Consider the following 57,671-nt stretch of genomic DNA (forward strand, 5'->3'; position numbering starts at 1 on the left):
ATTATGTCTTTATATTTGATATATATAACATTAATAACAATAATAATAAGGACTGAATACTATGAATAAGTATAAATTAAATATTATAATCAATAAGTTATATTAAAATAAACAGTATGCACAATGTTATTGATTGATGTGTGTATTATGTGGATAAATATTAACTTAATTAGTTTATAAGACTTATCCACAAATTAAAATTAAGTTATTCAAACTCTATCTGTTTTAATATCGCTATAATACTTACTAGTTATAAATAGTTTTTTACACTTATATTAAGTGGTAGATAAACTATATATTCTTAAGCCTTTTGTATTTTTTTACTAATCAATCTTAATAACCTTTAAATTTAATTTATGAATGAATTTTGGCAGGATGCTTTATCTAAACTTGCGCATGAATTGCCTGTGCAGCAGTTTAGAACGTGGATCAAACCGCTAAAAATCAATGAATTAGATGGCGATTTAGAATTAGCAGCGCCAAATCGTTTTGTACTTGATTGGGTAAAGGATAAATATTTAAATCGAATTGAAGAATTAGCGCTTGATTATTATGGTGTGTCTAAAGTTATTAATTTTGCAGTAGAAGTTAAAACGGCTGCTAAAGAACGTCGAATTGAAAAACCTCATATTGTCCCCATTGATATAATCGCACCACCAATTAAAAAAGAAGCACCGAAACGATTAAATCCAAATTTTACCTTTGACACTTTAGTGACTGGTAAAGCTAATCAATTAGCTCGAGCTGCGGCTATCCAAGTAGCTGAAAATCCAGGCGTTGCTTATAACCCTTTGTTTATTTATGGTGGCGTTGGTTTAGGTAAAACACATTTAATACAGGCAATTGGCAATTATGTACATACACATAACCCTGATGCGAAAATTAGTTATATTCATGCAGAAAATTATGTGTCTGATGTAGTTAAAGCTTATCAACATAAAACATTTGATGAATTTAAAAAGCATTACCACTCACTCGACGTGCTTTTAATAGATGATATTCAATTCTTCAGTGGTAAGAATCGTACGCAAGAGGAATTTTTTTACGCGTTTAATGCGCTGATTGAAGCTAAGAAGCAGTTGATCATAACCTGTGATACCTACCCTAAAGAAATTGCAGGTATGGAAGACAGATTGAAATCTCGGTTTAGTTGGGGATTAACCGTTTCTATCGATCCACCGGAACTAGAAATGCGCGTTGCTATCTTATTAAAGAAAGCACAGGCTGAAAAAATGCACTTGGAGGAAAATATTGCATTTTTTATCGCGAAACAAGTTCGGTCAAATGTACGAGAACTTGAAGGTGCGTTGAAGCGAGTGTTTGCATTTTCTAGATTTTCGAATAAGGCGATAACGCTGGAGTCTGCTAAGGAAGCATTAAAAGATTTGCTTGCCGTACAAAGCCGTCAAGTATCAATAGAAAATATACAAAAAACTGTAGCAGATTTTTATAAGATAAAAATCATTGATTTACACTCAAAAAAGAGAACGCGAGTTTTAGTGAGGCCTAGACAAATTGCCATGTCTTTGGCAAAAGAATTAACTAACATGAGCTTGCCTGATATTGGCGCCTCATTTGGAGGCAGAGATCATACAACAGTGATACATGCTTGTCGTAAGGTTGTTGAATTAAAAGAGGAAGATTCAAATATTAACCGTGAATATGCTTTGTTATTGCAAGTGTTAACCAGTTAAAATATTGCGGGTACAAGTTTAGATTAACTTGTATATAACAGGCATATTTGAATAATATTAATACTTATCCACAATTCGTAAATACATTATCAATTGTTTATTAACGATGTTAGATTATATTTAATTAATTGATTATTAAAGATATATTATAGTTATAAGTTGAAAACAGGCACTCTTATTATTGTTATTAAGGTTATATATGTTATTACTAGAAACTAATCGAGATACATTACTAACACCCTTACAAACAGTAATGGGTGTTGTTGAAAAACGGCATACCTTACCTATTTTATCTAATGTTTTAATTGAAAAAGTGGGTAATCGTTTATCCATGTTAACTACAGATTTAGAAATTCAGATTAAAATAGATACAGAAATCTCTACACCGGCAACGGAAGGAGATTTTGCTATTACAGTCGCAGCAAAGAAAATGGTCGATATCTGTCGTGCATTTAACGCAAATGCTGTTCTACGTTTAGAAACTGCTGATAATCAGTTACAAATTAAATCAGGTAAAAGTCGATTTAATGTACAAACGTTGCCTGCTAAAGATTTCCCCACCGTTGATACCAGTATTGAAGCAAATAACCATATTAAAATTGAGCAAAAGAAACTCAAAAATTTAATTGCTATGGTTCAATATGCTATGGCTCAACAAGATATACGTTATTATCTGAATGGTATGTTGCTGGTATTAGAAGATAATGCAATTACAGTAGTTGCGACTGATGGTCATCGTTTGTGTCTTGCGGCAGATACTTTATCTGAATCTGTTAATAAACAAGAAGTTATAATTCCACGTAAAACCATATTGGAATTAACAAAATTACTTGCTGATACAGATGAATACGTCACTCTGACTTTGTTCAAAAACCAAATTAAATTTGAACTTGGTAACACACAGCTAATATCCAAGATTATTGATGGTAAATTTCCTGACTATAATCGTGTTATTCCAACAACCCATAAGAACATACTCACAGCTAACAGTGCTTTGTTACAACAATCATTGCAACGTGCGTCGATATTATCTAATGAGAAATTCAGGGGTGTTAGACTAGTGTTATCACAGAACGAGCTAAAAATAGTATGTAACAACAATGAGCAAGAAGATGCGCAGGAAGAAATTGAGGTTGAATATCAAGGTGAACCTTTAGATATAGGCTTTAACGTTTCATATTTGTTAGATGCGCTTAATCATATCAGCTCGGAAGAAATATTATGTCACTTTGGTGACGCAAATAGCAGTATGCTAATGACTATTCCAGAAAATGAAAATTATAAATACGTCATTATGCCTATGCGTATCTAGTATTTATCAAATACATCTTTACAGACATAAATTGTATTTTCAGGCGAGCGCTTGGCTTTATAACAGCACATCTTGTAAATTTGTTTCACGTGAAACACTAAGAACTGAGTATAAAACATGAATAAAGAATACGATTCAAATAGCATCCGTATATTAAAAGGTCTGGATGCTGTGCGTAAACGTCCAGGTATGTACATAGGCGACACTTCTGACGGTACTGGTCTACACCACATGGTGTTTGAGGTGCTAGACAATGCGATTGATGAAGCTTTGGGTGGGCATTGTGATGATATTAAGGTTATTATTCATGCAGATAACTCAGTTTCAGTAGCAGATAACGGTCGCGGTATTCCTGTTGATATTAAACAAGATGATGAGTTTAAACGCTCTGCCGCTGAAATTGTTATGACAGAATTACATGCTGGCGGAAAATTCGATCAAAATTCATATAAAGTTTCTGGTGGGTTGCACGGTGTAGGTGTGTCCGTAGTTAATGCATTGTCTGATTGGCTAAAATTAAAAATCTGGCGTAATGGGCATAGCCATCAAATGGAATTTAGACAGGGCGTCGCAGTTTCACCATTAGTTGAAACGGGAAAATCAGATCGTCATGGCACAGAAGTGCATTTTTACGCTTCAAAAGAGACATTTGGTTTGGTTGAGTATCACTATGATATTTTAGCCAAACGTATCCGTGAGCTTTCATTTCTTAATAATGGCGTAAAAATCGAGTTAATCGATCAGCGTGATGGCAAAAGCGAAAATTTTGCGCTTTCTGGCGGTGTTGCAGGTTTCGTACAATATATGAATCGTGCAAAAACCGTACTGCACCCACATGCTTTTTATGCTATTGGTGAAAAAGATGGTATGACAGTAGAGGTTGCCATGCAGTGGAATGACTCCTATGCCGAAACTGTACAATGTTTTACTAATAATATTCCTCAGCGTGATGGCGGTAGTCATTTGACAGGCCTGCGTACCGCGATGACACGTACGCTCAATCAATATATTGAGCAAAATGAATATGCAAAGAAAGCTAAAATAGACACCACTGGTGATGACATGCGTGAGGGACTTACCTGCGTGTTATCGGTCAAAGTGCCAGAGCCTAAATTTTCGTCACAAACTAAAGATAAGCTGGTTTCATCCGAAGTTCAGCCTGTCGTATCGGAAGTTGTCAGCCAAAAGTTGAGTGAGTTTTTGTTAGAGAACCCGAACGACGCCAAAATCATTGTTAATAAAATTATCGATGCCGCCAGAGCGCGTGATGCTGCGCGTAAAGCAAGAGAAATGACACGACGTAAAGGCGTTTTAGATGGCGTGGGCTTGCCAGGTAAGCTGGCGGATTGCCAAGAGAAAGATCCTGCCCTGTCTGAAATCTACCTCGTAGAAGGAGATTCTGCGGGTGGTTCAGCAAAACAAGGTCGGGATCGTAAATTCCAGGCGATTTTGCCGCTCAAAGGTAAAATCTTAAACGTAGAAAAGGCACGTTTTGACAAACTGGTTTCCAGCCAAGAAATCGTGACGTTAATTACGGCATTAGGGACGGGTATAGGTAAAGACGAATATAACGCTGATAAATTGCGTTATCACCGCATCATTATCATGACTGACGCGGACGTCGATGGATCGCATATCCGTACATTGCTACTGACCTTCTTTTATCGCCAAATGCCAGAGCTGGTAGAGCGCGGACATATCTACATCGCTCAACCACCATTGTACAAAGTGAAATATGGTAAGTCTGAACGCTATCTTAAAGATGAGCACGAATTTAAAGCGTATTTGCTTTCTGAAGCCACTAAAGATGCCAAGTTGATAACCGGCGCAGAAAATGGTAATGAAATCAGTGGGGTAGCGCTAGAAAATATCGCCCAATCCTATCTGCTTGCCGAAGCCATCATTCAGCGCATGAGCCGCGTTATTGACGGTGCGGTAATGCATACGTTGATGGATATTGAGCCAATATCTCTGGATACACAAGCACAAGCCGAACATGCTAAAGCAACTATTGATGCTGCTATACATGATAAAAATGTCAGCATAGAAGTTGAATATAATGAAGCGCAGGAAACCTATTCATTAAAAATATTGCGCCAGTATCATGGCAACACACAAGTTACCCGCCTGGATAGCAGCTTTGTTCAAAGTGTAGACTACATTCAAATTAGAGATACCAGTCAGGTACTACAAGGCCTGCTAAGTGCGGGTGCACGTGCTCAACGAGGTGAAAAATCACAACCAGTAAGCTCATTTAAAGACGCATTAGAATGGTTGCTCAACGACGTAAAACGTGGCTTGTCCATACAGCGTTATAAAGGACTGGGTGAAATGAACCCAAGTCAGTTGTGGGAAACAACCATGGATCCTAAAGTCCGCCGCCTGATGCGAGTACAAATTGAAGATGCGATTAACGCAGACGAAATCTTTGTTACCCTGATGGGGGATCAAGTGGAACCCCGTCGTGCCTTCATTGAAACCAATGCGATGGGCGTGCGTAACTTAGACGTGTAAAATTGTAGGATCCCATCAGAGTTTAGATTTTTCCCATTCGTTTAGATTTTGTGGGAATTGAAAGCCTGATGCCGACGGAGGTTAATTTGACCTTTGTTGGTGACATAACAACGTTGATTCAAGAATATTGCGTGACATTGGTAATTAGCTTTATGAACCAATCCATCGAAGGTTGGCGTTCGTTGTAATAGCAATGGGCTAGGAACAGAACAGCCAGAGCGAGCGCCATAAAGTGCTGTTATTCGGTATGAATCCAACTAGTAGCTAAAAACGGCTGAATCATGGCCGAAACAGTTGGCTATCTTTCATCTTTAAGACACTGGCTGTCGTTGTGTCACACTGATAAACTGTTAAGCCAATCAGAACACTCAAAATGAAGCACGGGTTTGTTAAAATCCGTGTAGCGGTGAAGCTGAATTGTCGATAGTGGGATACACCCACACCGTCTGATTCTCATCGATGGCTACGTTGAGGATAGTGTGGTCGGAAGACAATCGGGCGTTATTTTGCGTCATTTGTGATCCAAAACTAAAGATGCCGACCGAGCTGTCTGGGCGTCAGGTACCTAACCTCTCGCGTGCTCTTTGTGTGATGGAGAGTTTATGGTTGGTTGAAATCAAGAGTAATGTGCGCGAAATCGAGCCGATTGCACAGTCCACGAATTTTCTGGTGGTGCTGAATTTAGCGCAGGGGAAGCAAGAATGAAATTTGAGGTGTATTGCGATGAAGCTAACCCGGATGTCCTGACGTCTGCGAATCCCCGTGCGCGTTATCTCATGATCGGTAGCCTGTGGCTACCGGAGGAACTACGCGATGAGATCAAGGTGCGGATTGGTGCGCTGAGGCAGCGACACCAGGCTTGGGGGGAAATCAAGTGGAGCAAGGTATCCCCGAATCGCAAGGATTTCTACGTCGAGTTGATTGATCTATTTGTCAGCTACGGTGACAACCTTCGTTTTCGCTGCATTGCTGTAGACCGCACCCAGCTTAATCTAGCACTTCATGACAATGATGGCGAGCTTGGGTTCTACAAATTCTATTACCAGCTTTTGCATCACTGGGTGCTCGACTTCAACGCCTACCGTATCTTCTGCGATATCAAGAGTAACCGTGATCCCAAGCGCCTGCCTGTGCTCACTCGATGCCTGTCGCGCACCAACCTGACCTCGAACATCGATAGCATCCAGTCGCTTCCATCTCACGAAGTTGTCCTGATACAGCTTTGTGATTTGCTGCTTGGGGTCGCAAGCAGCCGGATCAATGAAACATTGCGCGACGGAACGGCCAAGTCAGCTGTTGTGAGCCGTCTCGAATCTGCTCTGGGTTGTTCGCTCGCACCTACACATAAACGCGAAGAGAAATTCAACATCTTCCAGATTCGACTGCAGGGAGGTTGGTAATGGCCTTGCCTCCACTGGTTCATTATGCTACCGCCGCTGAATACCGGACGCACTACGAGCAAGTTTACTGTCACGGTACAATCCTGACCTTTGAAGGTATTCGAGTCCATTTTTCGTCTAGCAAGTTTGGGCATATGTTTTATGAGAGCACGGCGCGGAATGGAATCAAGGATGCCTTCTCTCCCGTCCGCGCACAACGCATTGACTGGATCAAGGCGACGCTGGAACACCCTATTGCTGCGCTGTTCGAGGGGTGGGATAAGACTTCGCATCAATACGATGCCAGCCGACGGGTGGCGGTTGTGTATGAGGATTTTGTCGTTGTGGTGGCGATGAGTCTGAAGCTCGACGGTTCGCTGAAAGCCAACTTCGTGACTTGTTACCAGGCAGACAACAGCATCAGCAAGATCAGGAAATCGCCGGTATGGTCCCGGGAGGCTTGCCTTCATCGACTTGGAGGGACGCCTTGATAGCGCACCAGAAAAAACAAAGGCCGCTGATTCGCTACGCGGGTTCAGCGGCCGAGACCTCGATTGGTTCAAAGCCGATAGGCAGTGAACTCAACTTGGCATTTTACTCTGGGTTGCCGCCCTGTCAAGCAGTATCTAGTCTCGTGGTCAGTGGGGGTATTCGCGAGACATAGGTGATAAAAAACAACATAGAATCGAGAATCTGAATGCCAACGCTAAACTGGATCGGCAAGGAAGCTGTCGTCAAACACCATAAGGAAGTGCCATTCCGGCTACTGGAACCAGTACCGGATTTGTGCTGTGGTGCAGCCGACAGCGGCAACCTCATCGTGCAAGGGGACAACTTGCATGCGCTCAAGGCTCTACTGCCGCGTTACGCCGGCCAGGTGAAGTGCATCTACATTGACCCGCCGTACAACACTGGCAACGAGGGTTGGGTCTACAACGACAATGTCAGCAGCCCGGAAATCCGTCGCTGGCTGGGCGAGGTAGTCGGCAAGGAAGGCGAGACGCTGGATCGGCACGACCGCTGGCTATGCATGATGTATCCGCGCCTAGTCCTATTGCGTCAGTTTCTCACTGAAGATGGTGTCATTCTGATCTCGCTGGACGACGTTGAATCTGGGCATTTACGGTTGTTGTTGGACGAGATATTTGGATTCAAAAATCGGATTGCAACGATTGTTTGGAATACACGGAATACCGACAACCGCATCAAGTCGCACCTCTCACCAGACCATGAGTACATCTTTGTCTACGGCAAGTCCGACTCTGCGCGGATTGAAGGGCGCATAATTGATCGCTCGGACTTTAAGAACCCAGATAAAGATCCGAGAGGCCCCTATGTAACTGATCCGCTCAAAGGAAAAGCCACAGCCACCGAGCGTCCAAATCTTCATGAATACAACATGGCGCAACCGGAGACAACCAATATTTGGAAACCCGATCCAGCCAAGGGATGGATCACTGATCGGGCGGGCTACGAAAGACTGCTGGCTGAAGACCGTATTTGGTGGCCATCCAATCCTGCAACTGGTTGGCCTCGCAAGAAGCGATTTCTTTCCGAAACACAGGAGCGGATGCCTGCCTCAAGTTTTTGGTCGGAGTTCAAGAGTCAGTCGGGTGCACGAGAGCTTGATGAAATTCTCGACGAGCGCGTATTTGCATTTCCGAAGCCACTCTCCGTTATTCAGCGAGTCATTTCTTACTGTGCTCCACCTGGTAGCCTAGTGTTGGACTCGTTCGCGGGGACTGGAACTACAGCTCACGCAGTTCTGAGGCAAAATGCAGAAGACAGCGGCAATCGTCGATTCATATTGGTAGAGATGGACGATGGAATCGCCCGCAAAGTCACCGCCGAGCGTGTCAAGCGCGTTGCCTCCGGCAACGCCAAAGGTAACACTGGCGGAGGTTTGGGCGGTGGCTTCCAGTTCTGCCGCCTATCTGCCGAGCCGCTGTTTACTGCCGAGGGACAGATTCGATCCGATGTCACCTTCGCCCAACTGTCCGAGTTTGTCTGGTTTGCGGAGACCGGCACCGGCTATACAGGGCAAGGGGATACGCCACTGCTTGGCGTGTATGAGGGACGCGGCATATATCTGCTCTACAACGGCATCCTCAAGGACAAATCCATCGCCGGTGGCAATGTGTTGACCGGGCCGGTGTTCGACGTGCTGCCGAAATTCGCTGGCCCCAAAGTGATCTACGCCGCCGCCAACCGCATGGGCGGCCGCGCTGCGCGCGAGGGCATCACCTTCAAGCAAACCCCTTACGCACTGGAGGTGTAAGCCATGACCACATTCGCGCCAAAAACCTACCAGTCGCAAGTGCTCGATAGTGTGGAAGCCTACTTCAAGGCCTGCCACGAACTACCATCACCGTCGATTGCCTTCACCGCCACTACGGAGCGCTTGTGGGGACGTGGCAATACCTATAACCCGCTCTCGGGCTTCCCGTCCGATATGCCGTACTTCTGCCTGCGCGTGCCCACTGGCGGCGGCAAGACCTGGCTGGCGGCGAAGAGCGTGGCACTGGTCAACACCCACCTGCTGCGTTGCGAGCACAGCGTCATCCTATGGCTGGTGCCAAGCAAGCCGATCCGCGAGCAGACGTTGCGTGCCTTGCGCGACCGTCAGCACCCCTACCACACTGCATTGCGTGAAGCCGGCCCGATCACCGTGCTGGATCTGGAAGAAGCCAAGAGCGTGACTCGCGCCACGCTGGATACCTCGACCACGATCATTGTGGCCACGCGGCAGGCGTTTCAGGTCGAAGAGGAAGAATGCCGCAAGGTGTACCAATCCAGCGGCGCGCTGATGCACCATTTCGACAACGTGTCGCCAACGCAGCGCGACGAATTGTTGACCGAAGGCGAAGGCGCGGACCGGATTACGCCCTATTCGCTGGCTAACGTGCTGCGTCTGCGTCGACCCTTCGTAGTCGTCGACGAGGCGCACAATAACCGCACCGAACTGGCCTTCGACATGCTGGCGCGATTCCGCCCCAGCGGCGTGATGGAACTGACCGCCACGCCCGATCTTGAGCGCACGCCTAGCAACGTATTGCACAGCGTATCCGCCGCCGAATTGAAGGCGGAAGAAATGATCAAGCTGCCGGTGGTGCTCGAAACGGAGCCAAACTGGCAACAGTGTCTGGCCGATGCCATCGGCCGTCGTGATGCCTTGCACAAGCTGGCCGACGATGAACGTCGGGCGGGTGCCGCCTACTTGCGGCCACTAGTGCTGATTCAGTCGGAGCCGCGCCGGGCGGGTGTCGATACGCTGGACTTCGAGCGTGTGAAGAACGAGCTGATTACCAACCACGGCATTCCGGCCAGCGAGATAATCGTAGCCACCAGCGAAGAAAAAGGGCTGGAGCAGATCGATGCGGACTACAAGTTGGGCATTGCCGACCCGGCCTGCCCGGTGAAATTCGTCATCACTCAAAAGGCGCTGGCCGAAGGCTGGGACTGCCCCTTTGCTTACATCTTGGTCAGCATGGCCTCGCTGCATTCGGCCACGGCGGTAGAGCAGTTGCTTGGGCGCGTATTGCGTCAACCGGGCGCGAGTCATCGGCAGGCGCGCGCGCTGAATCAGTCCTATGCCTTCGTCGTCTCGCGCAATTTTGCTGAAACTGCCAGCGCCTTGCGTGATCGATTGGTGGCTGGGGCGGGTTTCGAACGCCGCGAAGTGAATGAGTTCGTGACTGCCGCCAAGGCTGAACAATCGCGATTGGATCTGGAGGGTCACGCCGGGCGCGTTGTCGTTCGGCCGGTGGCGATTACCTTGTCCGAAAAGCCCGATCTCAAGAGCGTACCCAAGCAGATCCGCGACAAGGTAAGTTGGGATGGTAAGCTGAATACGCTGACTATCAGTACCCCGCTGACCGAGGATGAGGCCGAAAGACTCAAGGCATCGGTCAAGTCAGAAACCGCAGCGGCGGCCATTGTTGAAGCTGCCGAAGTCAGCCGTACCACCGCTATCGAGTTTTTCCAGACGCCGGCCGAACTCGGCGAACGTTTCCGCATTCCGCAACTCGCGCTACGGATTCAGGGTGAACTGGCTTTGTTCGACGACCCGGAGGAATTGGAGTACCCGTGGGATCTCTCGCGTTACGATGCCGCGCCAACGGCCGACGACCTCTCCGCACTCGGTGCTGGTTTCAAGGTTTCGGAAGGTGGCGAGATCGATGTGGACGACGTCTCTGGTCGAGTCATTTCACGCTTCTTGCCCGATCTTCAACGCGACTTGGGGCTGGTGTACCAACCAGAAAACTGGGATGAGATTCGCCTTGCCACCTGGCTTTGTCGCAACCTGCCGGAGCAATCCCTTACCCACGCGAGCAAGCAAGCCTTCGTTGCCGCATGGCTGACCGATCTGCTGCGCCGAGATGATGTCACGTTGGCTCGTGCTAATCTGCAGAAGTTCCTGATTCGCAATCGTCTTGAGGTGCGCATCCGCGACTTACGCAAACAGGCGGTAAGCCAGGCATTCCAGCAAACGCTATTCGGTGAAGATGCCGCATCCCGTGTCGGGGTGACCGACGAGTACGCCTTCGAGTTTCATGCGCAGGCCTACGCACCCAGCCGCGATTACGATGGCCGCTTTGGTCACTTCGATTTCAGGAAGCACTTCTACGGGCGCATGGGCGAATTCGACAGCAAGGAGGAATTCGAGTGCGCTTGCTGGCTGGATATTCAGGCGCAGCAGGGCAGTATTCAATTCTGGGTGCGCAATCTGGTGCGGCGCGAAGGGAGTTCGTTCTTCCTGCAGAAGGCGGACGGGCGTTTCTACCCGGACTTTCTGTGCCAGCTTCCCGGAAAAGCGGACAAGCCCGGACCGATTCTCGCCGTCGAATACAAGGGTGCCGACCGCTGGTTATCGGCCGAGGATGACCGATTGATTGGTGGCCTGTGGGCCAACCTTTCCGAGGGTCGCTGCCGATTTGTGATGGTGAAAGACAGGAGGTGGGACTGGATTGAAGAATATTTGAAATGATTTCCTTGCCTACGGTCGCTGACCTATTCATTACGGCCGTTAGTGGTGCAGAAGCTCAATGACCGTTCAGGTTGATATCCGGAAGTTATCGGCATTGGTAAAAAGCTTCCGCTTTGTGCCAATATCAGCCCGTCAAGGTTGAAACTGGCTGCCAGAAAGTCGTCGTTCGGCTCTGAATCAACAGAGCTTAGGTGTATACGGCCAGGTAGCGCTAATCCAATCTATTCTTTGTGTTAGCATCATGCAAGATGAATAATTGGCGCAAATATGGTTAAGTTGTTACTGCTCCTCACAGATTGCGTTGGAAATATCCTTCATGCCTGGTGTACTCAACTACCCTCTACTGTAAGTGTTATGTTCTCTTGGAGCCCACCTGATTATGCAGTTCGTTAAACACGGCCCAGATATTCCTGAAGCGCTATTGCAAGCCCACGAGGAGGGGCGTGTAGTGTTCTTCTGTGGTGCGGGTATTTCGTATCCAGCAGGGCTCCCTGGATTTCAGGGTTTGGTGGATAAAATCTATAGCATCGTCGGCACTGTGCGTAACGACATTGAGAATGAAGCATATTCGCGAGGTCAATACGACGCCACGCTGGATTTGCTGGAACACCGTATTCCTGGTCAACGCGTGACTGTGCGCATGGCTCTGGCAACGGTACTAAAACCTAAGCTGCGGCTCAAAGGTGCTACCGAGACTCATGCCGCACTGCTGCAATTGGCGCGAAGTCGCGACGGTGCTGTGCGTCTGGTGACCACCAACTTCGATCGCATCTTCCAGCACCTAGTGGAGCGAACTAAGTCAGCTATTCCTGCTTACCCCGCGCCCTTGCTTCCTATCCCCAAAAACAGCCGTTGGGATGGTGTGGTGTATCTTCACGGTTTACTTCCTAAAACCCCTGACGCGAATAATTTACATCGCTTGGTGTTGACCAGCGGCGACTTTGGTCTAGCTTACCTCACCGAACGATGGGCTGCACGCTTCGTCAGCGAGCTATTTCGAAACTATGTTGTCTGTTTTGTCGGTTACAGCATCAACGACCCCGTGATGCGCTATATGATGGATGCACTCGCGGCAGACCGAATGTTGGGCGAAATCACACCGCAGGCCTATGCTTTGGGGGATTGTCAGGTGGGGTGCGAGGCAGAAAAGACTATCGAATGGGAGGCCAAGGGGGTTACTCCGATTCTTTATGAAGTGCCGACTGGCACCCATGATCACTCTGCTCTACATCAAACGCTAAAGGCTTGGGCAGAAACCTACCGTGATGGAGTGCAGGGCAAGGAGCGTATCGTGGTCGATTATGCGATGACGCGACCATTGGCCAGCACCAAGCAAGATGATTACGTTGGCAGAATGCTCTGGGCTTTATCACACGATTCTGGTTTGCCGGCCAAGCTTTTTGCTGAGTTTGACCCAGTGCCATCATTAGACTGGCTGGAGTCGCTAAGCGAGGATCGCTATCGACAAGTTGATTTGCCACGCTTTGGCGTGGCACCCTTGTCGAAGCAAGATGACAAACTGTCTTTCAGCCTGACCCGCCGCCCCGCGCCCTACTCTCTCGCACCATGGATGATGCTTACGTTCGGCGGAACTAATAGCAGTGGCTGTGACGATGTGATGTTTCAACTCGCTCGGTGGCTGACCCGTCACCTGAACGACCCAGCGCTGGTGCTTTGGCTGACCAAACGCGGGGGACAATTACATGATCGCTTAATGTGGTTGATCGAAGGCGAGTTAGACAAATTCACAAAACTGGAGCGTGAGGGAAATACCACCGAGCTTGATCGCATTCGCGCCAACGCACCGAATGCCATTCCACAGCCGTTGATGCGCACCGTTTGGCGCTTATTCCTTTCAGGTCGAGTTAAGTCGCCATGGCGTGACCTTGACCTATATCGCTGGAGGGATCACCTCTCCAACGAAGGGTTCACGACGACGGTACGTTTAGAATTGCGCGATTTGCTCACGCCCAAGGTATTATTAAAGCAACCTTTCCGCTGGGGCGATGAAAGCGCGGATGCATCCACTCCAAAACAGTTGAAAGAATTGGTTAATTGGGATCTGGTACTAGCTGCAGACCATGTCCACTCCGCATTAAATGACTTGGCAAGGTCCGAAACGTGGCGAGCTGCCTTACCTACGCTTTTGGACGATTTTCAACAGCTACTTCGCGACGCGCTAGATCTGATGCGCGAGCTGGGTGAGGCAGACGATCAGCATGATCGTGCTCATTGGGATTTGCCCTCAATTAGCACGCATTGGCAAAATCGAGGCTTTCATGATTGGGTTGCGCTGATTGAGATGCTGCGCGATGCTTGGGATGTCACATACCAAGTAAACCCGGCGCGGGCTGCACGTATCGCACATGACTGGTTTGCACAGCCATATCCTACCTATAAGCGTCTGGCGCTTTTTGCTGCAACGTATACTGGCGTAACTCCCATCGGTGAGTGGGTGGACTGGCTGTTGATTGATAACGCTTGGTGGTTATGGTCAGTGGAGTCACAGCGCGAAACGATGCGCCTTTTGGTGCTGCAAGGCTCTAGCCTGCCCGATGCGGCGCGTACTCGGATCGAGACAGGTATTTTGTCAGGTCCGCCGCGCGAAATGTTCCGTGATGATATTGATCCTGAACAATGGCGTGATCTAGTTGATCACGCCATCTGGTTACGTTTGGCCAAGCTTGTTTTCGGGGGAGTCACACTCGGTGACAACGCTGGTGCAAGATTAGCTGAATTGACTGCCGCTCATCCTGAATGGCATGTCGCATTGAATGAAAGTGATGAATTTTCGCATTGGATGAGTGGAACCGGTGATCCAGACTATCAGGATCGGCGCGTGATCGATATCGCACCGCGCACTAGACGTGAATTGGTTATATGGCTACAACGTCGGCCAGTCAAAGGCCTATTTTACGAGAATGATTGGAGTGATGTATGTCGGTCGAAATTTTCAACTGCAGCTTGTGCATTGTATGCACTTGCGTGTGTGAATCTATGGCCTGAGGAGCGCTGGCGAGAAGCCCTGCAAGCATGGAGCGATGAAAAACTGATTCGGAGGTCTTGGCGTTACGTAGCTCCAGTACTAAAGTACATGCCCGATAACGTGCTACTCGCTACTGCCCATAGCTTCACATGGTGGTTGGATACAGCCTCAAAAGTTGCAGACGGTCACCAAGACATTTTCCTCGATCTGTGTCGACGCTTTATTGCAATAGAGCATCAGGGTGGAGTTTCGGAGGAGCGTCCTGTTAGTCAGGCTATCAATCACCCGGTAGGTCATGTTACGCAAGCGCTACTGCATCACTGGTTTCGCCGTCTGCCCAATGATGATCAAGGTTTGCCAGACGACTTGAAGCCCATATTTACAGCGCTTTGTAATACCCAAAATCAACAATACCGTCATGCGCGTGTTTTGTTGGCAACTCACGTGATCGCGTTGTTCCGTGTAGATCGCGAATGGGCTAAGACACATCTTCTACCGTTGTTCAATTGGCAGATATCTGTGAATGAGGCACGAGCTGCCTGGGAAGGATTCCTCTGGTCACCTCGTTTGTTCCGGCCATTACTCGCTGCCTTTAAGGCTGACTTCCTTGAAACGGCTTGCCACTACAGTGATCTGGGTGAACATGCTCGACAGTACGCTGCTATTCTTGCTCATGCAGCACGGTAATCCCCCCAGCAAATAAGTGCATTTAAAAGTAGAATTTTCTTAATTAGGATTTGAGGATTTTTTACATGAAGACTACCCGATTTAGTGACAACCAGATTATGCAGATATTGAAGCTGGCGGAGGCAGGCACGCCAGTGCCTACACTATGCCGAGAGCACGGCATGAGTTCAGCGACATTTTACAAATGGCGCGCCAAATTTGGCGGCATGGATGCCTCCATGATGGCCAGGCTCAAAGAGCTGGAAGACGAGAACCGTCGGCTTAAAAAGATGTATGCTGAAGAACGCCTCAAAGCCGAAATCGTTTCAGAGGCGCTTGCAAAAAAGTGGTGAAGCCATCTCTGCGCCGCGAGATGGCTGTGTTGGTAGTGCAAACTAGGCAAATCAGCATCAGTACTGCCTGCGCTGCCTTTAATATCAGCGAAACCTGCTATCGCTATCAGGCTAAGCTGTCGTCAGAGAATGCCCTCATCGCCGACTGGCTGATACGTTTGACCACCAACCAACGCAACTGGGGGTTTGGCTTGTGTTATTTTTACCTGCGTAATACCAAACAGTTTCGTTGGAACCACAAGCGGGTTTACAGAATATATCGCGAGCTGGAATTGAACCTACGCATCAAACCCAGACGTCGTCTGGTACGGGAGAAACCAGAGGCGCTTGCCGTACCAACACAAATCAACGAAGTCTGGTCAATGGACTTCATGCACGACCAGTTAGCGGATGGCCGCTGTATCAGGCTATTCAACGTCATTGATGACTTTAATCGTGAAGGTTTGTGTATTGATGTGGATTTCTCGCTGCCGTCAGAACGTGTGATTCGGTCACTGGAACAAATCATCGAATGGCGTGGCGTACCCAAGGTGATTCGATGTGACAACGGCCCTGAGTACATCAGCAATATGACTAAGGAATGGGCTGAACAGCGGGGTATCAAACTTGACTTCATTCAGCCAGGCAACCCCCAGCAGAATGCTTATATCGAGCGCTATAACCGCACAGTGCGCTATGACTGGTTGGCGCATTACTTGTTCGATACCGTCGAGGAAGTGCAAAACTTTGCGACAGCTTGGTTATGGACTTACAATAACGAACGACCAAACACGGCGATTGGCGGTATCCCGCCTAAACACAAACTCGCTATGGCCGCTTAACCTCTACTTTTAACTGCGGTTATTAATGGGGGGATTACCCCGGCTGATACATTTACTGCTGCTGAACTGTATGAGGCTACCAGTGTTTTGCCGCAGGAAGGTTTGCAAGAGTCAGCACAGGCTCTTGTTTATGCACTGGAAGGCGCGGGTGAACAGAGAGAACAGTATTGGAACAACCGCATTCGACCATACTGGCAAACTATCTGGCCAAAATCTCGTCCATTGGCTTCAAAAGCTATCGCCGAGCTACTTGCGCGCCTGGCCATAGCTGCGCGAGGCGAGTTCCCTGCTGCACTGGGCACGGTACGTGACTGGCTGCAACCACTTGAACATCCGCACTATGTCGTTCATCTTCTCCACGAATCGGGACTATGCAGTCGGTTCCCGCAAGATGTTCTAAAATTGCTGGATTCAATTATTGTTGACCAGCCTTGGGCTCCGCAGGAGCTACGTGATTGTCTAAGAGCACTCGTGGCAGCTTGGGTGGAAGGCCAGCGGGATATTCGTTATCTACGTCTTATCGAGTACGCGCGGCGACACGGACAAGAATAGAAATTTGTTGAAATGCCGTGTTAGACTAAAATGCAAAAAATGGTCAATTTACAGTGCAAATTTACAGCTATGAAGGTAGATTAGGATCGTGATAAATTAATGTATAACTTATTGATTTATAGATATGTTTATAATTTATGTTTTTTATGATGGCCTTGTGAGATAAGCCCATTTTTTTATGTCAAATCCGAGAAGGTCGTAATGTCCACCAATTAAGATGTCGCAGAATTACTTAGCTATGAACATAGTTATTTATCTGCTCTGGAAACACTCGCGGCGGATTTGGATGCAGTAATCGCCTGGATTGATGAATTCGAGAAACGCGCTGCTTAGGTAACCATACGGAATAGCATTGTTGAGCTATAAGGATTAAGTAATGAAACTTGTTATTAGAAAACTAGGCAATAGTGCTAGCATTATTTTCCAGCAACCATGTTGAAATCCCTTAACCTGTCTATTGGTAGCGTTGTGAATGTTGAATAGGCTGATGGGGAACCTGTATTGATACCCGCGATTATCGCTTCTATTTTATTTGATACGGCGGCTTGAAATTGATGAAGGGGCAAAGAAATCTCTAGCAGCACAACAAATCTTAATTGTTGAGACACTAAACCTGGCAAATTAGCATGAAACTTTCAGACTTTTATATTGGCTTAGAATTCTTTGCGTCTGCTGGATTCGTCTGGCGCTGTACCGATGTGGGTACGCGAACCATTACAGCTATCCAGATTGAAGCGGATCGTGATGCAAGCTGGTACAAAGGCCCGCCGTATTTGGTTACAGAGACGGTCTTTGACGAACACGATCTACCTGGCTGCTATCTTAGTTTTGATGATGCCATTGAAGACGCAATTCACGAAGCCGATACATCAGGACATCCCGGCTTTCCCCATAAAGTTGCCAGTCGAATGATGAGAGAGCGGTTTTCGTCTCAAATGGCAAAGTATCGAAACAAAGGGCTATTACGATTTGATCGAGTGCGTGGTGATGGCGAGCTGCTTCACCCCTATGCTGCAAAAAAGTCCGGCGATAGTTGGAATGTTCGGCTGTATCTACCATTCGTTAATGAATATGCTGAAATGCCAGAGTTGGAGTTTCTTGGATTGCCTATCGCAACAAATGACGATGTAAAACAAAGAGCAAAAGCGAATTCAATTAATTCATAACGTGTTGATTACCTCAGCTGGTCTTATGCCTGGACGATCGTTTAGGGTTGTCAAACGGTAATAACGTGCGGTTGTGTTGGCAGCTCTGCAACAACATATGAGCCACAAATGGCGCATTTTCCGATGTTGGTTCAAACGCTTAGTCATTCGAGGACTCTTGCTCGCGGCGCCGTGGTATAGCTTTAATTTCAGGCATTGAGCCGCCAAGTGCTGCAAGACGTTTGGCGGCTTGCACGCGTATAAAAGTCTTGATGGCTTCTCGGAAGATGTCCGCCTTGTCCATGTTAGCGTCAGCTAATTCCAGGGCCTTCTCTTAGAGGGTGTCGACGATAGTGACAGTAATACGCATGGAACGGCCTCCATTTATTTATCAATAATGATGCTCACTCACATCGAAATTAACATCATTTCGAGCAAGGTATTAAATTGCATGTCGAATTAAGTTACTTTTGGCTGAATATTTGCATTAAATATTGACCCGCCTCAAGAAATGCAAACCGTTATGCCGCATGGCTAATTATCAAATTTGGTGGTTCAAACTAAAATGCAAAAGCAGGATAGTCTGCGGTGCGATTCAACACTCAGACGAATTCCTTTCCAACAGGTTGCATAGATCCCCATGCTTGCATATCGGCAGGTTCAGGTGCGTTTAAGTCGCATTGCGCCATTAACTCAGCAAGCTTGTATTTGGTTTTAGTCACTGGTATTAATACAATGTTCCCGTCAATCTGTTCAGCATTCACAACGCTACCAATAGACAGGTTAAGGGATTTCAACATGGTTGCTGGAAAAATAATGCCAGCACTATTGCCTAGTTTTCTAATAAAAAGTTTCATCCCTTAATCCTTATAGCTCAACAATATATGCATTAACGTTAAGTTTTTTGACTTCCAATATGGGCAACCCCAAAACCAGTTGAATATTTGAGCCCATAAGCCAAGCGCACGGTCAAAGCTAATATGAACACATCAAATGAACCCCCACCTAATAATCCCAATTTACCGTACCTATCCTTTATTAATATGCAATTCGTGCCTACAGCATGGCTGAAGCGCAATTAGCCGCTGCCATTGACTGCTGCATCAGCCTGAGCACCTAGTTCTTCATCCTCCTGTAGCTCCATATAGGAGCAGGCCAAGGAAAACAGCACATACAATAGCAAAAATTCCAGATAAAAAAGTGGAGACACGAGCCTTAACACTATTCAGAGGTTTGGTCTCAAAACTGGAACGGCTAAATATGGTTACAAAATCAAATGGAATGCAGGCGACTACAGTTAAATATAAACCATAGCTGATTAAGAAAAAAATGGGAAAAAATAATAGCTCATTCATGATATGGCGCTGTTTACTGTATTTGGAGGGCTAAAGCTATTTTAGCGTAAGAATACTCAATGTGGCTGCGACCAAATAGTGAATATTGAGCACGGCGTGTCCATGCTAATGGCTTGCCTTCCGAGTTCCGATAATTATTGCAAATACGAATTCGTCTTAACACTTCATAGCGCCAGTGTAAGTCAACATATATATTGATTGTTAGTCTTACAAAACTCTTGAAAAAAGATAGGGAAGTGATAAGCTAGGCCGCTTAAAAATAACTAAAAATCTACATTGTAGATTCATTCTCGGTGGATGAAATGAGAGCGCGTTAACAATTATTCTTCAGCGCAGCGTGGTATTAACAATTAGAGCGATGTCAATTTTAAGCTTACAACAAAGCCTTTTTCTGTAACTACGCATAATTGGCTATTAAATCTATTCCACAATTATTTACCTTTGATACGGGTTAAGAAATGAAATGCAACAAATTACTATCTATCACCAGCATTGCATTGAGTTCAACCCTGATTCTGGCATCTGGGGATGCTGCTGCAATGGATGATGCGCAAGCTAAGCAACTCGCTACGCAAGCATACCAAGGTAATGCGACTGCCTTACAGCAGTTGCAGCAAGACGCGATCAAGGGTGGTGTTAATGCGGAATTTTGGTATGGCTTACTGTACGTTTACGGCCAAGGTGTGCCACAGGATTTCACCCAAGCCGTAACTTGGTTCAGAAAAGCCGCCGAGCAGGGAAATGCTATTGCGCAATACAGTCTTGGCTTACGATATGATGATGGTCAAGGCGTACCACAGAACTACGCACAGGCCGCAGCCTGGTACAGAAAAGCCGCTGATCAGGGGTTTGCTAACGCGCAAAACAACCTTGGTCTGCTATATAACAACGGCCAAGGTGTAGCACAAGATTATGCCCAAGCCGCATTCTGGTACAGAAAAGCTGCTGATCAAGGTAATGCTGCCTCACAATACGGCCTTGGTTTGCTATGCTACAACGGTCAAGGTGTGCCACAGGATTTCAGCCAAGCCGTAACTTGGTTCAGAAAAGCCGCTGATCAGGATTATGCTATAGCACAGAATAATCTTGGCGTAATGTATGGAAAGGGTCAAAGCGTAATTCAGAATAACATCATTGCCTATGCCCTCTACAATCTATCCGCAAGTCAGGATCATTCGCAAAATAATCCATCTTTATCCAATAGAGATTACTTTGTCTCTAAAATGACAGAAGCAGAAATAGAATCAGGACAAGCGTTGACGAGAAAAATGATTGCAAACGGGGTTACGAAAGCAATTAATGAATATCTTGGCATAAAAAACCTCAACACATCACGCTAAGGAATAACAAGGGTAGAAAACTTAATATCCAATTTGATATGGATATCGCTACGTTTTATGTCTGATTTTGAGTTACTAAACGTGGCTATAGAATCTGCACTGTACACATTTATAAAAGCAGGCGGCGTAAAAACTGCCAATATAGGGAGAGTAAAATAATGAACAAGTTTCTTTTAGCACTTATGGTCAGTTCTACGTGTTTTCTTGGTGGGTGCAACAACACCAGCACGCCGAAACCCGCAGCACCTGCTGCCGATGCGATTGAGCAGAATAATGTTTGTGTCGTGGATAGTATTTCTCTTGATGAAGCCAAAGCCTGTAAGCCTGGGCAAAAGATTGCGTTTTTGCCTGATAGTTGGGGCAATGAGCAGTTTCCAATCCGATTCGTCCTTGGTCATTGTGATATGCGCTATACCGTAGCATTGACCAATGGTGGTGTGGTTTGTATCTTCAAGCCTTTGCAAAACGTGATGGCAGGTAATCAAAAATAGAGAGTTTATCGTTCAGTCTGTTGGTTACAGATGCTTTTCAAAAAATGGTATCGACAAACTCAACTGATCAACAAAAATCCAAATCGGAAATTGAAGAAATGGAAGAAACTAAACCAGTTAAAACTAAAGTTACGTGGGGGTCGTACCATCCGAGAGGATGAGAAACTCTCTTATTCGCTGCCGATATATGTGACTAAGAAGTAATCAATAGAAATGTCGTGCACAAAATTGGCGGCGAAGGGTGTGTTAATAAAGCCACTTTGATCTGAGTAATACGGCAAGCTGCAATATGCGGATAAGCCTTAGCATAAGAATGATTCCGTATTCTAAATCAACCACCATAACAAATAATGGGGAGCATTAATGACTAAAATACTAAGAAGCTGTATTTATGCAATGCTACTGTTGGCGTTTATTAATAACGTATATGCAGATGATAAGTTAGCTGATATATCTAATGCGACAGCTACGCAAAACCAAATCACAGATACCACGCCTGCACCTTATTCAGTCATAGTAGAAAGAACACGATTTACTAAAAAAGCAGCATGGTTTAACGCTTGGGAAGCTAAATGCAATTGGGTGCATCATGCCGATTTATCTGATTTATGCAGTAATGATTTAGCGCTAAATGGTAAGTCAGGCGACAAACATGTTTTTTTTGTTGAGGAAGAATTTATTGGTGATGCACAAAACCTCCATCTTGAAGGAAGCAAGCCGGAACTAACCAGTGCACAAACGACTTCTAATGCGATAGGAACTGCAGTAACGCTTGGCATTTTATGGGCAACTCGTGGTGTTACAACGATCAATACTAATCCATATTTTCCCGAAGATGTAATCACATACGAAGATATTAAAAATGCGCCACCAAATCCGAAGAAAGCAATTTTGACAGAAGTTTACGTCACAATGCCTGCCAGTAATGTCGTTTTGGTGCACAAAAGAGAGCAGTTAACGCTGGTATATACTGATATGAGTAATGATGAATTGCGGAAGATACATTACCAAAACGCCATAAAACAAGAGTTTAGAATGGAATGATGATCGTATCTTGGTATGGCGTGGCAGTAGTTTTATACATCATGTATGCTTGCAACCCGCTAACCATTATCAATCTAGGTTCTATACCCATTTTTCGTTGCACTCATGTGTAAAACATCTTAGTAGGCGCATCACGTCATCTAAACTAAAAACATGAGTGGTTTTTGTATCGCTCGATAAAACACCAAGTAAAGACTATTAGCCATCATCAACCACCTGATACTAGGCATCAATGCATAATCAGGTATTGTGTTTGGATGCTCGGACAGTAAAGCAATATCTGCACGAATGAGTCGAATCGTCATGCGCTACCTAAATTGTATTCACGCACCGACAAGCTCTGAGCCTGCGAATAGGATGGTGGCAATGAAACTTTAACCTTGGCTTCACATAAATAATTACATTATTTTTGTAATTTTTTACAAAAAAGAAGTGAAAAATTTACCAAAAAAATGTATAAAACTTACGGATTTTTTAGTAAAAAATTACTATAACTACATGTTTAAAAAAGATATTTGAAAATTATCGCATTTTGCGTTAGGCTCATGGGATGAGCCCTTTTTCATTATTTTTACGCCATATCCGCGAAAGTCGTAATATCCGCCAAAAAGATGTCGCGGAATTACTCGGCTACGAACAAAGCTATTTGTCGGCACTAGAAAATGGGCTCAAGGGAATTCCTCGCGATGAGTTCATCCAACAATTCACCAAAAAACTCCAATTAAACGAAGATGAAGTCGCTGCAATGCACATCGCTTTGGCTAATTCCCATCGTACATTAAATATACCGATCTCGGCAAGGGTTGCGGAGTTTAGATTAGCGCACCAATTCGAAAGACTTCTTGGCAATTTAAGTGAAAAACAGATTCAATTCCTGGAGCTTGCGCTTGAATTGTCTACAGTCAGTGAGAGTGCGTCAATTGCTAAAACAAAATTATTAAAGGAGAACGAAATGTAAAAAAGGCAAGCCGGAAAGCTTGCCCTTTTTGGTAGTGATAGTGCTGTGTGACTGGACATCATCAGTATCTATCTAAGCCAATAAGGCGTCAAGCAATTTTCCAAAAAGTAGTGCCATCACTGAACGGATTTTAACCGTTCAGCGGGTATTTATTTGCCCGAATTTTGTGATTTTAAAATGCATGCAGAGTCATGTAGGGACTTTTGCACGCCTAAAAAAGGATAGATATGCTAGCCAGGAAAGTTGTAACAAGGAGCGGGCGCAAGATTCGCGGGTATTTTCCCAGCCGAAAAATGGGTCGTATGATCCAGTGGGAGTCGCTTCTAGAACGTGATGCAATACTGCTGCTGGAGTTTTCATCTGGCATTAAAAGCTTCCGGGAGCAGCCAGAAAGGGTGGTCTATTATGCTGGTCAAAAACAGCATGAGTATTATCCGGATTTTGAAATTACCCAAATTGGTGATTCGGTTATCCACCTTGAAGTAAAACCGTTAGCACAAATTAAAACTCGCAAGATTTCAGAAAAGTTCGCTCACATTGCGAATCACTACGATCACCTAGGGCGGCGCTTCTTGGTTTTGACCGATGATCGCATTCGGCGCCAACCGTTACTTAGCAACCTAAATCGGCTTCAATATTTTAACCGACCTGGTTACCAAGTTGAGAGTTTGAGCGATAAATATAAATTGCAGTTTGGTAAGGATATCCCTATCCCTCTTGCCGCGGTGATTGATGAATTGGGCGAGCCATGTGTGATGACGCTGCTTGCATACGGGATACTCAGCTGTAACTTGGAGCAAAAACTTGCCAGTTCGTCTCTGATTTCATGGGTCAAGGAGGATGGCGATGCGTCGATTCTCCTTTAAGAAGGGCCTAGTACTCTTTGACGCGCAGCGGCGCTGGGAGTTGGTTAGACGCCTAGTCACAGGAAAGCTGCAGTTACAGGATGAGTCAGGCGAGTTATTGAATCTTGATGAGGCTGAGCTCCTTAACCGCTGGCTGGAGGGGCTTTGGGTTATTGATCAGGATTCTTTGGGCATTGGGAATGACCTGCTTTACACAACGACGCCAAGGGATTTGGCTACTTTTCCGGAGCGCTGGCAGCAAATTGCGAGGAAGCGGCAAGCATACATCCAGGCGGTTAATCCGGAGCAAAATAAATATAACCCAGCGCGCTGGAGTGAGCTAATTAAAGCCCACGCACTAGTGGAACAAGATGACAATCCACCCTGCCCTTCATCCGTTTACTCGTGGTGGAAACGATTTCGGAACACCCGCTCTTTGGCCGATTTAGTTCCGTTTACGCGGTCAAACAAACCTCGACATGCGGATAGTCGGTTTGCAGTATTCGAACAGGCGGTATCTGAATTGTATCTGTCGCAGCAGCGCTTGCCAAAACTGGATGTGGTCAAACGCGTCCATGAAAAAGTTAGGCAACTGAACCAAGGCAAGCCCGAGACAGAAATAATTAAGGCGCCAACGAAATCAACAATTTATCGTTGGCTGAGTGATTTACAGCAGGATGTTGTCGATCGGGCAAGGTTAGGTGCTGAGGCCGCAAAAGTGAAGTACCGTATGGTGCTGGGATCATTGAATGTCACTTCTGTTCTTGAGCGAATCGAGATTGACCATACGCCCGTGGATTTAATCATAATCGACAAACTCACAGGGCTAAACTTGGGAAGGCCTTGGCTAACCATAGCAAAGGATCGCCACTGTCGCATAGTTTGGGGATACTACCTTTCATTTAATCCACCGTCGACACATTCAGTCTTGCAATGTCTTAAAAATGGAATGTTACCGAAAACAGCGCTGCTCGCAAAATATCCGGACATAGTAGGCGAATGGCCAGCCTGCGGAATTCCAGATCTGATTGCGGTCGACAACGGAATGGACCTGCATTCGGCTGGACTCGAAAAAACCTGTCAGGAACTGGGTATCCAGATTTTATATTGTCCGGCGAAAATACCTTGGTTTAAGGGAGCCGTGGAGCGACACTTTAAAACGATGGCTAATGACTTGATACATCGTATGCCCGGCACAACGTTTTCGAATGTTAAGGATAGAGGGGAGTATCCGGCAGAATCATTGGCTTGTATTGATTTCGATTTATTACATGAAGTCGTAGTCCAATGGATAGTCGACGTATTTAATGTATCACCTCATCGGGGAATCGGTACAACACCATTGCTAAAGTGGAAGGAAGGCGCATCAAAACGCCCCATTGAGTTGCCTGTCTTGCCGCAGCAATTGGACGTGATTACTGGAATACCAGCTGAGCGAGTACTCTTCCATTATGGCCTTGAGCTTGAAGGACTGCATTACAACAGCCGTCGCCTCCAAGAAATCCGACGTCGATCCGGTGACAACATACGCCTCCAGCTGAAGTTCTACGAGAACACTGTCGCGCACATTCAAGTGTTTGACCCGTACGCCAAAGAATACATCGAGGTACCTACGATTCAGGAAGCCTACAGCCAGGGCATATCACGCTCTGTGCACAGACTAGTTCGTGAATACGCTCGTAAAGAATTTGGTGAGAGTTTTTCTAGCGAACAGTTGCAACTGGCGAAGGAAAACATTCAACAAAAGATTGATCGTGCCGCTCGGGACAAAAAAATGGCTAATCGAAAGCAGGCGCAGCGCTTGAATATGACGGATAGCGACCCGCTGACTCCGTCTAAGGACATCATCAACCAACCTAGGAAAGGCAGCAAATCACCATTGAACGAGGTGCCACCCGAGCTCCCCGATGGGCTTAATGACGAATTGCCAAAATTTAAACCGTTGGAGAATCCAGATGAAACCAATTGATATTATTTCGACCTATCGTGGTGCTGAACAGAGTGGTACAGATGCATTGGGGTTTTCGCTTGCGGGCATTACATTTCAGCATGCTCGCTTCAAGTCGATTGTGCTGCAAATTGCTGAAAGACATCACCATTCCAGTATTCACGGCGTGAGTGATGGCTTACTTATCACGGGTTTTTCTGGTGTAGGGAAGAGTAAGATCCTGCGGCACTATCAGTCACTTTTTCCTCGGCGAGTGGAGCGCGGCGTGACCATTATTCCAGCGCTGTTTGCTGAAACGCAAAGCTCCCCAACCGTTAAAAGCTTGGCTCAAACAATCCTGGGGGCAATTGGGGATCCAACCGCACATCGGGGAACTGCTGCCGAGAAGACAGAGCGCATCTATAATTATTTTGCGCGGTGCGGCATTGAAATTTTGTTATTAGACGAGTTCCACCACTTTTACTACACCGCAACTGTTCAGCAGTATCGCGACATTACGGATTGGTTAAAAGGAATCATGAATAATCTGCGTTGCACTTTGGTATTGTGCGGTCTACCAGAAGCTAAAAATGTCGTCAGGAGTAATAGCCAGTTATGGCGACGGTTTTCATCGCAGATTGAGTTGTCACCATTTGCGATGGATGACGCAGAAGATTGGTTGGAGTTCCGTGGGCTTTTGCAAGCTTTTGGCGCACAAATTCCCGTACCCTTTGATGTGCCATTACACGAATCAAATATGGCGCGGCGAGTTTATATTGCGTCTGGTGGCCGGCTCGACTACGTAAAAAAGCTGTTGGAAGGCGCGATTTCTGTTGCTGTCCGTACTGATTTGCCTTCCATAGATTTGGCCGTATTGGCTGCGGGATTCAGGGAGCAAATTTGGTCTGATGTCCCAACCAGGCTTAATCCTTTTCACCCAGAATCACCGCTCAGGCCACTTAATCGAAGTGGAGAACCGTTCGAGCCAGATTCACATGCACAGATGATTGGTTCGCCGATCGCTCGGCGCTTAGGCGGTGTGCTGAGAAAAGCCAAGAGGGATAACGTATGAGTCCATTACTGATACGGCCTGAACCAGAAAACAATGAAGGACCGCGAGGATATTTACTCAGATTGGCTGAAGCTAACTACTTGCAGATGATCGATCTGGAAAAGTTGGGTGTTCTTTTTACTCTCGATTCGTTGCAATCTAATGGGCTGATGCCCAATTCAGCGCTTGATCCAGTTTTATATGATTACCTGACGCGATTGACTGATTTATGGAACCAAAAACCCCGAATTTGGAATTCACAGGCTGCTCGATTCTGTCCACACTGCCTGAAAAACGAGCCGGTTTGGCAAGTTGGGTGGGAGTTGTATTTCTACGATGCCTGTCCGGAGCATGGTGTCTGGTTAATTGATCGATGTAGTTCCTGTGGACAGAATATCAAGTGGGGTCGCGGAGCCCTTCTACGTTGCCAATGTGGTGCAGATTTGCGACAGGAAGTGCCAGTTGCTAGTAGTTCATCAGGTACGGCTTTGGTGAAAGTGCTGCAGAATATTCTGCATGACCGCCCAGATGAGGGAGCATTAATTCCTCTCCAAAAGCTGGATATTACTCAAATGCAACAGCTGACTCGATATATTGGTGCAGGTTTGCGCCCTGGGATGGGAATGCGGGCTCTTAAAATTCGGCATGCTGGAACGATGGCCATATCATGGACAATTACCTCGCATGCTGCGGAAGTATTTGCCAACTGGCCAGCAGCATTTCATGAATTGCTTAATCAATTTGAGAGGCAAGAATCTAGTCGCTCCTTAAAGTTCGTTATAGGGCAGGCATATCGATATCTTTATACGGTTTTGTCTGCACCACAGTTTGACCCTGTGCGGTTTGCATTTGAGGAGTGGTTACTCAGTTCATGGAAAGGTGGTGTCGCGCGACGTAACCGCCGGTTAGTTGAAACAATTATGCATCGTGCAGAATGGATTCCGGCAAAACTGGCCTGTAGCGAACTTGGGATTTCCATGAAGCGTATTCAGTTTTTAGTTCAGTCTGGGATGCTGGAAGGGCAAACGACTGTGTATCAATCGGGTCGGCGTTTTCTGACGGTTAAGAAAACTGGGCTGGATCAAGTTGCTTCATTCCTAAAAACGGGTATCAATCTTAAAACCGCTGCAAAACTGCTAGGATTTTCTAAGAAACGAATACGGGGAATCTTGCTACTGCTGTTCCCTAATGCATCTCGATCTGGCGGAGTATCAACGCCATGGTTTGTGCCGCTAGCTGATATCGACGCGGTGCTATCAATCCGAGAGAATTTACCTGTTGTTGCTCTTCCGGATGAGGGTTGCGTGTCTATTAATCATTTGCTTAGGTACTTTATCTGGACAGAGTCTGAAATGGTTGCACTTATTAAAGAGACCCAGCAGGGAAATATCAAAGCGGTTGGTGTGCAAGCAGATTTAGTTGGTGTTAATGGGGTGTTATACCGGGAAGCAGAAATCAGAGTATGGCGTGACCGGCATAAGCAAGGTCAGGGTTCTTGGCTGACCTTGGCCCAGGTGGCTGAAATTTTGATGATCCATAAAGAAGCTGCTAGTGACTTTATTCATCTTGGTTTTCTCCAGTCAGTGATGTTGCCGAGAATTTTGCCAGGTGGAGGGCATCGGATTTCTAGGGTTGATCTTGAGCATTTTCAGAAAGAGTACGTGACTAGCACAGAGATTGCCAGACGAGTGGAACAGCCTGCACGTAAAATCAGAGTTGCATTGGCCGGAAATGGTATTGCGCCAATTTCTGGTTCAAAAGTGGACTTTGGAAGACAGACGCTATATATTAGAAGCGCTGTTGAGGCGTTTCTAGACTCGTCTGATTTTCTGGATGACAATGTAGGGAAATCTAATTTGATGGGAAATTTGCAGGCTTTGAGTCCCAACGATGATTCGAAACCCCTTGATTTTTAACAACGCAATTTCAATCTAAAATGGGATCCTACAAATTGTGTAGGATCCCATCAGAGTTTAGATTTTTCCCATTCGTTTAGATTTTGTGGGAATTTTGGTGGTTTATCATTTTCGAGTGGCAGAAGTTCCTTAGACCACTTTATTTGTGGGTTTATTGCCTATGACGTACGATTTGTTGTTTCTTAACGAGTCAACACCCAAAGATACGCTCTTAAATCGCACGGTATGGCAATTTAAATATTGCTATACCGGTATAAAGGGTTTGAATCCTAACCATTGAACGCATTGCTTGTGAGTTTGGCTAGCCTCAAGGTTGACCAATTTCAGCAACGAAGAAGCGGCAATTACCCTATTCATTAGCCATGATACTGAATAGGGTAAGTTATACTTTAGAGAAAGTATGAAGCGGTGCTTTTATTATCAGCAAGTCTTCATCTTTGGTCAGAATGCTATCCCAAATGGGCCTTATTTTGTTAAGAAGACACCATAAGGTAATGTAGGGAAATCTGACAAAATGAGAAACGCTTGGCTAGAAATTTCTCATCATGATTTGAAAGTGTATGATTTCACGTTACCGATATCTAAACTCTGATGGGAACCTACAAGATGTTGTAGGTTGTAGTTTCCTAAAGTCGGCAGTTAGGCGAGTTATTTCGCTTAACTGCCGATTGTGATTTCTGGGAATAAAATCACTTATGCTTTATATGCATAAGTGATAATCACGTAAATTAACCGCAATACAGCCCAAGTGTAAAATATGCTCACTAATTTATTTGTTAAAACATTAAGCTGCATACAGGCGTGTGATGTTGATTATAAATTAGAGCAGGTAGCTTCTTTGCGTCGTGCGTGGCTGGCTGATGAAATCAGTTATGCGCATGACGCTACGCCTATTATCCTTATTCCAGACCCAGGCAGGCCATCCAAGCCCGAATTAATCTCGGCGTTACTGGTAGAAAAACGCAAATTATCTACGGTAGATGGTAGGGCCGCATTGATACATGCGCTCGCCCACATCGAATTTAATGCAATTAACTTGGCGTTGGATGCCATATATCGTTTTCGTGATTTACCGCGAGATTACTATGAAGACTGGTTACGAGTAGCAGCCGAAGAAGCATATCATTTTTCCTTATTGCGAGCGCATTTGCAAAGCCTGGGTTATGAATACGGTGATTTCAGCGCGCATAATGGGTTGTGGGACATGGCGGTACAGACAGCGCATGATCCACTGGTTCGTATGGCGCTGGTGCCGCGGGTGCTGGAAGCGCGAGGCTTAGATGCGCTGCCAGCTATCATGCATAAGTTGACATCCGTGGGTGCGGATGACGCAGCAGCAATATTGGCGATTATTCTGCGTGATGAAGTTGGGCATGTCGCAGTAGGCAACCGTTGGTATGCATACTTATGTGCTCAGCAAGGCGTGGAGCCAGTGGCAACATTCCGGCGGCTATTGCGTGAATATAATGCACCCAAGTTACGTAAACCCATCCATATTGAAGCACGTATTGCCGCAGGATTTACGCCAGAAGAAATGGATATGTTTGCAGAACTTGCTAACTAGCTGAATCTACAATATAATGCTCGGTTTCCCCCCTTGCCCTACCGCTTACGCACGGAGGGCTTTAACCAGAAGGAGTTTTGCATGCGTCATTATGAAATCGTGTTTATCGTACACCCTGATCAAAGCGAGCAAGTGCCTGCGATGATCGAGCGTTACCGCACCCAAGTTACTACACGCAATGGTCAAATCCATCGCTTGGAAGACTGGGGTCGTCGCCAAATGGCTTACCCAATTCAAAAAGTTCACAAAGCACACTATGTGTTAATGAACATTGAATGTGATCAAGAAACCCTGGATGAATTAGAGCACGGCTTTAAATTCAACGATGCGGTTTTGCGTCATCTGACTGTTCGTATGGATGAAGCTGTGACTGCACCTTCACCAATGATGAAAGATGAAAAATCACGTTCTTTGACTTCGAACACTGAAGCTGCTCCTGAAGCCGTAGAAGCTGCTTAATTTATTTGCAAGCTAATCAGGTTGAGTTCAGCGGCATACTTATCCAACGCGATGCATTACGTTACACGCCAGCAGGTTTGCCTTTAATTGAATGTAAGATTCTGCATGAATCACAGCAAATTGAAGCAAACATGGCAAGGCAGGTAAAAGTAGAGTTAGCAGCGTTAGCGGTAGGTGATATAGCTAAAAAATTGAGTCAATTAGAATTAGCGCAAACATTAAGCGTCTCTGGATTTCTCGCGCAAAAGAGTCAGAAAAGTTCACATATAGTGCTGCATATTTGCAGCTTAGAAAACATTTAGATAGGAGCGCATCATGCCTCGTCCAACTAATAGCAAGACCAATACCAAACGTCGGGAAGGTTCCCGTCAGTTGTTCAAACGTCGTAAGTTCTGCCGCTTTACCGTTGAAGGTATCGCTTGGGTAGATTACAAAGATGCTGAACTGTTAAAAGACTTTGTGGCTGAAAATGGCAAAATCATTCCTGCACGTATCACAGGAACAAAAACCCGTTTTCAACGTCAGTTGTCAACCGCTATCAAGCGTGCTCGCTTCCTCGCGTTGATGCCTTACACCGACTTGCACTAGGAGATTACCATGCAAATTATTCTTATGGAAAAAGTGGTTAACCTCGGTACTTTAGGTGATGTGGTTAAAGTTAAAGACGGTTACGCACGTAACTTCTTGATCCCTCAAGGTAAAGCTAAGCGTGCAACCGCTGCTAACCTGAAGCATTTTGAAGAGCGTCGTGCTGAATTAGAAAAAGCACAAGCAGCAACATTGGCAGCAGCTCAAGCGCGTGCAGCTAAATTAGTTGAGTACGTTTTAGTCGTATCGCAAAAAGCAGGTATGGATGGTCGTTTGTTTGGTTCTATCACCAACATCGATATTGCTGAAGGCTTGAATGCAGCTGGTATTGAAGTCGCTAAAGCAGAAATTCGTATGCCTAATGGCCCATTAAAGGCTATTGGTGATTTCCCAGTTAGCATTTCATTGCATACTGACGTAGTTGCTGAAATCACGGTTACTGTTCAAGGCGAACGTTAATCGTAGTTTACCGATCGGGATTTAATCCCGATTAGGCTACATAAACAAAAAGGACGGTTTAACCGTCCTTTTTGTTGTCCGCTCGTTTTTTTGCGCGCGGATGAGCTTGATCGTAAGTCATAGCCAAGTGTTGAAAATCGAGTTGCGTGTATATCTGCGTCGTACTGATGCTGGCATGGCCGAGCAATTCTTGCACCGCACGTAAATCCCCAGACGATTGTAATAAGTGCGAAGCAAAAGCATGGCGCAAGACATGCGGGTGTACATTCGCATTCACCCCGGCTATAGCAGCACGTCGTTTCAAACGTAATGCAATTGCACGCTGGCTGAGATGCGTGTTGTTGCGTCCAGGAAAGACAGCATCCGTTTGCGAAGGACGTTGTTCTAGCCATGTTTGCAAAGCAATAAGCGCAACCTCGCCTATCGGCACAATACGCGCTTTGTTGCCCTTCCCGACTATGTGAATTTCGGCTTGTGCAATGTCCAGTTGGCTCATGCGTAAACTGGCGAGTTCGGTCAGTCGCAAACCGGATGAATAAAACAGCTCGAACATTGCACTGTCGCGTACGTCCAGCGCATCATCGGTATGCGTTTCCAGTAGTTGTTGGGTTTGCTCTACTGACAGACTGTGCGGCAAAGCGCGGCGATGCTTGGGTGCGCGTAAGCCATCACAAGGATTATTGCTATAACCGTGACGTAAGTTGAGATAGCGATAAAAACCGCGCCATGAAGATAAGATACGCGCCAGGCTTTTGCCAGATAGCCCTTGTGCGTGCAGACGCGCAACGATACGACGTATATCATGCGCCAGTGCCTGTTCCAGCGTTGTGGAATTAAGATGTAGTAATAAAAGTTTGATGTCACGCTGGTAGTTGTCCAGCGTAAGCGCAGCTAATCCACGTTCAGCACCGATATAATCGAGATACGCGGCTAGCAGCTGATCGTTCATGTCATGCGTTGCACACCTGATGCAATTAACTCGCCCAGACGTTGCAAGTACAAAGTCCCCATTTGCGGGTAAAAACGTTGCGCATCTTCAGATGCAAGTACAAGCACACCTAAGGTCTCATTATGTTTTAATGGGACTGCGGCATAGGAACGCAGCATCGTCGTATCACCAAGCCATGACAGCGCCTCCTCGTGCAGATATGCGCCACATTGAGGGTGGGGCATGTTGTTCACCCAACTAATCAGGTCTTCTGAGCAAGGTGAAAATTCAGCACCCGATCCAGCACCATTCCAAATTCGGATACACGCATGCGGGATGTCGAAAGCTTCACGTAAATTTAAATACAGTGCATGAATAAGTGTATCTAGCTCGCGAGCCGCTATGGTGGCGGTAGCTACATGATGCATTTTTTGAGAAATGACATCGTTTTCTTCACCGAATTGTATTAACTCAGCCAGTTTGTTTTCAAGTAATGATACTTTATCGCGCAAATTCAGGATCTGACGTTCAGCGATAGGTATCGCGCGTCCATCGTGAGGGTGATTAAAACGAATATCCGTTAATAAATGCGGGTACTGGTCAAAGAACTCCGGATGAGCGGCGAGATAACGGGCAATTTCTTCAGTTTTCATAACGAGATTTCGGCTTCAAAAACATTAACAGTAGGGCCAGTCAGCCAAACGGGCGTATTACCACCACCCCATGAAATAGTCAGCGTACCACCATGGGTGCTGACTTCAACTTGCTGATCCAATAAACCTAAGCTTATTCCTGCAACGACTGCCGCACAAGCACCTGTGCCACAGGCGAGGGTTTCACCTGCACCGCGTTCGAATACACGTAAACGGATATGGCTACGGTCAACGATCTGCATAAATCCAGCATTGACTCGATTGGGGAAGCGCGGGTGTATTTCGATAAGCGCACCGCTAGTGGTGACAGGTGCGGTATCAACATCATCAACCAGCAACACTGCATGCGGGTTACCCATGGAAAGTGCACAGATAGTCAGATCTTTACCGGCAACATCAAGCGTATAAGTGAGCGCACGCTCTGTCGCTACAAATGGAATGTCAACGGGTTCAAAACGTGGTGCGCCCATGTTGACGGTAACACGACCATCATTTTCCAGTTTGGGCACGATGATGCCGGACGCCGTTTCGACGCGAATTTCGTGCTGCTGTGTCAGGCTATGGTCATGCACAAAACGTACAAAACAACGGGCACCGTTGCCACATTGTTCAACTTCGCTACCATCAGCATTAAAAATACGATAGCGAAAATCGGCATCATCACGTGTAGGGCGTTCAACCAGCAACAACTGATCACAACCTACGCCCATGTGTCTGTCGGCAATATGGCGAATTTGCTCGGCGCTGAGATTCACGGTCTGGTTGATTGCATCAATGACAACAAAATCATTGCCGGCACCATGCATTTTGGTAAATTTAATATTCATTATTTATACACACTAGTTTCACCTAAAGGGCGTGTTTTGAAACGTTTATGTAACCAGAAGTACTGCTCTGGCATTTCGAGTACACGCTCTTCAATAAAAGCATTCATGCGGGTAATATCGGCCAGCATATTATCGCTAGGGAAATTATCCCAGGCAGGATAAAACTTTAGCACATAGCCTAGTCCGTTTGGTAATTGGCGAGTGACTGCAGGCAATATATTCGCGTGAGAGACTTTTGCCAGGCGCGGCAGCGCATTAATAGTTGCAGCGGGAACGCCAAAGAATGGGGCGAATTCAGCATCTTTTGCACCAAAGTCCTGATCGGGCAGGTAATACAATGCTGCGCCACGCTTGATTTCCCGGATAAGTGGGCGCACACCTTCGTGGCGTGAGATCAGTGTATGTTCGCCAAACCTGTGACGAGCTTTCAGCATCAATGCATCAAACAGAGGATTCTTCAGCCGGCTATACATAGACACCAATTTGTAATGCTTAAGTAGTAGTGGCACGCCACCCATATCTAAACCTACAAAATGGGGTGCTAGCAAAATTACTGGTTCATTCTGTATCGCTTCAAAATGTTCCCATCCTTCAACTTGCACTAATTTTCCTGCGCGTTGATGGCTGGACCAGAACAAAATGCCATGTTCCAGTGCTGCACGACTCAGGACTTGGAAGTGCCGATGCAAGACTTGATTACGTTGCTTTTCAGACCATGCAGGAAAACATAAGGCCAGATTTTTCTCACCAATACGGCGGCGTTTACCCGCCAGATAATAAATGACATAGCCTATGCCCTCCCCCACTCGTCCAAGTACAGATGAGGGTAATAAATGGAGCAGCCATAGCAAGCCGATACCCAGTCGCGTCATAAGTTGCGAAAAGATAGCGGATATCTGCTTGGAAAGTTCTTTGAATAACAATTGGAGAATGCCAATTATGCGTCTGGTGGCGGTTCAACACCACCCGGACGTTTGTAACGGTTATAACTCCATAAATATTGTGTAGGGTATTTACGGATAAGCTGTTCCAGCGCCACATTGAGTGCGATGCTTGCCGCCTGTTTGTCGCCACTCATATCGGCATCTAAGGGCTCGATATGAATAACATAGCCTTGGCCATTGGGCAGTCGTTCACCAAACATCAGCAAGGGTACTGCGCCCGTGGATTGATGTAAGCGTGCAACCAAGGTAGGTGTATAAGCAGGTCGACCAAAGAAATTGGCCCATACACCTTCTCCTCGGCTTGCAACCTGATCCGGTAGCACACCAACCGCCTCACCTTTTTTCAGCGCAGTCAGCAATGCCCGTACACCTTTGACATCAGTGGTGGCAAGGCTAATTTGACCCCGTGCGCGCCCTGCACGCATCATATTCTCTGCCCAAGCTTGTCTTGGCGGTTTATACATGACCGTCATTGGTCGTCGAGCAGCGTAGTAAAGACTCACTATTTCAAAACAGCCCAGATGCGGAGTCATTGCCAGAATACCTTTGCCCGATTGGGCAGCGGCCTCTACATGCTCCCAGCCATGACATGCTTGTACCAATTTCAAAACATCCTGATAAGGACGTAACCAGATAGGCAAAATTTCAGCTGCCCCTCTGCCAATTTCACGCGCTGTCTGTTGTAGTAATCGCTGATAATCTGCGTCATCACTGGCAATCTGACTTTGTGCGAGGTTCTGCTGAATTTTAGCGGCATAGCGTTTGTCGCTGCGATAAGTCAGCCAGCCACCAAAAGCGCCTATGCCATGCCAGAATCGCAGAGGTAACTTTGCCAATAATCGAAGAATAAATAAACGCATGCAGTCAGGAGTGAGCAAACAGTAGCCGCTATTTTAACTCAAGCGTAGTAAATACAAGGGGTAAACATCAAAATTCCAGCAGATATATACACAGATGGAATTGTTAGCTAGAATACGCGCTTGGTTTGAGGAGCGTTGCGACGGGGAAACCCTGCCAGGCTCAAACCGTTCATATAGCAACGACGCTCACGTCTTACTTTTTGGTCATTTAACTACAGAAAGGCGTGTGTGCCATGCAAGATTACATTTTCACCTCAGAATCCGTTTCCGAAGGTCATCCCGACAAAGTCGCTGACCAAATCTCCGATGCAGTCCTCGATGCTATCCTTACCCAGGATCCACACGCGCGTGTTGCTTGTGAAACGCTGGTCACCACCGGCTTAGTCGTTATCGCGGGTGAAATTACTACCCACGCGATGATAGATTACAACCAGATCGCTCGCCAAACAGTGAAGCGTATTGGTTACGATAGCTCTGATATCGGCTTCGATTACAATACCTGCTCTGTGCTTACCACTTTTGGCAAACAGTCAGCTGACATTGCGCAAGGCGTGAATGAAGGTCAGGGCCTGGATCTGGATCAGGGTGCTGGCGATCAAGGCTTGATGTTCGGATATGCCTGCGATGAAACCCCATCGTTAATGCCTATGCCAATTTATCTTGCGCATCGTTTAGTCGAACGTCAGGCTGAATTGCGTAAAGATGGCCGTTTGCCATGGTTGCGTCCAGATGCAAAATCACAAGTATCCATTCGTTATGTTGATGGCAAGCCGCAGCATGTTGATACCGTTGTGCTTTCTACCCAGCATCATCCTGATGTTTCCCACGCGCAAATTCAGGAAGCTGTGATTGAAGAAATCATCAAGCCAGTGATTCCAGCGGATATGCTCAAAACCGACGTGCGCTATCTGGTTAACCCGACTGGCCGTTTCGTTATCGGCGGCCCTATGGGTGACGCGGGTCTGACCGGTCGTAAAATCATAGTGGATACCTATGGTGGTGCTGCGCCTCACGGCGGTGGTGCTTTCTCTGGTAAGGATCCTACTAAAGTCGATCGTTCTGCTGCTTACGCAGGTCGTTATGTTGCGAAAAATATTGTTGCTGCAGGCTTGGCAACCAAATGTCTGGTGCAGGTTGCTTACGCAATTGGTGTGGCTCGCCCAGTCTCATTAATGGTTAATACTTTCGGCACAGGTAAAATCAGTGACGAACGTATTGGCGAATTAGTTGCAGCGCATTTCGATTTGCGTCCTAAGGCCATTATTCAAACATTGAATTTACTGCGCCCTATCTACACTCGCACAGCAAGTTACGGCCACTTCGGCCGCGATGAGCCAGAATTTACATGGGAAGCCACTGATAAAGCAGAAGAATTGAAATCTGCTGCTGGTCTGTAACCCATTTAGTTAACCTATTGAAAGGAGACCGGTATGAATGCCGTTACCTCAACTTGTAATACCACTGATTATGTAATTGCCGATATGTCGCTTGCTTCATGGGGACGTAAGGAACTGAACATTGCTGAAATCGAAATGCCAGGCTTGATGGCAATTCGTGAAGAATTCGCTGCGACCAAACCACTTAAAGGCGCTCGCATCACCGGTAGCTTGCACATGACCATCCAGACCGGCGTGCTGATAGAAACTCTGCAAGCACTCGGCGCTGAAGTGCGTTGGGCTTCATGCAACATTTTCTCTACCCAAGATCACGCTGCTGCTGCGATTGCTGCGACAGGTACACCGGTATTTGCAGTCAAGGGCGAGTCACTGGTTGATTACTGGGATTACACCCACCGTATTTTTGAATGGACGGATGGTGGCTATTCCAACATGATCCTCGATGATGGTGGCGATGCGACTTTATTGCTACATCTGGGTGCTCGTGCAGAAACTGACATCAGCGTGCTGGCACACCCAACCAGCGAAGAAGAGCGTGTACTTTACGCAGCGATTAAAGCCAAATTGGCTGTTGCACCGACCTGGTATTCAGTACGTCTTGCGCACATCAAAGGCGTAACCGAAGAAACCACCACCGGCGTACATCGTTTATATCAAATGCACGAACGCGGCGAATTGAAATTCCCGGCGATTAACGTTAATGATTCTGTTACTAAATCTAAATTCGACAACCTGTATGGCTGCCGTGAATCTTTGGTTGACGGTATCAAACGTGCAACTGACGTGATGGTGGCGGGTAAGATTGCTGTAGTTGCCGGTTATGGCGACGTGGGTAAAGGCTCAGCTCAAGCATTGCGTGCGTTGTCTGCACAAGTGTGGATTACTGAAATCGATCCTATCTGCGCACTGCAGGCAGCGATGGAGGGTTACCGTGTTGTGACTATGGATTACGCTTGCGATAAAGCGGATATCTTTGTTACCGCGACAGGTAACTACCATGTCATTACTCATGACCACATGGCGAAAATGAAAAATCAGGCTATCGTCTGCAATATCGGCCACTTTGACAATGAAATCGACGTTGCCGGCGTGGAAAAATACCAATGGGAAGAAATCAAGCCACAGGTTGACCATATCATTTTCCCGGACGGCAAGCGTATCATCATGCTGGCCAAGGGTCGTTTGGTAAACCTGGGTTGTGGTACAGGTCATCCATCGTATGTCATGAGTTCTTCATTTGCTAACCAGACTATCGCACAGATAGAATTGTTTAGTCGTACAGCAGATTATCCAGTGGGCGTTTATACCCTGCCTAAACATCTGGATGAAAAAGTTGCGCGTTTGCAATTGAAAACATTGAATGCAGTGTTGACCGAGTTGTCGGACCAACAAGCAGCTTACATCGGTGTGGAAAAAACAGGTCCGTACAAAGCAAATCACTACCGTTATTAAGCTAATCTAAGGGAATATTGTCATGACTGCACGCACGTTTAGTTTCGAGTTCTTTCCGCCCAAGACTCCTGAAGGCATGGACAAGCTGCGCGACGTGCGTAGCCAATTGGCAACGTTGCATCCCAAGTTTTTTTCTGTGACATTTGGCGCGGGTGGCTCCACCCGTGACCACTCTCTGGCAACAGTGCTGGATATTCAGCATGCGGGGCTAGAAGCCGCACCGCATCTGTCATGCATAGGCTCCACCCGCGACAATATCCGTGCGATATTGGGCGAATATCAAAGTAACAACATCCGCCATATCGTTGCCCTGCGCGGCGATTTGCCTTCGGGCATGGCCAGTGCTGGCGAGTTTCGCTATGCCAATGAATTAGTAGAATTTATCCGCAATGAAACAGGTGACTGGTTTAATATTGAAGTTGCCGCTTATCCAGAAGTCCATCCACAAGCTAAAAGTGCGCAGGATGACTTGATGAGCTTCAAGCGCAAAATGGACGCAGGCGCGAATGCTGCGATTACCCAGTACTTCTTTAATGCTGACGCCTATTTTGCCTTTGTTGACGACTGCGCCAAGCTGGGTATTACAGCACCTATCGTGCCAGGCATCATGCCTATCGGCAATTTCTCCCAGCTCGCGCGTTTCTCTGATGCCTGTGGCGCAGAAATCCCACGCTGGATGCGTAAAAAACTGGAAGCTTACAATGACGATATCGATTCCATCCGTGCTTACGGACTGGATGTTGTGACTGCGTTATGTGAGCGACTGCTCGCTAACAATGCGCCAGGCTTGCATTTCTACACCATGAATCAATCTGCAGCTACGATGGAGATATGGCGTAGATTAGGGTTGTGAGTTAGTTGGGAGATGGCCTCCCAACTTGGTTTAATCTTCACCCAGCGAGTCTACACCGTTCTCGGTTGTACCCAAAGTCGTCACTGTCTCGCTTGCTAAGGCTAACATCGCTGCACGGCTCTTGGGTGTTTCCAGGCTGATACGCCCTAAAGTACCCAGGCGATAGTCTTGTAATAACGTCATGCACGCTTTTTCAAAATCCACTGCCCCGCCCTTGAGTCGATAACCTCGTTTGGCGGCGATGGCTTCGATGACCGCTACGGCATCCTTGTCAGCTGTATCAAATCCATAACGCAGCTTAATAAGCGGCGCGTAGCTCTGCAACAGGTTTTCCGCTAAAAAGGTGGCAACCTCTTCATCAATCACGGCATTACGTCCTATCGCGTGACTGGCGGCTAGCATCAGGCCGTCACTCTGGTGTGCGATGCGTGGCCACATCATGCCAGGGGTGTCGATCAGTATCATGTGATCGTTCAACTCTAATTTTTGCTGGCTTTTGGTTACCGCTGGCTCATCACCTACTTTAGCAACACGGCGTTTGAGCAGTGCATTCATCAGTGTAGATTTGCCGACGTTGGGGATGCCCATGATCATCATGCGTAAAGGTTTGAGTGTCGTGCCGCGATGTGAGGCTAGGGTCAGACACATGGCGGGAATGCGGGCGACATCGGCAGGTTTTTTACACGACAGCGCAACGGCTTTCACGCCCTTTTGCTTGTTGTAGTATTCCAGCCAGGCTTTGGTGGTGGCGGGGTCAGCCAAGTCTGCCTTGTTTAAGATCTTCAAACACGGGCGTTGGCGGAATACGCGCAGCTCTTCTATCATCGGATTGCTGCTGGCTTCGGGCAGCCGCGCATCCAGCACTTCGATAACGATATCGGTTAATGCCATGGTTTCGGCCGCTTTTTTGCGCGCCGAGGTCATGTGTCCGGGAAACCACTGTATCGCCATGTTGTTATCTGCTTTAATTCAAACGACTATTTTACATGAAAGCTACCAAGAAAATCATTTGGTTAGCATCACCAGCGGCGGTAAAATAGCACTTTGTTGTTCACTTCGCTGTCCACTATGCTGCGTATTACCGAAATTAAACTGCCTTTAGATCATCCAGAATCCGCCTTGTCTGCGGCAATTTGTCAGCGTTTGAAAATCACGGCTGATAAATTAGTGAGTTATACCGTATTCAGACGTGGTCAGGATGCGCGTAAACGGCCGTTGATTCTGTTTGTTTATACCGTCGATGTGGCAGTGCAAAATGAAGCGGCGGTATTAGCTAAACTGAAGCAGGACAAGCATATCAGCATCGCGCCAGACATAGGCTATCATCAGGTTGCCAGCGCACCTGCGAATTTGGCGCACCGTCCTGTGGTTATCGGTTTTGGCCCCGCAGGCATATTTGCTGCGCTGATACTGGCGCAAATGGGTTTTCGCCCGATTGTGCTTGAGCGCGGTAAAGCAGTACGTGAACGCACGCAGGATACTTGGGGCTTGTGGCGCAAACGTAAATTGAACCCCGAGTCCAATGTGCAGTTTGGTGAAGGTGGTGCGGGTACGTTCTCGGACGGCAAGCTCTACAGCCAGATTAAAGATCCTAAGCATTACGGGCGTAAAGTCATAGACGAGTTCATCATCGCAGGTGCGCCGCCGGAGATCGCCTATGTCAGCAAGCCGCATATCGGCACGTTCCGTCTGGTTGGCATGGTGGAAAAAATGCGTGCGACTATCGAATCTTTGGGCGGCGAGATTCGTTTTCAGCAACGTGTCGTTGATATTGTCCGTGAGGGTGATGCAATACAGGGCGTAGTGCTGGCAGATGGCGAACGTGTCATGAGCAATCACATCGTGCTGGCTATCGGACACAGCGCGCGTGATACCTTTAAGATGTTGAATGAGCGTGGCGTATATATCGAGGCCAAGCCATTTGCCATCGGTTTGCGCATAGAGCATCCGCAACACCTTATCGATCAATGTCGCTTTGGCGACAGCGCAGGTCACCCGGAATTGGGCGCGGCAGATTACAAATTGGTTCACCACGCCAGCAATGGGCGTGCGGTGTATAGCTTCTGCATGTGCCCGGGCGGTACAGTGGTCGCGGCGGCATCGGAAGAAGGCTATGTGGTTACTAATGGCATGAGTCAGTATTCACGTAACGAGCGTAACGCCAACAGTGGCATGGTGGTGAATATCAACCCGGAAGATTGCGGCGAGCACCCATTGGCGGGCATGGAATTCCAGCGCCAGTGGGAACGTAGGGCGTTTGAGCTGGGTGGTAGCAACTACAACGCCCCTGCGCAGTTAGTCGGTGACTTCCTGGCGCAACGTCCATCCACACAACTCGGCGAGGTTGTGCCATCTTATACGCCGGGCGTAACTATGTGTGATCTGGCTACCGCCCTGCCTGACTATATCATTACTGCTATGCGTGAAGCGCTGCCCGCATTCGATAAACAGATACGCGGCTTCGCCATGCATGATGCGGTGCTCACCGGTGTAGAAACACGCACCTCCTCGCCTATCCGCATTAAACGCGGTGACGATTATCAAAGCCTGAATACGCGTGGCTTATATCCCACAGGCGAAGGTGCCGGTTATGCAGGTGGTATCTTATCGGCGGCGATAGATGGTATTAAAGTGGCGGAGGCGTTGGCGTTGGATATGGTGTCGTAGGCTGCATTGAGCTTGCCCATCGCCAATGAGCGGTAGTTAAACGCAACTATAGCAATAACGTCACATTTTCCAGTCTATAATTAAGATGACATTATCTGGAGATGGACATGACGCAAGCGCTTACTGCTACAGAACTTGATCTCATCAACCGCTATTGGCGTGCAGCCAATTATCTTGCGGTTGGGCAAATTTATTTGCTCGATAACCCCTTATTAAAACAGCCCATCACCCTTGCCAACATTAAGCCGCGTTTGTTGGGGCATTGGGGAACGACGCCGGGGTTGAATTTCATTTATGCGCATATGAATCGGGTAATACGCCGTGATGATCTGAATATGATCTTCATTGCCGGGCCCGGACACGGTGGTCCTGCAGTAGTGGCGAATACTTATCTGGAAGGGACTTACAGCGAGTTCTATCCAAATATTTCGCAAGATGAGATAGGCATGAAACATCTGTTCCGTCAGTTCTCTTTTCCGGGAGGCATACCCAGCCATGTTGCACCTGAAACACCAGGCTCCATACATGAAGGGGGTGAACTAGGTTATGCGGTATCGCATGCTTATGGCGCGGTGTTTGATAATCCGGATTTGATCGCCTGTTGCGTGGTCGGAGATGGTGAGGCGGAAACCGGACCGCTGGCAACTGCATGGCATTCCAATAAATTTCTGAATCCAAAAAACGACGGCGTAGTGTTGCCGATATTGCATCTTAATGGCTACAAAATTGCCAACCCTGCAGTGTTGGCGCGTATCAGTCATGAGGAGTTGCGGCAATTGTTTGTGGGATATGGCTATCATCCGTATTTTGTTGAAGGTGATAATCCTGCGCTGATGCACGAACAGATGGCGGCAACCATGGATACCGTGCTCGCTGAAATCAAACAGATACAGCATCAGGCCAGGGTTGATGGGAATACCGAGCGTCCGATGTGGCCGATGATTATTTTGCGTTCGCCGAAAGGCTGGACAGGGCCCAAGGAAGTCGATGGTTTGCCAACAGAGGGTTCATGGCGTTCGCATCAGGTGCCTTTATCGGAAATGGCAACCAAGCCTGCGCACGTACAAATTCTGGATGCGTGGATGCGCCATTATCATCCCGAAGAATTATTTGATCAGCAGGGTAAATTGCTGCCCGAACTGGCAGCACTGGCGCCTGTCGGTATGCGACGCATGGGTGCGAATCCGCATGCGAATGGCGGCATATTGTTGCATGACCTGCGTTTGCCAGATTTCCGCGATTACGCTGTGGCAGTGCCGCAACCGGGGGCGGTTGATGGTGAAGCGACGCGCGTGTTAGGGACCTATTTGCGTGATGTCATGCGTCATAACATGGAGAATTTCCGCGTATTTGGCCCAGATGAAACGGCTTCAAATCGGCTGTCTGCGTTATTTGAAGTGACCGATCGCAGCTGGATGGCAGAGCATCTTGTTACCGATGATCATCTAGCACCCGATGGCCGAGTGATGGAAATATTGTCCGAGCACACTTGTCAGGGCTGGCTGGAAGGCTATTTGCTCACGGGTCGACATGGATTCTTTTCCTGTTATGAAGCCTTTATCCATATCATCGATTCCATGTTTAACCAGCATGCCAAGTGGCTGAAAGTGACGAGTCAGGAAATCCCTTGGCGCAGGCCGATAGCCTCGTTAAATTACTTGCTCACTTCGCATGTATGGCGGCAGGATCACAATGGTTTTTCTCACCAAGATCCGGGTTTTATCGACCATGTGGTAAACAAGAAATCCGAAATCATCCGTGTGTATTTGCCGCCCGATGCCAACACCCTGCTCTCAGTAGCCAACCATTGCCTGAACAGTCGTAACTACGTAAACGTCATTGTTGCCGGCAAGCAGCCTGCACCGCAGTGGTTGACTATGGATGCAGCGATCAAGCATTGCACCGCCGGTGCGGGTATCTGGGAATGGGCAAGTAATGATCAGGCTGATACGCCTGACGTAGTACTTGGTTGCTGTGGCGATGTGCCGACGCTGGAAGTATTGGCGGCAGTGGATATATTGCGGCAAGTGGCACCAGAGCTGAAAGTGCGGGTGGTTAATGTGGTTGATTTGATGACCTTGCAGCCTATCGAAGAGCATCCGCATGGTTTGTCGGATAGAGATTTTGACAGTCTGTTTACTATCGATAAGCCCATCATTTTTGCATACCACGGTTATCCTTGGCTCATTCATCGCCTGACCTATCGTCGGACTAATCACGATAATTTGCACGTGCGTGGCTATAAAGAAGAAGGGACGACGACGACACCATTTGACATGGTGGTGCTCAATGACCTGGATAGATTCCATCTGGTCATCGATGTGATGGATCGCGTGCCAAAAATGCAACACCGTGCCGCACACATTAAACAAGCCATGCATGACCGACTGATAGAGCATAAGCAATATATCGAGCAGTATGGCGAAGATATGCCGGCAATTCGTGACTGGAAGTGGTCTTATTAATGCCAATTATTTTAGTCATTAACAGTGGTTCGTCATCGCTCAAGGCCAGTTTGTTCGCTGCTGACGGGATGCGGCAGGATTTTAATTATCCGCATATAGGGCGAGGCAAGCTGCATGATCAGCACGAAGCATTTGCCGCGCTGATACGCGATTTGGGTACAACGCAACCAGATGTCATTGGGCATAGGCTGGTTCATGGTGGTGCGATTACTGATGCTGCGCGTTTGATAGACGCGACTGAGCGTAGCAGGCTGGACAGCATCATTCCGCTCGCGCCATTGCATTTGCCGAGCAATTTACTTGGTGTCGATGTGTGCCTCGAACATTTTGGCGTGCCACAAGTCGCCTGCTTTGATACAGCTTTTCATGCCACCTTACCCCTCTTGGCGCAACGCTTGCCGATACCGCAGGAACTAGGTTATCGGCGTTATGGTTTTCACGGCATCAATTACGCTTACATTGCGCAGCAGTTGCCAGCCATATTGGGTGATGCGGCGAAAGGCAAAATTGTCGTTGCGCATCTGGGCAGTGGCGCGAGCTTGTGTATGCTGGACAATCTCAAATCTGTGGATACCACCATGGCATACACGCCCGCAGGTGGCATCCCTATGGGTACGCGCAGTGGTGACCTTGATCCGGGTGTGATGCTGGCGTTGTCAGAACGTTATACAACCGCGCAACTCAGCGACTTGATTTATCACCACATGGGTTTGATCGCCTTATCCGACGGCTTATCCAGCGATATGTCACAGTTGCTTGCCAGTGATACCGACACCGCGCAATTTGCAGTTGAGTATTTCTGTCAGCAAGTGCGCGGCGCCATTGGTGCATTGGCCGCAAAGGCGGGCGGCATTGATGCGCTGGTATTCACGGCAGGTATCGGTGAGCATGCGGCATTGGTGCGCAGCAAAGTTTGTACTCCCTTGGCATTTTTGGGGCTGGCGCTGGCGGCCGAGCGCAATGCTACCCATCAATCGCAAATTCATGCCACAGGCAGCAAGCCCATATTGATCATACCTGCTGACGAGGAATCCATGATTTGCAGTCTGGTCAGCACGCTGATGTCGTATCAGGTAAACTTATCGTCTTAGTTATTTATAGTCTGTTTGCCTTATGCTCCATCTCACCCTTCGTCAGCTTCAGGTGTTTGAAGCCGTTGCGCGCAATTTGAGCTTTTCCAAAGCTGCGCGCGAGCTGCATCTGTCGCAGCCGGCGGTGTCTATGCAAGTTAAACTGCTGGAAGAAAGTGTGGGTTTGCCTCTGTTTGAACAGCTCGGTAAAAAAATCTTCATGACCGAAGCTGGGCGCGAGATGTTTCACTACAGCAAATCTATTGCCGAGCAATTGCATGAAGCGGAAGCGGTATTCACACAAATGAAGGGGCTGGATAAAGGCGAGCTGCGTATCGCCGTTGCCTCTACTGCCAATTATTTTGCTACGCAGTTGTTAGCGCATTTTTGTCAGGCGCACCCCGATATTGTGGTGCATCTGGATGTGGCCAACCGTGCTGAACTGCTGGCGCAAATGGAACAGAATAGTCTGGATCTTGCGGTAATGGGACAGCCGCCAGAAGGCCATGATCTAGTCGCCGAGTCGTTCATGGAAAATCCGCTGGTAGTCATCGCCCCGCCCACGCATCCCCTGCAAGGACAAACGCAGATACCGGCATCCAAGCTCGCAGGTGAAACCATGATCGCACGCGAAGCAGGCTCAGGTACGCGTAGCGCGTCAGAGCGCTATTTTCAGCAACATCATATCAAGCCGCGTACGGGGCTGGTAATGAATACCAATGAAGCGATTAAACAGGCCGTGCAAGCGGGGATGGGGCTGGCAGTGGTGTCATTGCATACTGTTGCCCTGGAGCTGCAAACGCAGCGTTTGATTACCTTGGATATTGTTGACTTCCCCATTCGCCGCCACTGGTTTGTTGTGCATAGACAAGATAAGCGCCTGTCGACAGCGGCATTGGCGTTCAAGCAGTTTCTGCTGGCGCAAGGGGCGAGTGTACAACCCTGATTGTTCAGCCGTGCTCAGAAGCGTGCCAGATGGAATTCAGATTAACTGATGGCGGTGCGGTAACAGTTTTTGCCATTATGTTTTGCCAAATACATCGCCGCATCAGCAATTTTAATGAGTTGCTCAGCTGTTTTTCCGTGCGTCGGGTAAATGGCGACACCAATACTTGCACTGACAGAGCAGCTTTTTCCATTAATAGTAAATGGCTGGCTGATGGCATCTATGATTTTCTTGGCGACTTGGTCTATGGCATCAGGTGTTTGGAGATTGCAAATGACCATTGCAAACTCATCACCGCCAATTCTCGCCACGGTGTCAGAGTCACGCACACAGCTCACGATGCGTCTGGCTGCTTCGCATAAGAGCGCGTCGCCAGCATTGTGCCCTAGGCTATCATTGATTAGTTTAAAGCCATCAAGATCAAGATAAAGCGTCGCGATGGAGCGCTCTTCCCGGCGCGCCCGTGCTATTGCCTGATTGAGCCGATCATAAAACAGAATGCGATTAGGCAGTCCGGTGAGGCTGTCGTGGTAAGCAAGATTGGTGATTTGTTCATTGCTTTTCTTCAAGCGAGTGAGCAAATTCCAGATGAATCGGGCTTGAAATCCCCCAACTACACTACTCATTCCTAACAGCGCAGCGGCTTCTGAAGTGACGTTGTCATTACCGGTGAGATTGAATGCAAGGCAAGGACGACTAGCTTCAATTGCTTCGGTGATATTAGCAAAAATATTAATATTTGCGCGCTTGGCAATTTGCAACGCAGGTGCCTGCTGGTTGGCATCAACAATACCGACTATCTCAACTAATGGGTCATCAATAAAGATTTCCAGCATCGCTGTTCCACCCAGTCCTGCACCGATAACGAGTATTCTTTGAGGTGTGATTTCCATTAGTAAGCATCGGATAGTATTGAATTATCTGGATATTATAACCAACAAATTGGAATATCCCTAGCTATGGACAGGTTATTGAGTTAGCATGATTTGACCTGAATTTTGCACTACTAGTAAACATTATTTCTTATGTTTAAATACTTGGATAGGCAGTTTCGATGCGGCTGCTGTTGCAGGATAGGATTTATGGGTATTGTGTACCAAGGTCAGGTTAATACTAAAAGTGGAAAATACAGCAGGGGTGAGTAATTTACACTGCATATTCATATTTACCCTTTTAGTCAGGAGTAAAGCTAATGAGATACTGGGGATTATTGATTTTAGTGCTGTTATTGGCGGGCTGCGGTAAAACGCATAAGGCAGTTTATGAGCCTAGTTTTAGCACTAAAGCTCCAACAAATATCAAAGCATATGTAGTCGGTATACACCCTTTGCACAACCCTCGGCGTTTGATGGAGATGTATGGACCGATACTGGAGTATATCAACGCTACTATGCCTAACGTACATTTCAGAATCGAAGCTTCGCGGAATTATGAGGACTTTGAAAAAAAGCTCTACAGTGGACACTTTGATTTTGCGATGCCTAATCCCTATCAAACGGTCTTATCCCTCAAACATGGATACCATGTATTTGGTAAAATGGGTGACGATAATAATTTTCGTGGTGTCATACTTGTACGTAAAGACAGTGGCATACGTACGATGAACGACCTTAAAGGTGGAAAGGTTGCATATCCATCACCTACGGCGTTGGCGGGGAGTATGATGCCCCAGTATTACTTGCATACTCACGGTATAGATGTAAACCATGACATCGAAAACGTTTACGTTGGTTCGCAAGAGTCAGCCATTATGAATGTATATCGAGGTCATGCAGCTGCTGGAGGTACCTGGATGGTGCCATGGTTGGAATATAGTGCCGAGCATGCTAATCAGGCCAGTCAGCTTGAAGTAAAATGGCAGACTGGGTCTTTGCCCAACAATGCTTGGGTAGTGCGTCAGGATGTGCCGGCGGCGTTGACCAGTCAATTTGCAACTGCATTGTTTGGATTAAATAATAGTGTGCAGGGTAGAAAAATGCTTGCGCGGATACCCATCTCTAATTTCGAACCTGCCACCAATGCAACTTATGCTCCCGTGCGTAATTTTCTTGTTGTGTTTTCCAATAGCGTACGCCAAGTTGAACAATGAATACCCCACCCTTCGTTCGCTGGATACCTGAAGCGATTCACGCTTATTGGCAACAGTCCATACGTCGACAGCTAATGCTGGGATTTAGCATTACTTCGCTGATTTTTATCCTTGTTGCCGGATATATTCAGCATGGTCTGCAACGCGATGCACTGTATAAAGAGGAGATGTCAAGTGCCACAGCGTTGGCCCGTGCGCTGGCCAGAAGCAGTTCTTCCTGGGTATTGGCGCGCGATCTGGCGGGACTGCAAGAGGTCGTGGGGGACGTGTCTGGTACGCCTGATTTGAAACGTGCCTTTATTCTGACGCGCGAAGGTCAGGTGCTCGCCTCTACACAAATCAACGAAATTAATCTGTATGTAAACGATACCATCAGCCTTGCTTTGTTGAAATCTCATCCACAAATGCAGGTGTTGGTAGATCGGCCCAATATGCTCGACGTTGCAGTGCCAGTGATGGTAAGTAACCATCATATCGGATGGGTGCGGGTCGAGCTAACACGTGAATCCGAGAATAAGGCATTAAGTCACTTAACTCAGGTGTGGCTGAGTTTTGCGCTGATGGCGGTGCTGCTGGTTATATTCGTCGCGTGGATGCTGACACGTGGTTTGTTAAGGGAGTTAAATCACCTCATGGCCGTTACCAGCGAAGTGAGTCGCGGCGATAAGGAAGCGCGTGCCAGTATTTTAAATGAGAACGAAGTGGGTGTGCTGGCACGTGATTTTAATCACATGTTGGATACAATCGCACATGAAAAGGCATTGTTACGGGGCGTTATCGATGCGACGCCGGATCTGATTTTCTTCAAAGATATAAATGGTGTTTATCTTGGTTGTAATAAAGCCTTCGAGCTATTTGCGGGGCGACCAGAAAATCAGTTAATTGGTCAGACTGATTTTGATTTTTTTGATCATGAGACGGCGGAATTTTTCCACGATAAAGATCAGCTTATGATGAAAAGTGGACATGCTGTCAGAAATGAAGAGTGGGTGACGTATTCGGACGGGCATAAGGTATTACTGGAAACGCTGAAAATCGCTTATCGTGGTACAGATGGTAAGGTGCTGGGGCTGGTTGGAACCAGCCGCGACATCACTGAACGCAAGGAAAATGAAATAAAAATTCAGCGGTTGTCCCGGTTCTATGCTGCTTTGAGTCAAGGTAATCAGGCTATTGTGCACTGTGCTAATAAAGATGAGTTGTTTTTGCAAATTTGCCAGGTGGCTGTGCAATTTGCCGGGCTGAGACTGGCATGGATCGGCCTTGTTGACCATGATAGCCAGATGGTTCATCCAGTAGCCAGTTTTGGTATTGGTGCGAATGAGTATCTGAATGAAATTAAGGTCTCCATCGACGCAGATAGTCCACTAGGACAAGGTCCGACGGGGATAGCCATACGCGAAAAGCAGGCCTATTGGTGTCAGGACTTTCAGCATGATCCAGCTACTGCGAGTTGGCACGAGCGCGGAGCGCATCTGGGGATTAATGCTTCAGCCTCATTACCTTTGACCCAGGATGGCAAAGTTATTGGCGCCTTTACCATATATGCCAGTGAACTAAATGCTTTTGATGAGGATGTGCGCAGGTTGCTGGTTGAAATGACGGGTGATATTTCTTATGCACTAGATAATTTAGCACGTGAAGCCGATCGCCAACAGGCAAACGAAGCACTGAAAAATAACGAGCAGTTATTGAAATCCAGCCTGGAAATCTTACCTGTAGGCGTCTGGATTATGAACGAAAAAGGCGAAATCATATTTGGGAATCCTGAGGGGCAAAAGATCTGGGCAGGAGCGCATTATGTGGGTATAGAACAGTTCGGGGTATATAAAGGCTGGTGGGTATCCAGCGGCAAGCTGATAGAAGCGCATGAGTGGGGAGCAGCTCGTGCCATAGAAAAAGGTGAAACATCTATTGAAGATGAGGTTGAAATAGAATGCTTCGATAGCACGCACAAATTCATCCTCAATTCTGCATTGCCGATGACAGATAGCGACGGGCGCAGAACGGGTGCCATTGTTGTTAATCAGGACATTACTGCACGTAAGGCAGCCGAAGAGCGCATCCAATGGCTGGCACATTTCGATGTGCTGACTGGGTTGCCAAATAGGGCGTTATTCACTGAACGCATTGATTATGCTATTAGCGTGGCGCAGCGCGCAGAAACTCAGCTGGCAGTGCTATTTCTGGATCTGGATCACTTTAAGAATATTAATGATACCTTAGGGCACCTCATTGGCGATGAGTTGCTGATTGAGATGGCAAAACGCCTGCAATCTGTGGTTCGCGATCAAGATACGGTCTCGCGTCAGGGGGGTGATGAATTCATACTGTTGCTGCCGGATGTGAATGTGAATGGCGCGGCTCATGTAGCGGAGAAACTGCTGTCGGCAGTTGCTCAAGTTTGTCAGATTGAAAACCATGAACTGGTTGTGACGGCCTCTATCGGTATCGCCATCTACCCTAATGATGGTGAAAGTTTTGCGGCACTTTCGCAGAGCGCCGATGTTGCCATGTACCGTGCCAAGCAGGAAGGACGTAATGGTTACAGTTTTTATACGCCAGAAATGCAGGCACGCTCGGTTCGTAATCTGCAACTGGAAAATGAGCTGCGGCGAGCCTTAGAACGCAAGCAATTACAGGTTTATTACCAGCCTCAGGTTGCGTTGGAGGATGGTCGTATACTCGGCGCAGAAGCGCTCCTGCGTTGGCAGCATCCTGAGTTTGGGGCGGTTTCACCCGCTGAGTTTATTCCCATAGCAGAAAATAGCGGTTTGATACTCTCTATTGGTGAATGGGTGCTGCGTACTGCGATGAGCCAGTTGAAGATATGGATGGATGCTGGTTTGCCTCCTATGGTCGTTGCGGTTAATCTTTCTGCCATACAGTTCCGCCATCACAATTTACCCGACCTGGTAACGCAGATGCTTGATGAAATTCAGGTGCCAGCACAATATCTGGAACTGGAATTGACGGAAGGTGTTGCCATGGATGATCCAGAAGGCGCTATGGCGATAATGAATGATTTGCACGGTCGTGGTATCCGTATGTCGATAGATGACTTCGGCACGGGTTATTCGTCACTGAGTTATCTGAAGCGTTTTAAGGTCTATAAGCTCAAAATAGACCAGTCTTTTGTGCGCAACATCGTTGAAGATTCGGAAGATAGAGCCATCGTCAGCGCTATTATCAGCCTGGCAAGCAGTCTGGGTATGCAGACGATTGCTGAAGGTGTGGAGACCGGTGGTCAGCTCGCATTTTTACAGGAACAAGGCTGTGATGAAATACAGGGTTATTATTTCAGCAAACCTTTGCCTGCCGAGCAATTTGAGTCATTCGTGCGCGAGGCGCAGGATAACAAACGCTCTTTCTAAAAATTATTTCTCGTTTTTCAATGCCAAGGTTGCTACTTGAACACGGTTTTTCATACCCAGTTTTTGCATGATGTTGGAGAGATGGTTGCGTACGGTGTTTTCCGACAGGTTCAGGCGCGTACTAATAGTTTTGTTGGGCAGGCCTTGCGCGACCAGATCGACTATCTCACGCTCACGGTTAGAGAGCTTGCTTAAGACATCCTGCAGCAATTCACCACGGGCAAGCTTTTGCATGATATGTGTGGGTAACATGCTGTTGCCTTGCGCTACCGAGTGTATGGCATGGATGAGTTGTTCGGGTTCGGTGGTTTTGAGCAGGTAGCCTTCGACGCCGTGGTTGATGGCTTCGGCAATGTCATCGTCGGTGTGTGCACTGGTAAACATGATAACGCGGATGTTGGCACGTTTGAAGCTGTCAATTAAGTCCAGCCCATCACCGTCGGGCAGGCCGCGATCAAGCAGCGCGATATCAGCACGGCCACCTGAACTAAGCCATTCGCGTACCGAAGCCAGATCAGCACATTGCTGGGTAATATGCATGCCTTCAGTATGCTCGAGCAGGCGCGCGGTGCCTAGTCGGGTGAGTGGATGGTCGTCGATGAGTATGATGCTGATAGTCATGTTTTTTCTCGTGATAGTTATAACGGCAATTGGCGCGGCTTATGCGGCGCATGCTTGAATAATCTATCATACAACGGTCTGGGCAGGACGTGCAGTACTTTTGCGACGATAGCCATTTGCCAGGGTAGCGTAGCATAGGCACGGCGCTGGCGGATGACTCGGGCAATTTTGGCTGCGGCAACATCGGCCGTCATGATGAACGGCATGGCATAAGGATTGACTGCGGTCATGGGCGTGACGATATAGCCTGGACTAATGGTAGTCACGGATATGCCACTCGCTTGTAATTCAACCCGCAATGACTCCAGGTAGGTTATCAATGCTGACTTGGAAGCGGAGTAAGCGCTACCTCCAGGCAATCCACGTATGCCTGCAACGCTGGCAATGCCGACCAGGCTGCCATGGCCTTGATTGCGCATGGCGGTAATAAATGGCTGAAATGTGGTGACAGTACCCAGTACGTTGGTGTTCATGACGGCCTGAAATACCGCAAGGTCGTCACTGTGTTCGGTGAGTGTGCCGACGCTAATACCTGCGGCGGCAATGACGATGTCTGGCACGCCAAAACGTGAGATAAAGTCATCAGCGGCGGCTTGCATGGCTGCCCTGTCGCATACGTCTAATGGGTAAGTTATTGCACTGGGGAATTGGTTAGATAAGGTGAGTAGAGCATCTGCGCGTCGTGCTACCAGACCTAATGTTGCGCCGAGCGCTGCATAATGGTGGGCAAGTGCGGCACCCAGGCCGCTACTTGCACCGGTGATGAATACGCGCATTACTTTTTGCTGGATTTGCTATGCTCTTTACGGGCTTTAACGATAAGTTCGTTAATCGTGCTGAACAAAGCGGCTTCACTACCCGTCATGGATTCGGAAGTGACATATTTGCCATCAATCACAAATGATGGCACGCCAGTGATTTGCGCATCGCGGATAAGCTGATTGGCGCGCAATACTTTGCTTTGTACGCTGAATGATTGGTAAGCGTTGATAAAGGCTTGTTTGTTCATCCCCACCTTGCCTGCCCAGTCGTATAAATCACTGTCTTTTTCTATGATCATGTTATCCATGTGGATGGCATTGAACAGTGCGTCATGATATTTATTGACGACGCCCATCGCTTCCATAGCGTAATAAGCTTTTGCCAGCGGTACCCAGCTATCGCGCAAGACGGCTGGAATGCGGCGGAAGCTGGTGTCTTTAGGCATGGTTTTCAGCCATTTATTCAGACCAGGCTCCAGGTGAAAACAATGCGGGCAGCTATACCAGAAGAATTCAGCAACTTCGACTTTTTTGTCGCTGTCAGTGCCCATAGGGGCGCTCAACACCTGGTAATCTTTACCTTCAACAGCAGCTGCATGGCTGGATAACGGCATGAAGGCTGCGAAAGTGAGAAGGCTGGCGCTAATGATTTTACGTAACAACATATCAACTCCGTTTAGTTAGTCTTAGTCCCAGCTTTTGCAGGGATCTTGATGAGACTGGCAGTTATTTTGTTTTGTTCCAGCGCATCGTGGGTTTTATTCGCTTCATCAAGTTTGTAAGGGCCTAAGCGAACGCGATGCCAAGTCCCTTTGTCAGGGATTTCAGTGGCTTGTATGGAAGCTTCAAAACCCATGAGCGCCAGGCGTGCTTTAAGATTGTCGGCATCTTCAGGGTTAGGAAATGCACCTGCCTGGACGAAATATAGCGTATCAGGGGCGACAGTTTTAGCTGTGTCTGCATTGGGTGCAGGATTATCTTTGCCAGGCAATATTTTATAAAAATCAAATTCTGGCTTGTCCGGCGTATTCGTGGCTTTGGCGAGCGGGTCAATAACGGTGCCCGTGGCCTTTTTATCATGTGCTTGTTCATCAACGGCTTTGGCTGCAGTCGCTTTTTCACGCGCATCAAATGGGTTGCTGCGCCCTACCCAGTATGCGACGGCGACAGCAGCAATCAAGCCTACTGCCAGGCCTATCAGTATTCCAGACCAGACTGATGAGCCGCCTGATCGGCGGTCGCTGGATTTGCGTTCGTTAGTGCGGGATTTGTAATCGCGTGCCATGTTGTCTCCTACATTTGTGTCGGGCTGGTTACGCCCAACAATGCTAAACCACGTTGCAATACAAAGCGTGTTGCCGTAATCAATGCCATACGGGCGTGACGCAGTGCTTCATCCTCAACCAGGAATTGCTCTGCATTGTAGTAACCATGCAACGCAGCGGCGATATCTTTGAGGGCGTAAGCGATAGCATGCGGCGCGAGGTCGCGTGCAGCCATTTCCAGTACCGCAGGGTAAGACGCCAATTGCTGCATGAGCTCAAGCTCGGAGCGCGTGGTGAGTACGCTGCAGTCTATATTTGCCAGTGCGTTGGCATCACCGCCCCACTGTGTTAGCACGCTGCAGATACGCGCATGGGCATACTGGATGTAATACACAGGATTATCGCTGGTCTGGGATTTAGCCAAGTCCAGATCGAAATCAAGATGCTGATCGGATTTGCGCAATACATAGAAGAAACGCGCCGCATCATTGCCGACTTCCTTGCGCAATTCACGCAAGGTGACAAATTCGCCAGAGCGCGTCGACATCGACGCTTTTTTGCCGTCACGATAAAGGATGGCGAATTGCACCAGCGCGACAACTAGCTTGTCCGGATCCAGATTCAGTGCTTGTAGTGCGCCTTTTACCCGAGGAATGTAGCCGTGGTGGTCTGCGCCCCACACGTCTATCATGATGTCGAAGCCGCGTTCCAGTTTGTTGATATGGTAAGCAATATCCGACGCGAAATAAGTGTACTGGCCATTATCACGCAACACGACACGGTCTTTTTCATCGCCAAAATGAGTGGAGCGGAACCATTTCGCACCGTCTTGTTCGTAAATATGACCATTCGCTTCGAGCTGGGCAACGATACGCTGTACCACACCTGAGTCATACAATGACTGTTCAGAAAACCATTCGTCGAACTCTACGCCAAATTCTTGCAAATCATTGCGACCGTCACCGAGTTGCTCAGTCAGCACTAAATCATGCACATAGTGATAATCCGCACCCAGCAGCGCTTTGGCGTTAATGATCAGACCGTCGAGGTGTGCATCAGGTAGCGTTTCGATGTCAGGTACTTTCGCAAACACATCGGCAGCAGGGCGCAGGTAGCGCGTGCCATGCTGGTCGAACATGATGCGTGCCATATCATTGACGTAATCGCCCTTGTAGGCGTTAACCGGGAAAGTGACATTTTCACCGCACAGGGTCAAATAGCGTATCCAGGTAGAAATGGTCAGGATATCCATTTGCCGCCCGGCATCGTTTACATAATATTCGCGTTCTACAGTGTAACCTGCTGCTGCCAGTACATTGGCCAGGCTGGCGCCATAGGCTGCGCCACGGCCGTGACCAACGTGCAATGGACCAGTGGGATTGGCAGAGACGAATTCAACTTGCACTTTTTTCCCTGCGCCCATTTGGCTATTGCCAAAATTCGCGCCCAGGCTGAGTGCATACGGCACAATTTGCTGATGTGCTGCGGGATGTAGATAGACGTTGATAAAGCCCGCGCCAGCAATTTCGGTCTTGGCAACCATTGCCGAGGCTGGCAATGCCGCATGTATCAGCGTGGCTAGTTCGCGTGGGTTACGGCGCAAGGTTTTAGCGAGTTTCATGGCGATGCTGCAGGCATAATCACCATGCGCTGCATCACGTGGGCGTTCCATTTCTACACTGACATCAGTCGGCTCAGGACAAACTTGTTGTACCGCTGCGGTAAACAATTCGACTAGGTGGGATTTAATCTCTATGTAAGGACTCAACATGACGCAACCAATTGAAAAAGATGCGCTATTATAGCCGTGCATGGCGTAGTTACCAATGATAAGGAGAAATCTAACATGGAATGGGCTTGCACATTGACCCCTGAAATCCCCGTCACCGAGCTATTGGCGCGGTGTACTCTGGCAAATTTACCTGCTTTGTGTGCAGACGTTTATAGCGTCGAGCATGTCACCACCGATGGCGCATACGCGCATGTGGGTTGCGTGTGGGGTGAATTTGAAATGGAACGCCGCCCGATCAAGAACGGGGTACGTTTTGCGCTGATTAGTTGCCCGAATGCGTTTCAATGGTCGATTACCAGTC

General features: G+C 47.5%; 52 protein-coding genes and 1 riboswitch (1 of these 53 running past the window's edge). Of the genes, 35 read left to right on the forward strand and 17 right to left on the reverse strand.

The annotated features are described in order from the left end of the window. Nucleotides 1–356 precede the first annotated feature (356 nt). The 3 genes from dnaA to gyrB all read left to right on the forward strand — a co-directional run bounded on the left by dnaA (nt 357) and on the right by gyrB (nt 5,520). The gene (gene dnaA, locus SFSGTM_RS00005) at nt 357–1,694 is read left to right on the forward strand and encodes a chromosomal replication initiator protein DnaA (protein ID WP_162083359.1); all 1,338 of its coding nucleotides are present in this window, start codon (nt 357–359) and stop codon (nt 1,692–1,694) included. A gap of 199 nt (nt 1,695–1,893) precedes the next feature. Continuing rightward, complete coding sequence (gene dnaN / locus SFSGTM_RS00010; protein WP_162083360.1) at nt 1,894–3,006, forward strand: DNA polymerase III subunit beta; 1,113 nt, start codon at nt 1,894–1,896, stop codon at nt 3,004–3,006. A 117-nt stretch (nt 3,007–3,123) separates the two neighbouring features. Beyond that, nucleotides 3,124–5,520, forward strand: coding sequence for a DNA topoisomerase (ATP-hydrolyzing) subunit B (gene gyrB, locus SFSGTM_RS00015; RefSeq protein WP_162083361.1), 2,397 nt, complete (start codon nt 3,124–3,126; stop codon nt 5,518–5,520). Between the two features lie 389 nt (nt 5,521–5,909). Here gyrB and SFSGTM_RS17165 read toward each other — a convergent pair whose 3' ends face one another. Continuing rightward, the gene (locus SFSGTM_RS17165) at nt 5,910–6,035 is read right to left on the reverse strand and encodes a hypothetical protein (protein ID WP_269780068.1); all 126 of its coding nucleotides are present in this window, start codon (nt 6,033–6,035) and stop codon (nt 5,910–5,912) included. Nucleotides 6,036–6,054: 19 nt separating this feature from the next. On the opposite strand from SFSGTM_RS17165, the gene SFSGTM_RS00020 reads away from it, so the two are divergent. The 9 genes from SFSGTM_RS00020 (at nt 6,055) to SFSGTM_RS00060 (ending at nt 18,430) form a co-directional block, all read left to right on the forward strand. Further along, a complete protein-coding gene (locus tag SFSGTM_RS00020; RefSeq protein ID WP_198420581.1) occupies nt 6,055–6,225 on the forward strand; it encodes a hypothetical protein in 171 nt (56 codons plus the stop codon). Further along, nucleotides 6,222–6,920: a DUF3800 domain-containing protein gene (locus SFSGTM_RS00025; protein WP_162083363.1), complete on the forward strand. Its 699-nt coding sequence runs from the start codon at nt 6,222–6,224 to the stop codon at nt 6,918–6,920. Before SFSGTM_RS00020 ends, SFSGTM_RS00025 begins: the two co-directional genes overlap by 4 nt. Continuing rightward, nucleotides 6,920–7,390, forward strand: a complete 471-nt coding sequence (locus tag SFSGTM_RS00030) for a hypothetical protein (protein ID WP_162083364.1) — start codon at nt 6,920–6,922, stop codon at nt 7,388–7,390. The genes SFSGTM_RS00025 and SFSGTM_RS00030 overlap by 1 nt, the downstream gene beginning before the upstream one ends. Nucleotides 7,391–7,596: 206 nt before the next feature. Further along, nucleotides 7,597–9,177, forward strand: coding sequence for a site-specific DNA-methyltransferase (locus tag SFSGTM_RS00035; RefSeq protein WP_162083365.1), 1,581 nt, complete (start codon nt 7,597–7,599; stop codon nt 9,175–9,177). A 3-nt stretch (nt 9,178–9,180) separates the two neighbouring features. Continuing rightward, nucleotides 9,181–11,886 (forward strand): DEAD/DEAH box helicase, encoded by a 2,706-nt coding sequence (locus SFSGTM_RS00040; RefSeq protein WP_162083366.1) that lies wholly within the window; start codon nt 9,181–9,183, stop codon nt 11,884–11,886. 379 nt (nt 11,887–12,265) lie between these two features. Next, the gene (gene dsr1 / locus SFSGTM_RS00045) at nt 12,266–15,559 is read left to right on the forward strand and encodes an anti-phage defense-associated sirtuin Dsr1 (RefSeq protein ID WP_162083367.1); all 3,294 of its coding nucleotides are present in this window, start codon (nt 12,266–12,268) and stop codon (nt 15,557–15,559) included. A gap of 65 nt (nt 15,560–15,624) precedes the next feature. Continuing rightward, a protein-coding gene (locus tag SFSGTM_RS00050; protein WP_162083368.1) for an IS3 family transposase occupies nt 15,625–16,712 on the forward strand; the annotation gives its coding sequence in 2 pieces (ribosomal slippage) (nt 15,625–15,877 and nt 15,877–16,712; 1,089 coding nt in all). Between the two features lie 87 nt (nt 16,713–16,799). Then, nucleotides 16,800–17,264 (forward strand): hypothetical protein, encoded by a 465-nt coding sequence (locus SFSGTM_RS00055; protein ID WP_162083369.1) that lies wholly within the window; start codon nt 16,800–16,802, stop codon nt 17,262–17,264. A gap of 626 nt (nt 17,265–17,890) precedes the next feature. Further along, nucleotides 17,891–18,430, forward strand: coding sequence for a hypothetical protein (locus SFSGTM_RS00060; protein WP_162083370.1), 540 nt, complete (start codon nt 17,891–17,893; stop codon nt 18,428–18,430). A gap of 139 nt (nt 18,431–18,569) precedes the next feature. Here SFSGTM_RS00060 and SFSGTM_RS00065 read toward each other — a convergent pair whose 3' ends face one another. From SFSGTM_RS00065 to SFSGTM_RS00075, 3 genes are all read right to left on the reverse strand, one after another. Further along, nucleotides 18,570–18,713, reverse strand: a complete 144-nt coding sequence (locus SFSGTM_RS00065; RefSeq protein ID WP_232526005.1) for a hypothetical protein — start codon at nt 18,711–18,713, stop codon at nt 18,570–18,572. A gap of 298 nt (nt 18,714–19,011) precedes the next feature. Beyond that, nucleotides 19,012–19,266, reverse strand: a complete 255-nt coding sequence (locus SFSGTM_RS00070) for an AbrB/MazE/SpoVT family DNA-binding domain-containing protein (protein WP_162083371.1) — start codon at nt 19,264–19,266, stop codon at nt 19,012–19,014. 267 nt (nt 19,267–19,533) lie between these two features. Next, nucleotides 19,534–19,764, reverse strand: a complete 231-nt coding sequence (locus SFSGTM_RS00075; RefSeq protein WP_162083372.1) for a hypothetical protein — start codon at nt 19,762–19,764, stop codon at nt 19,534–19,536. Nucleotides 19,765–20,222: 458 nt separating this feature from the next. Between SFSGTM_RS00075 and SFSGTM_RS00080 the strand changes: the two genes are divergently transcribed. The 3 genes from SFSGTM_RS00080 to SFSGTM_RS00090 all read left to right on the forward strand — a co-directional run bounded on the left by SFSGTM_RS00080 (nt 20,223) and on the right by SFSGTM_RS00090 (nt 22,639). Further along, nucleotides 20,223–21,104 carry a tetratricopeptide repeat protein gene (locus SFSGTM_RS00080; RefSeq protein ID WP_162083373.1) on the forward strand — a complete coding sequence of 294 codons (882 nt, stop codon included), beginning with the start codon at nt 20,223–20,225 and terminating at the stop codon, nt 21,102–21,104. 158 nt (nt 21,105–21,262) lie between these two features. Beyond that, nucleotides 21,263–21,595, forward strand: a complete 333-nt coding sequence (locus SFSGTM_RS00085) for a hypothetical protein (protein ID WP_162083374.1) — start codon at nt 21,263–21,265, stop codon at nt 21,593–21,595. Nucleotides 21,596–21,958: 363 nt separating this feature from the next. After that, nucleotides 21,959–22,639 carry a hypothetical protein gene (locus tag SFSGTM_RS00090; RefSeq protein WP_162083375.1) on the forward strand — a complete coding sequence of 227 codons (681 nt, stop codon included), beginning with the start codon at nt 21,959–21,961 and terminating at the stop codon, nt 22,637–22,639. Nucleotides 22,640–22,779: 140 nt separating this feature from the next. Here the strand turns inward: SFSGTM_RS00090 and SFSGTM_RS00095 are convergent, their stop codons facing one another. Beyond that, the gene (locus SFSGTM_RS00095) at nt 22,780–22,944 is read right to left on the reverse strand and encodes a hypothetical protein (RefSeq protein ID WP_162083376.1); all 165 of its coding nucleotides are present in this window, start codon (nt 22,942–22,944) and stop codon (nt 22,780–22,782) included. A 245-nt stretch (nt 22,945–23,189) separates the two neighbouring features. On the opposite strand from SFSGTM_RS00095, the gene SFSGTM_RS00100 reads away from it, so the two are divergent. From SFSGTM_RS00100 to rplI, 10 genes are all read left to right on the forward strand, one after another. After that, entirely contained in the window at nt 23,190–23,597 is a 408-nt protein-coding gene (locus tag SFSGTM_RS00100) for a helix-turn-helix domain-containing protein (RefSeq protein ID WP_162083377.1), read from the forward strand. Nucleotides 23,598–23,890: 293 nt separating this feature from the next. Then, nucleotides 23,891–24,463 carry a TnsA endonuclease N-terminal domain-containing protein gene (locus tag SFSGTM_RS00105; RefSeq protein ID WP_162083378.1) on the forward strand — a complete coding sequence of 191 codons (573 nt, stop codon included), beginning with the start codon at nt 23,891–23,893 and terminating at the stop codon, nt 24,461–24,463. Next, on the forward strand, nt 24,438–26,411 hold the full coding sequence (locus SFSGTM_RS00110; RefSeq protein ID WP_162083379.1) for a TnsB C-terminal domain-containing protein: 1,974 nt from the start codon (nt 24,438–24,440) through the stop codon (nt 26,409–26,411). Before SFSGTM_RS00105 ends, SFSGTM_RS00110 begins: the two co-directional genes overlap by 26 nt. Further along, a complete protein-coding gene (locus SFSGTM_RS00115) occupies nt 26,398–27,441 on the forward strand; it encodes a TniB family NTP-binding protein (RefSeq protein ID WP_162083380.1) in 1,044 nt (347 codons plus the stop codon). Before SFSGTM_RS00110 ends, SFSGTM_RS00115 begins: the two co-directional genes overlap by 14 nt. Beyond that, nucleotides 27,438–29,336 carry a TniQ family protein gene (locus SFSGTM_RS00120; protein WP_162083381.1) on the forward strand — a complete coding sequence of 633 codons (1,899 nt, stop codon included), beginning with the start codon at nt 27,438–27,440 and terminating at the stop codon, nt 29,334–29,336. Before SFSGTM_RS00115 ends, SFSGTM_RS00120 begins: the two co-directional genes overlap by 4 nt. 757 nt (nt 29,337–30,093) lie before the next feature. Beyond that, complete coding sequence (locus SFSGTM_RS00125; protein ID WP_162083382.1) at nt 30,094–30,900, forward strand: ferritin-like domain-containing protein; 807 nt, start codon at nt 30,094–30,096, stop codon at nt 30,898–30,900. A gap of 81 nt (nt 30,901–30,981) precedes the next feature. Next, nucleotides 30,982–31,359: a 30S ribosomal protein S6 gene (rpsF, locus tag SFSGTM_RS00130; protein ID WP_162083383.1), complete on the forward strand. Its 378-nt coding sequence runs from the start codon at nt 30,982–30,984 to the stop codon at nt 31,357–31,359. A 5-nt stretch (nt 31,360–31,364) separates the two neighbouring features. After that, a complete protein-coding gene (gene priB, locus SFSGTM_RS00135; RefSeq protein ID WP_162083384.1) occupies nt 31,365–31,661 on the forward strand; it encodes a primosomal replication protein N in 297 nt (98 codons plus the stop codon). A 13-nt stretch (nt 31,662–31,674) separates the two neighbouring features. Further along, a complete protein-coding gene (rpsR, locus tag SFSGTM_RS00140; RefSeq protein ID WP_162083385.1) occupies nt 31,675–31,947 on the forward strand; it encodes a 30S ribosomal protein S18 in 273 nt (90 codons plus the stop codon). A 9-nt stretch (nt 31,948–31,956) separates the two neighbouring features. After that, nucleotides 31,957–32,406 (forward strand): 50S ribosomal protein L9, encoded by a 450-nt coding sequence (gene rplI / locus SFSGTM_RS00145; protein ID WP_162083386.1) that lies wholly within the window; start codon nt 31,957–31,959, stop codon nt 32,404–32,406. A gap of 58 nt (nt 32,407–32,464) precedes the next feature. Here rplI and SFSGTM_RS00150 read toward each other — a convergent pair whose 3' ends face one another. From SFSGTM_RS00150 to SFSGTM_RS00170, 5 genes are read right to left on the reverse strand one after another with little or no spacing between them, the layout of a single operon-like run. Beyond that, complete coding sequence (locus tag SFSGTM_RS00150; RefSeq protein ID WP_162083387.1) at nt 32,465–33,355, reverse strand: tyrosine recombinase XerC; 891 nt, start codon at nt 33,353–33,355, stop codon at nt 32,465–32,467. After that, nucleotides 33,352–33,987 carry a DUF484 family protein gene (locus SFSGTM_RS00155; RefSeq protein ID WP_162083388.1) on the reverse strand — a complete coding sequence of 212 codons (636 nt, stop codon included), beginning with the start codon at nt 33,985–33,987 and terminating at the stop codon, nt 33,352–33,354. The genes SFSGTM_RS00150 and SFSGTM_RS00155 overlap by 4 nt, the downstream gene beginning before the upstream one ends. After that, nucleotides 33,984–34,814 carry a diaminopimelate epimerase gene (dapF, locus tag SFSGTM_RS00160; protein ID WP_162083389.1) on the reverse strand — a complete coding sequence of 277 codons (831 nt, stop codon included), beginning with the start codon at nt 34,812–34,814 and terminating at the stop codon, nt 33,984–33,986. Before dapF ends, SFSGTM_RS00155 begins: the two co-directional genes overlap by 4 nt. Beyond that, entirely contained in the window at nt 34,814–35,737 is a 924-nt protein-coding gene (locus SFSGTM_RS00165; protein WP_232526006.1) for a lysophospholipid acyltransferase family protein, read from the reverse strand. The genes dapF and SFSGTM_RS00165 overlap by 1 nt, the downstream gene beginning before the upstream one ends. A gap of 14 nt (nt 35,738–35,751) precedes the next feature. Further along, nucleotides 35,752–36,618, reverse strand: a complete 867-nt coding sequence (locus tag SFSGTM_RS00170; protein WP_162083390.1) for a lysophospholipid acyltransferase family protein — start codon at nt 36,616–36,618, stop codon at nt 35,752–35,754. A 121-nt stretch (nt 36,619–36,739) separates the two neighbouring features. Further along, nucleotides 36,740–36,813, forward strand: a riboswitch (S-adenosyl-L-homocysteine riboswitch). Between the two features lie 38 nt (nt 36,814–36,851). Here SFSGTM_RS00170 and metK point away from each other — a divergent pair. From metK to metF, 3 genes are read left to right on the forward strand one after another with little or no spacing between them, the layout of a single operon-like run. Beyond that, a complete protein-coding gene (gene metK, locus SFSGTM_RS00175) occupies nt 36,852–38,015 on the forward strand; it encodes a methionine adenosyltransferase (protein ID WP_162083391.1) in 1,164 nt (387 codons plus the stop codon). A 33-nt stretch (nt 38,016–38,048) separates the two neighbouring features. After that, nucleotides 38,049–39,467 carry an adenosylhomocysteinase gene (ahcY, locus tag SFSGTM_RS00180; RefSeq protein WP_162083392.1) on the forward strand — a complete coding sequence of 473 codons (1,419 nt, stop codon included), beginning with the start codon at nt 38,049–38,051 and terminating at the stop codon, nt 39,465–39,467. 22 nt (nt 39,468–39,489) lie between these two features. Then, nucleotides 39,490–40,320, forward strand: coding sequence for a methylenetetrahydrofolate reductase [NAD(P)H] (metF, locus tag SFSGTM_RS00185; protein ID WP_162083393.1), 831 nt, complete (start codon nt 39,490–39,492; stop codon nt 40,318–40,320). Between the two features lie 30 nt (nt 40,321–40,350). On the opposite strand, the gene ylqF is transcribed toward metF, so the two are convergent. Next, nucleotides 40,351–41,271 carry a ribosome biogenesis GTPase YlqF gene (ylqF, locus tag SFSGTM_RS00190; RefSeq protein ID WP_162083394.1) on the reverse strand — a complete coding sequence of 307 codons (921 nt, stop codon included), beginning with the start codon at nt 41,269–41,271 and terminating at the stop codon, nt 40,351–40,353. 117 nt (nt 41,272–41,388) lie between these two features. Here ylqF and SFSGTM_RS00195 point away from each other — a divergent pair, with 117 nt between their 5' ends. The 4 genes from SFSGTM_RS00195 to SFSGTM_RS00210 all read left to right on the forward strand — a co-directional run bounded on the left by SFSGTM_RS00195 (nt 41,389) and on the right by SFSGTM_RS00210 (nt 47,468). Further along, nucleotides 41,389–42,987 carry an NAD(P)/FAD-dependent oxidoreductase gene (locus SFSGTM_RS00195; protein WP_162083395.1) on the forward strand — a complete coding sequence of 533 codons (1,599 nt, stop codon included), beginning with the start codon at nt 41,389–41,391 and terminating at the stop codon, nt 42,985–42,987. 101 nt (nt 42,988–43,088) lie between these two features. After that, complete coding sequence (locus SFSGTM_RS00200; RefSeq protein WP_162083396.1) at nt 43,089–45,452, forward strand: phosphoketolase family protein; 2,364 nt, start codon at nt 43,089–43,091, stop codon at nt 45,450–45,452. Then, complete coding sequence (locus SFSGTM_RS00205) at nt 45,452–46,543, forward strand: acetate/propionate family kinase (protein WP_162083397.1); 1,092 nt, start codon at nt 45,452–45,454, stop codon at nt 46,541–46,543. Before SFSGTM_RS00200 ends, SFSGTM_RS00205 begins: the two co-directional genes overlap by 1 nt. Nucleotides 46,544–46,565: 22 nt before the next feature. Further along, nucleotides 46,566–47,468, forward strand: coding sequence for a LysR family transcriptional regulator (locus tag SFSGTM_RS00210; RefSeq protein WP_162083398.1), 903 nt, complete (start codon nt 46,566–46,568; stop codon nt 47,466–47,468). A 41-nt stretch (nt 47,469–47,509) separates the two neighbouring features. On the opposite strand, the gene SFSGTM_RS00215 is transcribed toward SFSGTM_RS00210, so the two are convergent. After that, nucleotides 47,510–48,361 (reverse strand): diguanylate cyclase domain-containing protein, encoded by an 852-nt coding sequence (locus SFSGTM_RS00215; protein ID WP_162083399.1) that lies wholly within the window; start codon nt 48,359–48,361, stop codon nt 47,510–47,512. Nucleotides 48,362–48,660: 299 nt separating this feature from the next. Here SFSGTM_RS00215 and SFSGTM_RS00220 point away from each other — a divergent pair, with 299 nt between their 5' ends. Both SFSGTM_RS00220 and SFSGTM_RS00225 read left to right on the forward strand, forming a co-directional pair. Next, nucleotides 48,661–49,557 carry a phosphate/phosphite/phosphonate ABC transporter substrate-binding protein gene (locus SFSGTM_RS00220; protein WP_162083400.1) on the forward strand — a complete coding sequence of 299 codons (897 nt, stop codon included), beginning with the start codon at nt 48,661–48,663 and terminating at the stop codon, nt 49,555–49,557. Next, nucleotides 49,554–52,931 (forward strand): EAL domain-containing protein, encoded by a 3,378-nt coding sequence (locus tag SFSGTM_RS00225; protein ID WP_162083401.1) that lies wholly within the window; start codon nt 49,554–49,556, stop codon nt 52,929–52,931. Before SFSGTM_RS00220 ends, SFSGTM_RS00225 begins: the two co-directional genes overlap by 4 nt. 3 nt (nt 52,932–52,934) lie before the next feature. Here the strand turns inward: SFSGTM_RS00225 and SFSGTM_RS00230 are convergent, their stop codons facing one another. Genes SFSGTM_RS00230 through argS form a run of 5 tightly spaced genes read right to left on the reverse strand, consistent with a single transcriptional unit; the run spans nt 52,935 to nt 57,349 of the window. Then, nucleotides 52,935–53,552 (reverse strand): LuxR C-terminal-related transcriptional regulator, encoded by a 618-nt coding sequence (locus SFSGTM_RS00230; RefSeq protein ID WP_162083402.1) that lies wholly within the window; start codon nt 53,550–53,552, stop codon nt 52,935–52,937. Between the two features lie 17 nt (nt 53,553–53,569). Next, nucleotides 53,570–54,328 carry an SDR family oxidoreductase gene (locus SFSGTM_RS00235; RefSeq protein ID WP_162083403.1) on the reverse strand — a complete coding sequence of 253 codons (759 nt, stop codon included), beginning with the start codon at nt 54,326–54,328 and terminating at the stop codon, nt 53,570–53,572. Continuing rightward, the gene (locus SFSGTM_RS00240; RefSeq protein ID WP_162083404.1) at nt 54,328–54,978 is read right to left on the reverse strand and encodes a thiol:disulfide interchange protein DsbA/DsbL; all 651 of its coding nucleotides are present in this window, start codon (nt 54,976–54,978) and stop codon (nt 54,328–54,330) included. The genes SFSGTM_RS00235 and SFSGTM_RS00240 overlap by 1 nt, the downstream gene beginning before the upstream one ends. An 11-nt stretch (nt 54,979–54,989) precedes the next feature. Further along, nucleotides 54,990–55,598, reverse strand: a complete 609-nt coding sequence (locus SFSGTM_RS00245; RefSeq protein WP_162083405.1) for an SPOR domain-containing protein — start codon at nt 55,596–55,598, stop codon at nt 54,990–54,992. An 8-nt stretch (nt 55,599–55,606) separates the two neighbouring features. Further along, the gene (gene argS, locus SFSGTM_RS00250; RefSeq protein ID WP_162083406.1) at nt 55,607–57,349 is read right to left on the reverse strand and encodes an arginine--tRNA ligase; all 1,743 of its coding nucleotides are present in this window, start codon (nt 57,347–57,349) and stop codon (nt 55,607–55,609) included. A gap of 75 nt (nt 57,350–57,424) precedes the next feature. On the opposite strand from argS, the gene SFSGTM_RS00255 reads away from it, so the two are divergent. Beyond that, nucleotides 57,425–57,671: the 5' portion of a hypothetical protein gene (locus SFSGTM_RS00255; protein WP_162083407.1), read on the forward strand. The gene runs 122 nt beyond the window's last position; only the first 247 of its 369 coding nucleotides appear in the window; the start codon lies at nt 57,425–57,427; its stop codon lies beyond the right edge, outside the window.

Origin of the sequence: Sulfuriferula nivalis, from assembly GCF_009937995.1 — a bacterium.
Lineage (GTDB): Bacteria > Pseudomonadota > Gammaproteobacteria > Burkholderiales > Sulfuriferulaceae > Sulfuriferula > Sulfuriferula nivalis.

What these genes read in the sequence shown, in the direction of transcription:
- rpsR (WP_162083385.1), top strand. Translation starts at nt 31,675, where the DNA reads ATGCCTCGTCCAACTAATAGCAAGACCAATACCAAACGTCGGGAAGGT.
- SFSGTM_RS00030 (WP_162083364.1), top strand. Translation starts at nt 6,920, where the DNA reads ATGGCCTTGCCTCCACTGGTTCATTATGCTACCGCCGCTGAATACCGG.
- SFSGTM_RS00200 (WP_162083396.1), top strand. Translation starts at nt 43,089, where the DNA reads ATGGACATGACGCAAGCGCTTACTGCTACAGAACTTGATCTCATCAAC.
- SFSGTM_RS17165 (WP_269780068.1), bottom strand. Translation starts at nt 6,035, where the DNA reads ATGACGCAAAATAACGCCCGATTGTCTTCCGACCACACTATCCTCAAC.
- SFSGTM_RS00040 (WP_162083366.1), top strand. Translation starts at nt 9,181, where the DNA reads ATGACCACATTCGCGCCAAAAACCTACCAGTCGCAAGTGCTCGATAGT.
- SFSGTM_RS00150 (WP_162083387.1), bottom strand. Translation starts at nt 33,355, where the DNA reads ATGAACGATCAGCTGCTAGCCGCGTATCTCGATTATATCGGTGCTGAA.
- gyrB (WP_162083361.1), top strand. Translation starts at nt 3,124, where the DNA reads ATGAATAAAGAATACGATTCAAATAGCATCCGTATATTAAAAGGTCTG.
- SFSGTM_RS00060 (WP_162083370.1), top strand. Translation starts at nt 17,891, where the DNA reads ATGAAACTTTCAGACTTTTATATTGGCTTAGAATTCTTTGCGTCTGCT.
- dnaA (WP_162083359.1), top strand. Translation starts at nt 357, where the DNA reads ATGAATGAATTTTGGCAGGATGCTTTATCTAAACTTGCGCATGAATTG.
- metK (WP_162083391.1), top strand. Translation starts at nt 36,852, where the DNA reads ATGCAAGATTACATTTTCACCTCAGAATCCGTTTCCGAAGGTCATCCC.
- ahcY (WP_162083392.1), top strand. Translation starts at nt 38,049, where the DNA reads ATGAATGCCGTTACCTCAACTTGTAATACCACTGATTATGTAATTGCC.
- SFSGTM_RS00115 (WP_162083380.1), top strand. Translation starts at nt 26,398, where the DNA reads ATGAAACCAATTGATATTATTTCGACCTATCGTGGTGCTGAACAGAGT.
- SFSGTM_RS00230 (WP_162083402.1), bottom strand. Translation starts at nt 53,552, where the DNA reads ATGACTATCAGCATCATACTCATCGACGACCATCCACTCACCCGACTA.
- SFSGTM_RS00240 (WP_162083404.1), bottom strand. Translation starts at nt 54,978, where the DNA reads ATGTTGTTACGTAAAATCATTAGCGCCAGCCTTCTCACTTTCGCAGCC.
- SFSGTM_RS00080 (WP_162083373.1), top strand. Translation starts at nt 20,223, where the DNA reads ATGAAATGCAACAAATTACTATCTATCACCAGCATTGCATTGAGTTCA.
- SFSGTM_RS00095 (WP_162083376.1), bottom strand. Translation starts at nt 22,944, where the DNA reads ATGACGATTCGACTCATTCGTGCAGATATTGCTTTACTGTCCGAGCAT.
- dsr1 (WP_162083367.1), top strand. Translation starts at nt 12,266, where the DNA reads ATGCAGTTCGTTAAACACGGCCCAGATATTCCTGAAGCGCTATTGCAA.
- SFSGTM_RS00035 (WP_162083365.1), top strand. Translation starts at nt 7,597, where the DNA reads ATGCCAACGCTAAACTGGATCGGCAAGGAAGCTGTCGTCAAACACCAT.
- argS (WP_162083406.1), bottom strand. Translation starts at nt 57,349, where the DNA reads ATGTTGAGTCCTTACATAGAGATTAAATCCCACCTAGTCGAATTGTTT.
- SFSGTM_RS00020 (WP_198420581.1), top strand. Translation starts at nt 6,055, where the DNA reads ATGCCGACCGAGCTGTCTGGGCGTCAGGTACCTAACCTCTCGCGTGCT.
- SFSGTM_RS00120 (WP_162083381.1), top strand. Translation starts at nt 27,438, where the DNA reads ATGAGTCCATTACTGATACGGCCTGAACCAGAAAACAATGAAGGACCG.
- SFSGTM_RS00125 (WP_162083382.1), top strand. Translation starts at nt 30,094, where the DNA reads ATGCTCACTAATTTATTTGTTAAAACATTAAGCTGCATACAGGCGTGT.
- SFSGTM_RS00195 (WP_162083395.1), top strand. Translation starts at nt 41,389, where the DNA reads ATGCTGCGTATTACCGAAATTAAACTGCCTTTAGATCATCCAGAATCC.
- SFSGTM_RS00105 (WP_162083378.1), top strand. Translation starts at nt 23,891, where the DNA reads ATGGGTCGTATGATCCAGTGGGAGTCGCTTCTAGAACGTGATGCAATA.
- SFSGTM_RS00100 (WP_162083377.1), top strand. Translation starts at nt 23,190, where the DNA reads ATGAGCCCTTTTTCATTATTTTTACGCCATATCCGCGAAAGTCGTAAT.
- ylqF (WP_162083394.1), bottom strand. Translation starts at nt 41,271, where the DNA reads ATGGCGATACAGTGGTTTCCCGGACACATGACCTCGGCGCGCAAAAAA.
- SFSGTM_RS00215 (WP_162083399.1), bottom strand. Translation starts at nt 48,361, where the DNA reads ATGGAAATCACACCTCAAAGAATACTCGTTATCGGTGCAGGACTGGGT.
- SFSGTM_RS00245 (WP_162083405.1), bottom strand. Translation starts at nt 55,598, where the DNA reads ATGGCACGCGATTACAAATCCCGCACTAACGAACGCAAATCCAGCGAC.
- SFSGTM_RS00085 (WP_162083374.1), top strand. Translation starts at nt 21,263, where the DNA reads ATGAACAAGTTTCTTTTAGCACTTATGGTCAGTTCTACGTGTTTTCTT.
- SFSGTM_RS00235 (WP_162083403.1), bottom strand. Translation starts at nt 54,328, where the DNA reads ATGCGCGTATTCATCACCGGTGCAAGTAGCGGCCTGGGTGCCGCACTT.
- SFSGTM_RS00065 (WP_232526005.1), bottom strand. Translation starts at nt 18,713, where the DNA reads ATGGACAAGGCGGACATCTTCCGAGAAGCCATCAAGACTTTTATACGC.
- SFSGTM_RS00090 (WP_162083375.1), top strand. Translation starts at nt 21,959, where the DNA reads ATGACTAAAATACTAAGAAGCTGTATTTATGCAATGCTACTGTTGGCG.
- SFSGTM_RS00070 (WP_162083371.1), bottom strand. Translation starts at nt 19,266, where the DNA reads ATGAAACTTTTTATTAGAAAACTAGGCAATAGTGCTGGCATTATTTTT.
- dnaN (WP_162083360.1), top strand. Translation starts at nt 1,894, where the DNA reads ATGTTATTACTAGAAACTAATCGAGATACATTACTAACACCCTTACAA.
- rplI (WP_162083386.1), top strand. Translation starts at nt 31,957, where the DNA reads ATGCAAATTATTCTTATGGAAAAAGTGGTTAACCTCGGTACTTTAGGT.
- SFSGTM_RS00110 (WP_162083379.1), top strand. Translation starts at nt 24,438, where the DNA reads ATGGCGATGCGTCGATTCTCCTTTAAGAAGGGCCTAGTACTCTTTGAC.
- metF (WP_162083393.1), top strand. Translation starts at nt 39,490, where the DNA reads ATGACTGCACGCACGTTTAGTTTCGAGTTCTTTCCGCCCAAGACTCCT.
- SFSGTM_RS00155 (WP_162083388.1), bottom strand. Translation starts at nt 33,987, where the DNA reads ATGAAAACTGAAGAAATTGCCCGTTATCTCGCCGCTCATCCGGAGTTC.
- SFSGTM_RS00220 (WP_162083400.1), top strand. Translation starts at nt 48,661, where the DNA reads ATGAGATACTGGGGATTATTGATTTTAGTGCTGTTATTGGCGGGCTGC.
- SFSGTM_RS00025 (WP_162083363.1), top strand. Translation starts at nt 6,222, where the DNA reads ATGAAATTTGAGGTGTATTGCGATGAAGCTAACCCGGATGTCCTGACG.
- rpsF (WP_162083383.1), top strand. Translation starts at nt 30,982, where the DNA reads ATGCGTCATTATGAAATCGTGTTTATCGTACACCCTGATCAAAGCGAG.
- SFSGTM_RS00075 (WP_162083372.1), bottom strand. Translation starts at nt 19,764, where the DNA reads ATGAATGAGCTATTATTTTTTCCCATTTTTTTCTTAATCAGCTATGGT.
- SFSGTM_RS00210 (WP_162083398.1), top strand. Translation starts at nt 46,566, where the DNA reads ATGCTCCATCTCACCCTTCGTCAGCTTCAGGTGTTTGAAGCCGTTGCG.
- SFSGTM_RS00170 (WP_162083390.1), bottom strand. Translation starts at nt 36,618, where the DNA reads ATGCGTTTATTTATTCTTCGATTATTGGCAAAGTTACCTCTGCGATTC.
- dapF (WP_162083389.1), bottom strand. Translation starts at nt 34,814, where the DNA reads ATGAATATTAAATTTACCAAAATGCATGGTGCCGGCAATGATTTTGTT.
- SFSGTM_RS00205 (WP_162083397.1), top strand. Translation starts at nt 45,452, where the DNA reads ATGCCAATTATTTTAGTCATTAACAGTGGTTCGTCATCGCTCAAGGCC.
- SFSGTM_RS00225 (WP_162083401.1), top strand. Translation starts at nt 49,554, where the DNA reads ATGAATACCCCACCCTTCGTTCGCTGGATACCTGAAGCGATTCACGCT.